Origin of the sequence: Campylobacter concisus (genome assembly GCF_002092855.1) — a bacterium.
Classification (GTDB): Bacteria; Campylobacterota; Campylobacteria; order Campylobacterales; family Campylobacteraceae; genus Campylobacter_A; species Campylobacter_A concisus_AI.
In genome coordinates this window covers 1-57671 of sequence record NZ_LVLC01000031.1, presented here as the reverse complement: position 1 = coordinate 57671, position 57671 = coordinate 1, and the positions used below count along the sequence as shown (strand labels likewise).

Here is a 57671-nt window from a genome sequence, read left to right as displayed (position 1 = left end):
TAGAGATTAAATGTGTTTGAGATGAGCGTCGATACGTAGTCGCCGCTGTTTTGCACAAACGACTTTAAAAGCTGCGTCGTATCGCCTAAAAATAGTATCAAAAACATAAAACATATGGCTAGCGCGATGTTTGAGTTTGATAAAATTTTAATCCCTTTATCTACGCCGCTAGCCGCTGATATGGTCGCTGCAAAACAAAGCACTATTAGAAGCGTAATATGCATGGTCGGCAGGCCAAAAACGTGCGTAAGGCCGGCATTTACCTGAAGTACGCCGTATCCTAGCGATGTCGCCACGCCAAATAGCGTCGCCACGACGGCAAATGTGTCGATGGCGCTACCTATCTTGCCGTAAATTTTATCGCCGATTATCGGATAAAACGCCGATCTAAGCGTGAGCGGCAAGCCGTGTCTATACGAGAAAAAGGCAAGAATTAACGCCACGATAGCATAGACCGACCATGCGCCCATACCCCAGTGAAAGAAGGTGATATTCATCGCAAGCTTTTGCGCTGCGATAGTTTGCGCGTCGCCGACCGGCGGGTTTAGATAGTGCATGAGTGGCTCGGCCACGCCAAAAAACACAAGCCCGATGCCCATGCCGGCGGCAAAAAGCATAGAAAACCACGAGATATTTTTGTGCTCCGGCTTTACGTGATCGGCTCCTAGCTTGATCTCACCAAGCTTGCTAAAGCCAAGGATGATGATGCTTAGAAGTATGACGGCGACGGCCAGGATGTAAAACCAGCCAAATTTGGCCGCGATGTAGTTTTGCATGCCTTTAAAAAACTCATTTGAGAATTTTGGAAATATCGCTGCAAATGCCGTTATTAAAAATATGACAACAAGCGATGGGATAAATACCGAATTGTTAAATTTTGACCTTTGAAATTTAAACATTTTTCTCCTTTTTGTAAATTTCAGCTTCCTTCCAAACTAACAAAAAAGAGTAAATAGGTCAAATTTTCTCTTTAAAGTTTTTATGAAATTTTAAGCTTTAGCCACCAAAAATAGCCACTTTGAAATTTATCTCAAGTCGCTTTTATCTCTCTTTGGTTTTGCAAGAGTTGTTAGCACTATGACGACAAAAGCGATGCAAAATGTGATATACAAAATGATCTTTGGCGAGTCATACTCTATCCTAGATCTTGCGACCTCTTCGCCGCTTGCCTCCACTAGCTCGCCACGCTTTATCATATCGCTGATATCTTTTGCGCTAAGCTCTTTAGACGGCCTTGTTAAAATTTCTATGGCGCTAGGACCCGCCACCTCATAAACGCTATGTTTTATACCATAAAATGGCTTTATCTTACTAAAAAAATAAAGCTTATCGCCGTTTGCATATACTGCGCCATACTCGCCATCTTTTACCAGCCCTATCTCACGCCAAGAGCTACTTGGGGCAAATTTATATAAAGAGACTGTTTGCGCCACTAAGTGTCTGCCGTGCTTTGAGCGCTGCCACTCTTCACCTTGCTGCAAGAAATATGCTGAATTTTCATCTACAAAAACGTCAGCATAGAGCCTTTTTAGCTCTCCTTTTAGCTGGTAGTCTGAAATTTTAGTTTGTTCGTTTTTACTACCATCCCAAAAGTAAATTCCATCTTTGCTGGCAAAAAGTGGCCAAAAAGAGTGCACGTTATCCACGCTATAAATGGCGCTATAAGGCATATTTTGAGCGCTAAATTTGAGCTCATTTGCAAACACCGCCCCACTTTTTGGCTCAAAAAGATATTCTATATCGTGCTTAGCATCGTAGCATATCCGGCGCGTCTCATCTGAGTAGCTTGCATCAAGCCTATAAAAGCCCATAAACAAGCTTTTGCCATCTGTGTAATATCCGCTAGCAGCGCCATTTTCTGTCGTGATGTATCTTAGCTCGCTAGGATCTGCGTCAAGCTTTTCGCCCTTATAGTAAAGCGTAGCTCCGTCTCTTGCAAAGCCAGTGTCAAAGATAGGCTCTAAATTTGTGCTTTCAACCCTTTTTGTCCTGTAAAAATAAGGGCTATCATCGTAGCTTTTTATAAAGGCGTGAGCGACACTTTTCATAATGGCACTAAATTCGCTAAATCCTGGCTCTTTCTCGCTTCTAGTAGCGCAATAATAGCTTATCTTGCCATCACTTATGTAGCCATTGCCAAGCACTTTGGCACTTTTTGGATCAAGTCCTGGCAAAATTTCTCTAGCGCAATATACACTATTTTTATCAGCCGCTACGTTTGAGTAGTCGTATGCGTGTTTTAGCTTTAAGACCATAAAACTAGCCTCATCGACGCCTTTTAGCTCATACTTGCCACTACCTGAAATTTGAACGTAAATTTTACCCTCAGGCGAGCGGTAAAACTCGCTATTATCAATGTTTGCAAAGCCTCTTTGATACTCGCCCTCATGCCATAGATAAAGCATCGCCAAAACATAAAATAGCGTCAAGATAACTAAAAAATAAACAAATCTAATAGTAATTTTTCTCATTATCTATAGTCATCCACCCTTTTTTTAAGCCCACTTTTTTGCTTTTTGTTTTTAAAAATAGCGCCAACCACCGAGACTATAAATGCAATGGCTAAAAATATCCAGTAGGCATATTTTTGCGAGTAATCATCAAAGTCGCTTATCGCATCGATCACCACCTCGCCTTCAGTCGGCGTCATAGCGCCTTGATCTACCATTTTTACTATCTCATCTAGTTTTAAATTCTTAACATTTGGACCATAAGGACGAGTGAGGATTTCAACCACACCAAGGTCGTTTATATCATAAACGCTGCTGTTAAAATGCCAGCCGTAGCCGACGTTATCAAAATAATATGTCTTATCGCCGTTTGCATAGACCGCTCCGTAGCCATCGTTTCTTACAAAGCCGATCTTTCGCCATTGCTCTTTTGTATCAAGCCTTACGATACACGTGTGGCGTGAGCTTAGGCTGTGGTCATTTTTCGTGTTGTGCCAAATTTCATAGGTTTTTAGAAAATATGTCTTGCCATCACTTATCACCACGTCGCCATATAGCGGCGTTATTTCGCCTTTAAAAGGATCGTCGCCATCTCTTACAAACTCGCCCTCATCTATGCTGTTATACCACTGCCACTTTCGCTCCCAGTGATAGATCCCACCTTTGCCACGAAAGAGCGCATGATAGGAGTGCTCATCTTTTAGGTTAAAAAGTGGCTCGTATGGGGCAAATTGTGGGTCAAATTCGTGATCGTTTGCATAAACCATGCCAGAATTTGGCTCATAAAGATAGTGAATGCGCCATATCTCACCGATATCACGCATTTGCGGGCTAAATTTGATCCCTAGTTTTGTGCTGTCATAATAGACATTTTCTCCGTCAGTCGTAAAATGCACGCTCTTTCTGCCAGATACCTGCTCGATATATCGCATTTTGCTGGCATTTGCGCCATCTAGCTCTTTACCCTCATGATAGACCTTTACTCCGTCACTCGCGTAGCCAAAGCCCAAGATCGCTGCTAAATTTGCGTTATCAACCTGCCTAAATTTATAGATATGAGTTTGCGCTTTTGGGGTGTTAAACATTTTGTGCGAGAAGATGTCCCAAAACTCTTTAAGTGCGGAAATTTCGAGGTTCGTCTCGCTTACGCTATCGCAAAAATATGTTATCTTGCCATCACCAAAATAGCCATTGCCAAGCGCTCTAACGCCATTTGGATCAAGCCCGCTCATCACGAGGTTGCCGCAATATACCGCCTCATCGCTAGCGCCAACGTTTCTATTGTCGTATTTGCCAGTATCAATGTATCTAAATTTGCTGGCCCTCACGCCTATTAGCTCAAATTTACCCCCACTTGGCACCATGGCATAGACCTTGTCATCTTTGACGTAAAAAAAGCTATTATTTAACTCTTTACTATCGCCAATGTCGTCATCTAAAATAGAAACTAACCCAAAGATAAAAAAATAGACAGCAAAAAATATCACAACAATGGCGATCACTACAGAGATTAGCGGATGTTTTTTTAGCATTTTAGCCTCGTTTCAAACAAATTTAGCGACCTCATCAAGCCGCAAACCTTTCATACATTTAAATTTCAAAGTTCTATCCAAATATAAAATATCTAAAAATCAAAAACTGATAATATACTACTCTGACTACTGTATTTAATAGCCAAACAGTATATAACGCTAAAATAGCTCCAATAATACTAAAATTCTTTAAAACCCCATAATAAATCACCATCAACAAAAAAAGAGAAAAGCAAAAAAACATAATCATAAAAAATAAATTTTTAATCCTTGCAAAAAGCCCTGACTCTTCGCTGTTTTTTGCGATGAGCCAAATGGTTTCCATTTTATTTAAAAATCCAACCTTTTTATATTTTATCCGGACTAGGTCGCCCACTTCATATTTATATATTTTAGGCGAAAATGTCTCACTAAACCTCATCTTATCAACGATAATGCTAAGGCTTACAACAGAATTTTGCCTAACAACTCTCGTATTTAGCGCGCTTATCCTACCGATCTTTTTCAAGCTACTCTAGCTCCTCAGCGATCTCTAAAACTTCAAAATACTCATTTTCTAGGCATTCAAGCTGGGCTTTTGCACTTTCTAGCTCTTCATAAAGCTTAGTTAGCCCCACTTCTTGATAAATTTTTGGATCACTAAGCCCCTCATTTAGATCGGCCACTCTTGCTTCAAGGGCTGAAATTTTATCTGGATATGTGTTTAAAATTTGCGTTTGTTTGTAGCTTAGTTTTGCGCCGGTTTTGCTCTTTTGCTTGGCTTCGTTTTGGCTATTTGCTAGCTCTTTTTCAAATTTATCAAGCTCTTTCATCTCATCTTCAAGCTCCAAATAGACGCTATACTCCTCATGCAAGACATTTATCTTTGTGCCCTCAAACGCCCAAAGCTTATTTGCCATCTTATCGACAAAATATCTATCGTGGCTAACTAGCAAGATAGCCCCCTCAAAGCTTTGCAAGTAGTCTTCTAAAATGTTGATAGTTGCGATGTCAAGGTCGTTTGTCGGCTCGTCAAGCACCAGCACATCGTAAGTTTTAGTAAAAAGCATCGCAAGCGCGACGCGGTTTTTCTCGCCGCCACTTAAAACGCCTATCTTTTTATCTAGAAATTCCTTTGGAAAGAGGAAATTTTTAAGATAGCCATAGACGTGCATATTTCGCCCACGCACCAGCACGTGATCGCCGCCGTTTGGGCAAAATGTCTCTATAAGGCTCTTGTCATCATCAAGAACATTTCTAGCTTGATCAAAGTAGCCAATACTTACCTCGCCTCTTTTTATCTCGCCGCTACTTGGCTTTTCAAGCCCTAGCAAAATTTTAAGCAGCGTGCTTTTGCCACTGCCGTTACGCCCCACAATGGCGATCCTCTCGCCCTGCAAGACCCTTGCGTCAAATTTTTCAAAAAGCACCTTGCCGTCTATACTTTTGCTTAAATTTTTAAACTCAAAGAGCATTTTTTTGCGGTTTTGGCTCTGCACTTGGTTGAAATTTTTACTCGCACGCTCTAGCTCAAGCCTCACGCGCCTTATCACGCCTGGGTTTTTCTTAGCCTCCTCGCGCATAGCAAGCACCCGCTCTTTTCTGCCCTCATTTCGCTTTAGCCTAGCTTTTACGCCACGCCTTAGCCACTCCTCTTCAGCCTTTAGCTGTTTTAGCAGCGTCTCATGCGACTTTGCAAGGCTTGCCAAAATCTCCTCTTTTTTGGTTAGATAGTTTGCATATCCGCCCTCAAAATTTTTTAAGCTTGCATCCTCGACCTCAACGCACCTAGTAGCGAGCGCATCGATAAAATACCTATCGTGGCTTATAAAAACTATGCTTTGATTTGAGCTCTTTAGCATATCTTCAAGAAATTTGACCATGTAAACATCAAGGTGGTTTGTCGGCTCATCAAGTAGCAGCACATCAGGCTTTTTAAGGATGAGCGCACCCAGTGCCACGCGTCTGATCTCGCCGCCACTTAGCGAGCAAATGGGTCTATTTTCATACTCTTTTAGCTTAAATTCTTGCAAAATTCGCTCGATCTTGTGCTCGATATTCCAGCCGTCCTTTGCCTCTATAAACTTTAAAAGCCTCTCTTGCTCTTTTAAAATTTCTTTGTTTTCTGGGTCGTTTGCTAGCAGGACGCCACTCTTTTCATATTCGCTTATCGCGTCAAATATCTCTTTTAGCTCGTTATTTAGCGCCTGCCTTACGGTAAAAGTTGCGTTAAAATTTGGAGTTTGTGCTAGCATCTCGACGCTTATTAAGCTCTGCACTATGCGCCTACCACTATCTACTGCCACCTCACCAGAGATGATCTTCATAAGCGTGCTTTTACCGCTGCCATTTTTACCGATGATCGCTATTTTTTCATTTTCATTTACACTAAAATTTACAGCGTTTAAAATTTCATTTGCGCCAAATTTTTTACTTACGTCTATCAGGTCGATTAATGCCATTTTTCTCTCATTTTTTAAATTTCTCGCGATTATATCAAAAGGGAGCTAAAACCTAATTTTGGCTATAATCGCCAAAATTTTAAAATAATTAAGGAAAATTTAATGAACTTATCTATGAGAAAACTCGTAGTTCCGATATTTTTGGATATGTTTTTACACTTCATTACGCTTATTATCAACACCTACATGGTGACAAAAGTGAGTGTGCATTTAGTTGGTGCAATGGGTGCTGGCAATCAAGTGATGGATCTTTTTATGACTATTTTTAACTTCCTAAGCATTGGCTGTTCAGTCGTCGTCGCCCAAGCGCTGGGAGCTAAAAAGAACGATCTTGCTTCAAACGTCATACACGCAAGTATCACGTCAAATACGCTCTTTGGTATCTTCTCAGCTATCGTTATCTATGTCTTTGGCTACAACATCTTAAATTTACTAAACGTGCCAAAAGAGCTTATAAATGATAGCTTCTTATATCTTCATATCCTTGGCTTTGCCCTACTTTTTGACGGCATCGGTATGGTACTAGCTGCAGTACTTCGTGTTTATAACCTAGCAACTGCTGTTATGCTAACTTCGGTTTTAATGAACATAATTACGATTTTAGGCAACGCTATCTCCCTTTTTGGCTGGTTTGATCTGCCAAATTTAGGCTTACAAGGAGTCGCTCTCTCGACACTTGTTGGCAGACTGGTAGGCATTTTTGTGCTAGCTTATATGCTAAGTCAAAAGGCAAAAGTTAAAATTTACTTTAAAAAGCTACTTGTCGTACCATTTGAAATTTTAAAGAAAATTCTCTCAATTGGCCTTCCAAGCGCAGGCGAAAATTTACTCTGGATGGCGCAATACATGGTCGCTTTTGGCTTTGTGGCAAGCATGGGCGAGGCTAGCCTTAGCGTGCAGACTATTTACTTTCAGATCACGCTTCTTATCTTGCTTTGTGGAGCGAGCATTAGCGTGGCAAACGAGGTCATAGTTGGGCATTTAGTTGGAGCAAGCGAGTTTAACGAGGCCTATACAAGGACATTTAGGGCGCTAAGACTTGGAGTTTTTATCACACTCGTAGTCGTGCTTATAGCTTATGCACTAAAGCATCAAATCATGGACGCACTAAATTTAAACGAAAATTTACGTGCGATTATGTTGCCACTTTTTACACTTTCGATATTTCTTGAAGCTGGCAGAACCTTTAACATCGTCATCGTAAATGCCCTTCGTGCAAGTGGTGATGCAAAATTTCCTCTTGCGACTGGCCTTATCTTTATGTGGGGGCTTTCGCTGCCACTTGGATATTTTTTAGGTATCTATCTTGGCTGGGGAATTATCGGCGTTTGGATAGGGTTTTGTGCTGATGAATGGCTAAGGGGCCTTGCAAATACGTGGCGTTGGAGAAGCAAAAAATGGCAAGAAAAACGCCTAGTTTAAAGCAAAAGAGCATAAATTTAGACTTTTATGGGCTAAGCGTTTTAATAAATTTTAAAACAAATGTAAAATCCATGCGTCTAAGAGTTGGCAAGGACGCTAAGATCACGCTATCTGTGCCATTTTACAGCACGCAAAAGATGGCTCTTAGCTTTCTTGAGATGCATAAAATTTGGCTTGAAAATACTTACAAAAAAGCTCTTGCAAATTTACCAAAAGATGATGAGATAAAATTTCTTGGGCAAATTTATAAGATAAAATTTGATGAAAATTTTAAAGAGCCATTTTTTGATGGCGAGTTTGTCTTTACTCCAAATTTAAAAAGCCTTGAGCGTTTTAAAAAAACAAGAGCAAAAGAGCTATTTTTAGAGCTTGTAAGCCATTTTCAGCCTTTTATAAATAAGCCAATCAAGCGCATCGTCATACGAAATAGCAAAACTCGCTGGGGCAGTTGCAACCACAAAAAAGGCTATATAAATCTAAGCCTAAGACTCATAGAAAAACCACTCTCAGCCGTGCACTACGTCGTTCTTCACGAACTAACACACCTACTCTATCCACATCATCAAAAAAGTTTTTACGATTTTATAGAAAAAATCATGCCTGATTATAAAAAACAAGAGCAAATTTTAAAAGCGTAATTATTTTTCATCAAGTAAGTGTAAATTTAATATGATAAAATTGCGAGAAATTTTACAAAAGGAAATTTAAATGAAAAAAATGATTCTTGTTTCGCTTTTAGCTGCTTGTGCTTTCGCAGGCGATTTTGAAGATGGCTTAAAAGCGTATGCTGGTTCAAATTTTAAAGAAGCTTTGGCTAAATTTGAAGCAGGATGTTTGGCAAATGACGTAAAATCTTGCGTAAAAGTTGGAGCGATTTACCAACTAGGAAAAACAGCTCTGCCTAATCCAAGCAAGGCCTTGGAGTACTATAATAAAGCTTGCGAAGCTAGCGAGGTTGAAGGTTGCTCGGCAGCTGGTGGATTTTATCTAAATACTGAGCCACAAAAAGCAAGAGAACTTTTTAACAAAGCTTGTGATAAGAATGATGGATATTCTTGTGAGATGGTAGGTTCTATCTTGATAGAAGCTAAAGAATTTAAAAAAGCTTATGAATTTTTAGTAAAAGGCTGCGAATTAGGCGATAAGATGTCTTGCGAATTTGCAGGCGATCTAAGACGCTCAAAACAACTATAATTTTTAGGCTTACGAGCCTAAAAATTTCTTATTTAATTTATTACACCAATATCCTTAAACAAAAAATCCAAAAAAACACTCATTTTAAATAGAAATTACTCAAAGTATAAAGGTGGCTCTAAAAATTTATATTAGAAATTTAGGCAAGAGTGCTCTTGCCTAAGATTAGATTATTTTTATTTGATCAAGTGGTTTGTCTTTAATGCCCCATTGAGTCATAAAAACAAATCCATAAAGTACAGCAGCTACGATATAAGCAGTGTATTCGTTTGGTATAAGATTAAATTTCGCACATATATTTGGTACAAGAGCTAGTGGCACAACAGGGATCAAAAGAATACGCTCCCAAATTCTAAGTTTTGTGACATAGTAGCCTTGAAGTAAGCTTGAAAATGCAAACATTCCTACGATCGCCATACCAAAGACAAGTAAAATTTCAAGCGGATTACTCATCCAGACTATTCCTTTTGAATCAAGCGGATCGCCCTCGTTTACGCTTTCTATTAGCATAAGTTTATTGTTAAAGAAAAAAGCAAATGGCAAGATTGCCGTTCTTAGATCGTAAAAGAATCCTTGAACGCCAACGGTTATAGGATTTGCTTTGGCGATACCAGCTGCTGCATAAGCTGCGATACCAACTGGTGGCGTATCATCAGCTAAAATTCCAAAGTAAAAGACAAAAAGATGCACAGCGATAGCAGGGATTAAAAAGCCATTTTTATGCGCTAAAAATAAAATAACAGGTGCCACAAGACTTGAAACTACGATGTAGTTTGCCGTCGTTGGAAGACCCATTCCTAGTATAAGTGACATCATCGCAGTAAGAAGCAATATCATAACTATATTATCACCAGCAAGTAGCTCGACTAGATCTGAAAGTACTTGGCCAAGGCCAGTTAGAGAGATAGAGCCCACGATGATACCTGCAAGCGCGGTTGCAATGGCGATCGTTGTCATACTTTTTGCAGCTGCAACCATCGCCCAAAATATATCTTCAAAGCCTATTAACACATCATTTATTCCAACTTTTTCGCCACTTGCTAGTTTTTTAACTGGCTCTTGAAAGATCATTATTAAAAATAAAAATCCAATCGCATTAAACGCTGCGGCGATGGCTGACTCTTTTGCGATTAATAGTGTATAAAGTAAAATCAAAATCGGAGTTATATAGTGAAGTCCGCTTACAAAAATTTTAAACCTTGAGTGAAACTCGCTTTGATTTATACCTTTTAAGCCAAGCTTCACACTCTCTAAATGAACGATAAAAAATAGTGACAAATAACAAGCAAACGCTGGGATAACCGCTGCCATCATGACATTTGTATATGTCATGCCCAAAAACTCAGCGATGATAAAAGCAGCCGCACCCATGATCGGAGGCATGAGCTGACCATTTACACCAGCTGCAACCTCGATGGCTCCAGCTTTTGTGCGTGAAAGACCGGCTTTTTTCATAAGTGGTATGGTAAATGTACCAACTGTTACAACATTTGCTGTGGAGCTGCCTGAAACCATGCCAGTTAGACCACTTGCGATGACCGAGGCCTTAGCTGGACCGCCTCTATATTTGCCAAGAAGAGAAAAAGCTAAATTTATGAAATATTGCCCAGCACCTGCCCTCTCAAGCAATGAGCCAAAAAGAACAAAAAGATAGATAAAACTAACGCTAACTCCGATAGGCACACCAAAGACACCCTCAGTTGTCAAAAACATATGACCTGCTATCTTTTCAAAGCTGGCACCTTGATGAGCGATGATATCTGGCATATAAGGGCCAAAGTGATCATATATCAAAAATAATATACAAATAATTGGAAGTGCTGGCCCCATTACGCGCCTGCCAGCCTCAAGCAAGACAATGATCGCTAAAAACGATATGACGATATCTTGCGTGATGTAGTCCCCTGTCCTATCAGCTAGTTCATAAAAATAAACCGCCGGATAAAGCACAGCAACAACGCCTACCACACAAAAGACCAGATCGTAAAATGGCAAACTAGAATGTGCTTTTTTATGAAAAGTGACTGGATAAAGCAAAAATACAAGACCAACCGCAAAGGCTAAGTGTATCGAGCGCGAAATGTTTGTATTTAGCGGAAAATAAGCTATATAAAGCTGAAAAACTGACCAAGAAAAGCATACGATCGCAATGAAATAGTTGTAAAAATTGCTATTTATCTCCCTTGTTTTTACTTCGACAAATTGTTCTTCGTTGTCTTTGACTTCGTTCATCTCTCTCCTTTAAAATTTAAATATATAAATTCAAAAGAATTTGTATATTTAAATTTTATCCAGAGGCAAAAGCCTCTGGAAATGGATTATTTTAAAATACCAGCCTCTTTAAATGCAGCCTCTGCAGCTGGGTGAAGCGGAGCTGAAAGACCTTGAACAAGATCTTCTTTGTTTACTGATTTTAGCGCTGGGTGAAGAGTTTTGTACTCATCAAAATTATCTAAAATAGCTTTTATCACAGCTTTTACAGCCTCATCTTTTGTGTCTTTATTGGTTACTAAAACAGCTTTTACACCGATAGTATTTACATCATGATCAACGCCATCATATGAGCCTTTCGGGATCACGCCTTTTGCAAAGTATGGCTTCTCTTTAAGAAGATTATCGATCTCGCTACCTTCGATATTTAGGATATCGATCGGCAAAGATGTCGCAGCATCAGTGATGTTTGCAGTTGGGTGGCCGACGACAAAACTGTATCCGTCTATCTTTTTATCTTTTAGTGCGTGTGGGCATTCACCAACTGTTAAAACGCCGCGGTATCCTAGTTTTGAAACGTCAAAGCCTTTTGCTTTAAAGACTTCAAGCGTACTTACTTCATTGCCGCTGCCTGGGTTTCCGACATTGTATTTTTTGCCTGCAAATGAAGCAAGATCGCTTGTTAGACCACTATCTTTTGCTACAACAAATGCAAGAAGTTCTGGATAGATAGCAACTACTGAGCGTAAATTTTCATCTTTTGCTCCGTCAAATTTGCCAGTGCCGTTATATTTATCATAGACAACGTCACTTTGAACAAAGCCAAATGTAAGCTCTTTTTTCAAAACGTTATTTACGTTATAGACTGAGCCGCCAGTTGATTGGACTGAGCATTTTACATTAATATTTTTGTTTGCTAAACGGCAAATCGCTCCACCTATCGGATAATAAGTGCCTGTCATACCGCCAGTACCGATACTGATAAATTCTTTTGCTGAAAGAGTTGTTGCTAAAAGCAAGCCAGCAAGTGCCAAAGAAGTAGTTTTCATCTAAGATCCTTTCAAGAAATTTAAGGCTATTTTATTCTATAAATTTAGCTTTTTACCTTATTTAATATGATATTTTCATGCCGTTTTAGTAAAGTTGCAACCATTCTACACAATCAAGACTTAAAAAAATATTTTCTTAAGATTAAATTTATATTTCTTTATCAGCCAAAATAAATTTGATAAACCGGCTATTTAAATATCATTTTTTATTGTATAATCCACCGCAGTTCTAAGTTTTAGAAAAACTGTTGCAAATTTACAACTAATCAATAGCTTTTATAAATGTTAATAACAATCAAATTTTGGAGGTTTTTATGAAAAAATCACTTATGTTGGCTGCTTCTATGCTGCTTTTATCTTTAAATTTCGCTTCTGGTGCAGACGAGAAAACGCAAGTTAGCTTTAGTGGCTCATCTACTCTAGCTCCAGTCATCGCTAAAATTTCAACCGACTTTATCGAAAAGTACGAGACTTGGGACAAGGTTGATAACTCTTTACCAAACAAAAACATCACCATCTTTGTCTCAGCTGGTGGCTCTGGTGCTGGCGTAAAAGCCGTGCTTGATCATGTCGCTGACTTTGGTATGCTAGCTCGCGATATAAAAGATAGCGAAAAAGCAAAGATCAAAGATATGAAAGCCTATACACTTGGTATAGACGCACTTTGTGTGGCTGTAAACCCAGAAAATGAGGTGATAAAGCTAAAGGGCGGAAATTTAAGCAAAGACGAGATCGTCAAAATTTTCTCAGGCGAGTACAAAAAGTGGAGTGACCTTGACAAATCCCTACCAAATGACGAAATAGTCGTAGTTACAAGAGATCTTGGTGGCGGTGCTCACGAGGTATTTCAAAAAAAGATCATGAAAGATATCAAAGTTAGCAAAAACGTCATCCAATCACCTTCCATGGGCGCGCTTGTATCAAAGATCATCGAAAATAAAAACGCTATTGGCTACGCTTCTTTTGGTATCACAAACCAAAACAAAGGCAAGCTAATACCGCTAAACGTTGATGGCGTCGAACCAACTGTTAAAAATATAGTTGATGGCAAATACTACATCTCTCGTCCGCTCATCATCGTAAAAAGTGGCGATCTAAGCAAGAGTGAGCAAATTTTTGTTGATGTGTTAAATTCAGCCGAAGGTCAAAAGACTATCGAAAAAATGGGATTTATACCAGTAAAATAGCCAATGACAGGGCAAATTTTTAAAGGCGGGGTATATGCTTTCACACTTTTATCCGCCATGCTTTTGCTTTTACTCGTGGGGTTTTTACTGATAAATTCCACGAGTTTTTTTGCAGAAGTAAGCCTTTTTGACTTCTTACTAAATGGCGACTGGGACGTTAGTACAGAGCCTTTTAGCTTTGGGCTGTTTAATATCCTAATCGCAAATTTCGCAGTTGCGTTTTTAGCTTGCATATTTTCATTTTTTATCTCGCTTGGCGTTACTATCTTTATCTGCTTTTTTGCGAGCGCCTGGCTTAGGCACGTGCTAGACTGGATGATACGAATACTAGCTGGCATACCCTCTATCATATATGGATTTTTCGCGCTTTACACGGTTGTAAAAATTTTAGAGTCAGGGCTAAAAATGTCCGCTGGCGAGTCAGTCTTGGCAGCTAGCCTCATCCTTGGCGTCATGATACTGCCCTTTTTTACCTCGCACTTGCTCCAAAGTGTTGATCTGCTAAAGCAAAATTTCAAAACAAACTCAGACGCGCTTGGCGTAAGCACGGGATATTTTATAAGAAAAGTCATTTTTAGAAAATCCATAAAAGCTAGCATTTCAGGCTTTATACTCGCATTCTCAAGGGCAGCTGGCGAGACGATGGCTGTGATGATGGTCATAGGCAACACCCCACTTTTTCCGCACCTACTCTCAAAAGCTCAGACCATACCATCTCTAATAGCCCTTGAAATGGGCATGAGCGAGGCTGGTAGCTTGCACTATCACGCCCTAATAGCAAGCGGATTTGTCCTGCTTGTTTTTATATTTTTGCTAAATATTTTTATCTTTAAATTTGAGAAAAACAATGAACGCTTTTAAAGATCATCTAGTCAAATTTTACGCCTATCTTTGCGTATTTATAGTCGTTGCGGTGATATTTTGGATATTTTATTTCATCTTTGCAAATGGTATCTCTCAGATAAATTTAGACTTTCTAACCAAAAATCCGCAAGGTTTAAATTTAGGTGAGAGTGGTGGCATAAGAGACGCTATCATAGGCTCATTTTTGCTGATGATATTATCTATGATATTTTCAGCACTTCTTGGCGTTAGCTGCGCCATTTATAGGCAAATTTACTGCACTTCTAGCACGATAAAGCTTGGGCTTAAATTTATCATCCAAACGATGGCTTCGATACCTTCTATCTTGCTTGGAATGTTTGTTTATGGACTTTTTATCGTTAGCCTTGATATCCCAAAAAGCCTGCTAACAGCTAGCATTACGCTTGCTTTGATGGTCTTTCCATTTGTTGAAGTAAGCGTTGAAAAGGTGATCTCGCAGATCGATGAAAAGATGTTAAGAGATAGCTTCGCACTTGGCGTTGATAAAAATTTTATGGCTAGAAAACTGGTTTTGCCAACTATTAGAAAAAATATCATATCGATCTTGATACTAGCTGGCAGCTATGCCATAGGAGCTACCGCACCGCTACTTTTAACAGGGGTTGTCTTCATGGCAAAGGCAGAAGGCCTGCTCTCGCCAGTCATGGCACTACCATTTCACCTGCACATGCTCCTAAGCCAGTCAGTCGCAACGCAAAATGCCTACGCCACGGCGCTTGTGCTCATCTTTATACTTATCATTTTGCACCTGCTTTCAGCCGTAGTTTTATTTGATATAGGAGAGAAAATTGCCAGATATTTTAAACATAAAAGATCTTAGTATCTTTTACCAAGATAATGAAATTTTAAAATATCTAAATTTAAACGTCGCCAAAAACGAGATCATCTGCCTAATGGGTAGCTCAGGATGTGGCAAATCAACATTTCTTTCGACGCTAAATGGCTTTTTGGAGCAAAAGGGCGGCCGATATAGCGGAGAGATCCTATTTAAAGGCCAAAATATCAAAGGTAAGGGCGAAATTTGGCTAAGACGAAAGCTAGCCATACTCTTTCAAGACTCCACGCTATTTCCTTTTAGCGTCGAGAGAAATTTGACCTATGCGATGGAATTTTATGAGGGCAACATAAAAGATAAGCAAAAAAGAGTAGAAGAGCTGCTTAAAAGCGTAAATTTACTAGATGAAATAAGTGACTTAAATATGCCAGCTAGCAAACTTTCCGGCGGTCAAAAGCAAAGACTTTGCATTGCAAGGATGCTAACTACAAAACCTGAAGTGCTCATGCTTGATGAGCCTTGCTCATCGCTTGATATGAAAAATGTCTTGATTATAGAGGAGCTCTTAAAAAGCTTGTCGCAAAGATACACCATCATCATAACCACGCACAATGAAGAGCAGGCAAAAAGGCTTGGCGGCAAGATAGTTCGAATTGTAGATAAGAAATTTACATTTTAAAAGAGCTAGAAATTCTAGCTCTAAATTTAGTCGATAAATCTTTTTGTGATATTTGCGTAGGCATCGATCCTGCGATCTCTTAAAAATGGCCAAATTCTGCGCACTTCTTCGCTTCTTTTCATGTCTATCTCAACGATCTTGCAAAGCTCATCTGTGCTATTTGCACGGAAAAGCTGCTCGCCTTGTGGCCCAAAAACAAAGCTATTTCCCCAAAATTTTATCCCATCCATCACGCCGCTACCATCTTTTTCAAAGCCCACGCGATTTACTGCAACAACTGGCAGACCATTTGCCACGCTGTGACCTCTTTGCACTGCCACCCACGCTTCAAGCTGTCTTGACTTTTCATCATCACTATCGCCCTCAAACCAGCCAATAGCCGTTGGATATATGAGAATTTTCGCCCCTTTTAGCGCCATTAGCCTTGCTGCTTCTGGATACCACTGATCCCAACACACCAAAACGCCAAGCTTGCCAAGGCTAGTTTTAACTGGCTCAAAGCCAATGTCGCCAGGCGTGAAGTAAAATTTCTCGTAAAATCCAGGGTCATCAGGGATGTGCATTTTTCGGTATTTGCCAGCCACGCTGCCGTCGCGCTCAAAGACAAAGGCGGTGTTGTGATAAAGTCCGTCAGCCCTCTTTTCAAAGAGCGAAGTGACTAAAACCACACCATTTTCTTTTGCTACCCTGCCCCAAAAAGCGACGTCCTCTTGCCAGTCGTTTGCGTGATCAAAGAAATTTGTATCCTCGCTTTGGCAAAAGTACTGCGTCTGATGCAGCTCTTGGCAGACGACTAGATCGGCACCGCCTTTTTTTGCCTCGGCGATTAGTTCAAGCGTCTTTGCGATGGTCGTCTCTTTTGTCCCTTTAAATTCTTGTTGAAGTAGTGCTACTTTCATCTCATCTCCCTTCTTTGTCGTTATATGGGTCTAAATGCGTGGTTATCTGCCACGAAAATTCCTTAAATTTATCTCTTATCTCAGCTTCAAGCGAGTCGGCCACCTCGTGCGCATCGTAAAGCGAAATATCTTTGTCAAAAACTAAATGCAGCGTTAAAAATATGGTATTTGCGCTCCGTCTTGTGTTTAGGTAGTGAAAGTCTGAAATTCTCTGCTTTGCCTTTATCATCTTAATGATCTCGTCTGTGACCTCATGGTTTGCTGCGTGATCTAGCAAGATACCAAAGGCGTCTTTGCCAAGGCTTATCGCGCTTTGAGCGATGTAGCCACTTATTACAATGCCAAAGATCGCATCTATCATCACAAATCCGCTAAATTTAATGATAAGTAGCGAGATGATGACTGCTAGGTTGCTAAAAAGGTCGATCTTATAGTGCAGCGCGTCTGCTTTGATGATAAGGTTTCCGCTTTTTTTAGAAATTTGGTTTAAAAATAGCACCAAACATAGCGTCACAACTACCGAAAAAACCATCACACCAAGGCTTAAGCCAAGGTCTATCTCTAAATTTGGCTCGCTAAATTTTTTAATACTCTCATAAAATATATATCCAGCAGCCACAACGATAATGACGCACTCAAATAGCGCTGCTAACGCCTCTAGCTTTGTGTAGCCAAAGTTAAATCTCTCATCAGCTTGCTTTCTTGACTTTCTAAGTGCAAATAAATTTAAAAGCGAGACGATAAAATCAAGCATCGAGTCAATCGCCGAGCCAAGCACAGCGACCGAGCCGCTAAAAAGCCCAGCTGTAAATTTCACAAGTGCGAGCAAAAAGGCACAAGCTCCAGCTGCGATAACAGCCTTATTTTCGCCCTGCGTGCACTCCTGCTTATTTATGCGGTTAAACTCATAATCAAACGGACTTGACAAGACTAAGACCTTTTATATCTATTTTGGCTTGAGCAGTGAAGCGAGCCATTTTGACGGACAAAAACTAGCGAATTTACACCGATGATCTTTCTATCTGGCAGTGCCTCGGCTAGTAAATTTAGTACCTTTTCATCGTTTTCGTCGTTATATGTTGGCACGATTAGCGCACCATTTATAAAGATAAAGTTTGCATAGGTGCAGCCAAGCCTTTTGCTATCATAAAATTTAGGTTTTGGTAGTGGCAGAGCAAGCAGTTTAAAGCCAGTTTTTTTAAGCTCATCCTCCATCCTTTTAAGCTCATCAAAGTGCTCATCACTCTTGTCATCACAAGCTGCGTAAGCTATCGTATCAGGCGTGATAAAGCGCGCTAAAGTGTCAATGTGACTATCTGTATCATCGCCTCTTATAAAGCCATTTTCAAGCCAGATAATACGCTTTAGGCCAAATAAATTTTTAAGCTTCTCCTCGATCTGCTCTTTACTAAGCGCTTTGTTTCTATTTTCATTTAGCAGACATTTTGAAGTGGTTAAAAGTATGCCATCTCCGTTAAACTCGATACTTCCGCCCTCTAATATCATATCAACTGGCTCAAGCTTGGTTTTATAAATTTTAGCTAGCTCCAAATTTATCGCATCATCTTTTGAGCTCTTAAATTTACCACCCCAAGCGTTAAATTTAAAGTCGTAGCTCTTGACGCCGTCCTTGGTGCAAACGTCGATCATACCGTAGTCTCTGATCCAAGTATCATCAGTATCAAGCTTAACAAACTCTACATTTTTAAATTTCTTAAATCTATCAAAATTTGCCTCATCAGGGCAGATGAGCACCACCTTTTCATAGGGCGTAACAGCAGCCACAAGCTCCTCATAGCTCGCCAAAATCTCCTCTAAATAGGGCTCCCAGTCACTCTTACTGTGTGGCAGTGATAAAAACAAAAGCTCCTGCTCTTCCCACTCTGCGTAAGCTCTCACGCTCTCTCCTTATAAATTTTATAAATTCCATAAATCGTAATGAATATCCAAAAGACCTCTATCAAAAATGAACCGAGGTTAAAGTGCACAAAAAGTGAGATGATAAGTAGCACCGCACCTGCTAAATTTATTATCTGATAGGCTAGATCGCGGCTATTTAGGCGGCCGATTTGAAGTAAAAAGTAGCCCATCACGATGCAAATCATCCCTAAAAAGCCAATGATCTGAAAAAGATCGATCAAATTTTATCCTTTTTACAAGCTTAAATTTAAAGCAAGATCATATCTAATTAGTTTTAAATTTATGATTATAAGATAAAATAACTCCATTTTTCAGATTGGATTAAAGTTTTATGGATTTTGAGTTTATTGAGAAATTTTATCCGCTTTATGTTAAGGCCGGACTGCTTACCTGTGAGATTGCCTTTTTAGGGATCATTTTTTCTATTTTGATCGGTATTTTTTGTATGGCCGTGAAATTTTACAAGCTAAAATTTCTATCAAAAGTGATTGACTGCTATGTCGAGCTCTCAAGAAATACGCCGCTTCTTATCCAGCTCTTCTTTTTATACTACGGCTTGCCAAAGCTTGGAGTGTCGATGAGCGGCTTTGCCTGTGCGGTCGCTGGTCTTAGCTTTCTTGGTGGTAGCTATATGAGTGAGAGCTTTAGGCTTGGCTTTGAGGCGGTTAGAAAGTCGCAGATCGAAGCGGGACTAAGTATCGCACTTAGCAAAAATCAGCTCTTAAGATATGTTATCTTGCCTCAAGCATTTAGCGTAGCTGTACCAAGCATTAGTGCAAATATTATCTTTTTACTAAAAGAGACAAGCATCGTTAGTATCGTAGCCCTTGCCGATCTAGTTTACGTCGCAAAGGATCTCATTGGGCTTTATTACAAAACAGACGAAGCGCTTTTTATGCTGGTTATTAGCTATCTCATCATCATCTTGCCAGTCTCGCTGGTGCTTAGCTATGTCGAAAGAAGGGTGAGAAATGCAAGGAGTTAGTATTTTATTTGACACGCAAAATTTACTAAGGCTCTTTGAAGGTCTAGTCGTTAGCACAGAAATTTCATTTATCTCTATCTTTATCTCTATAATCGGTGGCTTAGTGTTTGGCGTGCTTATGAGCATGAAAAACAAATTTATCTATTTTATTTTAAAAATTTGCCTAGAAATCGTTCGTATAATGCCTCAGATCGTTTGGCTATTTTTATTTTATTTTGGTGTCAGTAAGGCGTTTGATATTCATATTTCAGCATTTACAGCCTCACTCATCGTCTTTAGCTTGTGGGGAATTTTTGAAATGATGGACATCGTGCGTGGTGCAATAACATCAATACCAAAACATCAATTTGAATCAGCCGCCTCACTTGGGCTTAGTAAATTTCAAATTTACTCTCACGTCATCATCCCACTTGCCACAAGAAGGCTAGTGCCTGGAGCTGTAAATTTACTAAGCCGTATGATAAAAACGACCTCTATCGTCGTACTAATCGGCGTTGTGGAGGTAGTCAAGGTCGGCCAGCAGATCATTGAGCGAAATGTATTTACAAATCCTATGGCGCCATTTTGGATATACACGCTCATATTCTTTTTATATTTTGCGATCTGCTATCCAGTCTCAAAATTATCAAAAAAACTAGAAGAAAAATGGAGCTAAAATGAGCGAAAACATATTAGAGCTTAAAAAAATAAATAAATTTTATGGAGAGCTTCACGCCTTAAAGGATATAAATTTAGAGGTAAAAAGCGGTGAAGTGGTCGTACTTCTTGGCCCATCAGGCTGTGGCAAAAGCACAACTCTTAGGTGCATAAACGGCCTTGAGAGTATCGCAAGCGGCGAGATCATTATAGACGGTGAAGTGATAGACGCTAAATTTAATGATTGGCAAAGGATCCGCCAAAAGGTCGGCATGGTCTTTCAAAGCTACGAGCTCTTTGATCATATGAACGTCATAGACAACGTCCTTCTTGGGCCTTTAAAGGTGCAAAAAAGAGATAGAGCCGAGGCTGAAAAAACCGCTGATATGTGGCTAAGCAAGGTTGGACTGCTTGATAAGAAATTTGCCTATCCAAAGGAGCTAAGTGGCGGCCAAAAGCAGCGCATAGCAATAGTAAGAAGCCTTTGTTTAAACCCTGAAATTATGCTATTTGACGAGGTTACGGCTGCGCTTGATCCAGAGATCGTTAGAGAAGTGCTTGATGTTATACTAAATTTAGCCAAAGATGGCATGACGATGCTAATAGTCACACACGAGATGAGCTTTGCAAGAGCAGTTGCAAACAAGATCGTATTTATGGACGCTGGAGCGATCGTGGAGATCAGCGAGCCAGAAGAATTTTTTACCAGCCCAAAGAGTGATCGCGCGAAGAAATTTCTAAATTTATTCTCGTTTTAGAAAAAATAAGAGATAATTTGCCGTTTTTTCAAAATGCGTTTAGAGCGAAATTTTAACGCTCTTATTTATTTAACTTTTTTACAAGGAGAAAGAGTGAGAAAATTTAAATTTTTCTTATTAGCATTAATCGCTACCGTCTTTCTAACGGGTTGTGGTAATGACAAAGGTGCTGACACGGCAAAAGCTGCTTCAAACGAAGCTGATGCGATCGCAAAGATCAAAGAGCGCGGATATGTAAGAATTGGCGTTTTCAGCGACAAACCACCATTTGGCTATGTCGATAAAGACGGCAAAAACCAAGGCTATGATATTTACTTTGCAAAACGTATCGCAAAAGACCTACTAGGCGATGAGAGCAAGGTAAAATTTGAGCTAGTCGAGGCTGCTGGTAGAGTTGAAGTTTTAGTAGCTGATAAAGTAGATATCACGCTTGCAAATTTTACAAAAACACCTGAGCGCGCACAAGTTGTTGATTTTGCGCTTCCATACATGAAGGTTTCACTTGGTATCGTAAGCCCTGAAGGTGCGGTGATAAAGAGCATCGATGAGCTAAAAGACAAAACCCTAATCGTAAATAAGGGCACAACCGCAGACGCGTTTTTTACAAAAAATTATCCTGACATTAAGCTTGCAAAATATGACCAAAATACTGAAACATTTGCAGCTTTGGTTGATAAAAGAGGTGCTGCACTAGCGCATGATAACGCCCTACTTTTTGCCTGGGCGAAAGAGACTCCAGGTTTTGTTGTAGGCGTTGAAGCACTTGGTGATGTGGATGTGATAGCACCAGCTGTTAAAAAAGGCAACAAAGTTTTACTTGACTGGCTAAATAATGAGATCATTGAGCTTGGAAAAGAAAATTTCTTCCACAAAGACTATGATGCTACACTAAAACCGATCTACGGCGACAGCGTCAATCCAGAATCACTTGTCGTTGAAGGCGGCAAACTATAAAAATTTAAATGGCGTAAATCTTTACGCCATCTCTCTTTTTTTAAATTTAACAAATAAGTTTGTAAAAATTTTTGCCGGTAGGTTACACTGCATAAAATCCATAAAGGCTGATATTTTGCATACCTGAACAGCAAGCTAGTAGATGAACCCTTGCAACAATAAACTGAACGCCGATATTAGATAGACTACTTTTGGATTTAAATTGCATTATCCACATGAAGGTTCAAAAAAGCTAAGATGCATGTTTTTGATAAATTTAAATTACAGATAGTATGTATGCAGAGAAAAATCCGCGAAAGCTAGGCAAGAAAGATAAATCTTAGTTTTTTGAATGTTTAAATAAAATTTTAAAAAGCATTTTGGGGTAAATTTAGCCCAAAATGCTTATTGTAAGCTACATTAAGCTCTTTAACAAATTTGTCACCTTTTGCTCGATCTCTTCTAAAAATTCCTTGCTCTTTGCCTCAAATCTAGTAACAATAACTGGCGTTGTATTTGACGCGCGTACTAGCGCCCAGCCATTTTCAAACTGAATCCTTATACCATCAATATCAATGATATTTTTTATCTTTGGCAGGTCGCAACTCTCATTTTTCACACAATCTTTTAGCTTGGCAACTATCTTAAATTTAGCCTCATCAGTCGTCTTTACCTTGATCTCATCGGTGCTAAAGACAAGTGGCATCTTATCAAGCTCGCCATCAAGGTCAAACCCTTTATGAACTAGCTCAAGCACCCTCATCATCGCATAAAGCGCATCATCAAAGCCAAAATAGCGCTCTTTAAAGAAGATATGACCACTGACTTCAGCTGCAAGATCGACATTTAGCTCTTTCATCATCTTTTTTATATTGCTATGCCCGGTTTTTCCCATGAAAACTTCGCCGATTTTTGCGATCTCATCATACATATTTTGCGAGCATTTAACCTCACCAAGCACCTTTGGATGTTTCATATTTAGCGCATAAAGATAGGCTAGCTCATCGCCTTTTATATCTCTTTTTGGCGTTATAACCGCGATCCTATCGCCATCTCCGTCAAAGCCAAATCCAAGGTCAAATTCTTTCTTTTCGATAAGAGAAAATAGCTCTTTTAAATTCTCTTTTTCACTTGGATCTGGGTGGTGATTTGGGAAATTTCCGTCTGGATCTTCATATAAAATTTTAGCATTTAGCCCAAGAGCTTTGACGATCGGCACCAAACTCACGCCAACAGCGCCATTTGCACAGTCTATAACAAAAGGCTTTTTGAAATTTTTAAGCTCGCTAAATTCTTTTACAAAAAACTCGACATATTTTTCTAAGATGTTAAATTTCTCGCAGCTCTCATCGTCTACGATCTGCTCACCAGAGGCGATTATCTCGTTCACCTTGTCTTTTAAAATTTGCAGATCTTTTCCAAAAAAACTATCTTTTTTGATAGTAATCTTAAAGCCGTTGTACTCTTTTGGGTTGTGAGAGCCCGTGATCATGATGTTTGCGTCGAAATAATCAGCATAAACGCTAAAGTAGCCAACAGGAGTTGGAAGTAAGCCGATGTTGTAAATTTTAAAGCCACCGGCCTTGTTTAGACCGCTTAGTAGATACCTAAAAAGCGTGCTAGCGCTTAGTCTTGCGTCAAAGCCAACGCTTAAAGTTTTTACGCCAAATTCATTAAATTTCTTACCCAAAGCAAGCCCTATAGCCTTGACGCTGTCCTCCGTCAAGTCTTTCTCAAAAATGCCGCGGATGTCGTATTCTCTAAAAATTTCATCATATTTCATTGTAAATTCTCCCTAAAAGAAAGCAAAATGATACAAGAATAAATTTAAAAAGGAGTAAATAATTTTATAAATTTAGTGAGGTTAAAGTTTAAGTATAAATTCGAGCTAGAAAAGGCTCTAGCTCGAAAAGGGCTGCTACATGATGCCGCCCATACCACCCATTCCGCCCATGTCAGGCATTGCAGGCATTGCTTTTTCTTCTTTTATCTCGCTGATAGTTGCCTCAGTTGTTAGTAGCAAGCTAGCCACGCTAACAGCGTTTTGAAGCGCAACTCTCTCAACTTTTACTGGATCGATGATGCCAGCTTCAAACATATTTACATATTCGCCAGTTGCAGCATTAAAGCCAAAATTTGCATCTTTGCTTGTCTCGACTGCATTTGCTACTACGCCTGCGTCAAAGCCAGCGTTCTCAGCAATTTGGCGAAGTGGAGCACGAAGCGCTCTTCTAACGATCTCAGCGCCGATTGCCTCATCACCTTGTAAATTTAAATTTACACTCTTTGAAGCAAGGATAAGAGCTGAACCACCACCTACTACGATGCCCTCTTCAACAGCTGCACGAGTAGCGCTTAGAGCATCATCAACGCGGTCTTTTTTCTCTTTCATCTCAGTTTCAGTCGCAGCACCTACTTTGATAACTGCCACGCCGCCGCTTAGTTTTGCAAGGCGCTCTTGAAGTTTTTCTTTGTCGTAGTCGCTTGTTGTTTCTGCGATTTGAGCTTTGATCTGAGTTATTCTAGCGTCTATTGCTGACTTCTCGCCTGCACCATTTACGATAGTTGTGTTATCTTTGTCGATAACTACGCTTGAAGCTTGTCCAAGGTCGTTTATGGTGGCGCTTTCAAGTGTTCTGCCTAGCTCTTCGCTGATAACTTCGCCACCTGTTAAAATAGCGATATCTTCAAGCATTGCTTTTCTTCTATCGCCAAAGCCAGGAGCTTTAACAGCCGAGATATTTAGCACACCGCGAAGTTTGTTTACAACAAGCGTTGCAAGTGCCTCGCCCTCGATATCTTCAGCGATTATTAAAAGTGGTTTGCCACTTTTTTGTACTTGCTCAAGTACTGGAAGCAAGTCTTTTAAATTTGTGATCTTCTTGTCAAATAGCAATATGAATGGATTGCTTAGCTCAACTTGCATCTTTTCAGGGTTTGTGATGAAGTATGGGCTTAGGTATCCGCGGTCAAACTGCATACCCTCAACAACGCTTAGCTCGTCTTGGATAGACTTTGCCTCTTCTACTGTTATGACGCCATCTTTGCCGACTTTTTCCATCGCATCAGCGATAAGTTTGCCAATACTCTCATCTGAGTTAGCAGAGATAGTAGCGATCTGAGCGATCTCTTTTGAACCTGATACTTTTTTAGAGATATTTTTTAGTGCATCTATAAGAGCTGCTACTTCTTTATCCATACCGCGTTTTACTTCGATAGGATTTGCGCCAGCAGTTACGTTTCTAAGACCCTCTTTAAATATCGCGTGAGCTAGTACAGTAGCTGTTGTCGTGCCGTCACCTGCTTGGTCGTTTGTCTTACTTGCTACTTCTCTAACTAAACTTGCACCCATGTTTTCGATAGTATCTTTTAGCTCAACCTCTTTAGCCACACTAACGCCGTCTTTTGTGATGTTTGGAGCGCCAAAGCTCTTTTGGATAAGGACGTTTCTACCTCTTGGTCCCATTGTTACTTTTACAGCGTCATTTAGTTTTTTTACGCCCTCGTATAGGCGGTTTCTTGCATCATCAGAGTAAAAAATTTCTTTTGCCATTGTTTTTCCTTTCGGTTTTAATTTATTTTAAAAAATCAGCCTTATTTATCATTGACAAAGGCATATTAATATCAAAAATTTTGCCGCGAATATTTGAATAGCCGTTTTTAGCTAGTCTTTCGCTATGCATTTTCAGATATTTTTCCGCATTCTCCTTATTGTCAAAAAGATAAACTCCGCCGGCTTCTTTTGTTTGTTTGTTCTCGGTCCAAATTTTCCATATCATACCGGGTTCTTGGTTGATGCTTTTAGCCAAATCCTCAAAAGCTTTTGACATCTCGTCTCCAAAAAGACCTTCTTGCGGAAAATCAACATACATAATCGCAGCCATCTGCAGCCTTATTTTAAAACGCCTAAAACATCGTCGATGTTTAAAACAAGATATGTTTTATCATCTAAATTTATCTCAGTGCCACCGTATTTTGCAAATACAACTTTATCACCAACTTTTACACCCTCTACTTCAGCACCAACTGCTTTTACCTCACCGCTTAAAGGTTTTTCTTTTGCGTTATCAGGTATAATGATGCCCGAAGCCGTGGTCTTTGTCTCCTCTACGCGTTCGACTAGAACACGCTTGCCTAATGGTTGAAAGTTCATTGTTCATCCTTTTGGTTTAATTGTCTTTTTTAGCACTCTTTATTTTTGAGTGATGAGATCCTAGCACTTTTTTCTAAAAAAGTCAATAATTTATAGTTAAATTTTATTAAAACTTTAGTCACTTACACTAAAGTTTTATGATATGTAAAACTAATATAAAGGAAATTTATGAAAAAAATAGCCTATTTAGTAGCGGCTTTGGTGCTGATAATCCTTTGCATTTTTGGCTTTATATTTAGCTCTTTTGGTAATAAATTTATAGCTAGCAAGATAGAAAAAGAAGCACTCGCTCGTGGTATTGATGTCAAATTTAAAGACTTTAGCCTAGGGCTTAGCACCTTAAATTTAGAAGCGACCGTGATGAATGCCATAAATTTAAAAGCAAATGGCGACCTCTCCTTGCTTGCTCAAAGCATGAATTTAAACATAGATATAAATGCCGACAAGGCAAAGGCTAGCGAGCTTGGGTTAAAAAAAGATGTCGCGCTTAAAACAAACGCGGCTGGTAAATTTAGCGACTTTAAGCTAGTGGCAACTGGCATGGCGCTTGGCTCAAATATAAATTTAAACGCAAATTTAAAAGACTACCTGCCAAAAGCTCTAAATCTTGACGCTAAAAATATTGAGCTTTCTGAGATCTCGGCCCTTGCTAAAAAGCCAAATTTAGCTAGTGGCAAGCTTGATCTAACGAGCAATATGCAAGGCTTTGATGAGAAAAATGAGCCCATCATTAACGCTCAAATTTTAGCAAGCGATGCAGCGATAAACAAAGAAATTCTTAAAAACGAATTTGGGCTAAATTTAGCAAAAGATATAAGCTTTAAAGGCGGCGTAAATGCTAAATTTAAAAATGAAAAAGTAAGTGCAAAAACCCTTATCATTGCGCCTGAAGCCACTTTAAAAGCAAATGAGACGACTTATGATCTAGCTAGCAAAAATTTAAAGAGTGACTTTTTGCTAAACGTGCCTGATCTTGCCCTTTTTGGTAAGCTCTTAAATCAACAACTAAGCGGCGCAGTGGATGCAAACGGCGAAATCACAATGCAAGAAAATGCCCTTAAAAACCTAAAGGCTGAGATAAACGGCCTTGGCGGCAAGATAAATGCAAATTTTGATAGCAAAAACTTAGCCCTAAATGCGGCTAATATCAAGCTAAAAGAGCTTCTAGCGCTTGCCTTGCAGCCTAGCTACGCAGACGGAGAGATAAATTTAAACGCAAACTTTAGCGCCTTTGACGAGCTAAAAAAGCTTGCAGGCGAGGCTAAATTTGAGATAAAAAACGGCCTTATAAATAATAGTCTTGCAAAGCTTAAAAATGCGGCGAAATTTGAGCTTAAAGGTGGCGTCATAGCAAAAGGCGAGCTTGTAAATTTTGACGCAAACGTGCTTAGCGATCTTGGAGAGCTAAAGGATATAAAGGGTGTTTATGACCTAAAAAACAGCCAAATTTTTAGCAAATTTGCCCTGCTCATTAGCGACCCTGAGAAATTTAAAGCGGTTAGCGGCTTTGAGGTTGGCTCAAAGATGGTGCTTGTGGGCGATGTGATGGTCAAAGAGAGCAAGATAGATGAGCTAAATTTAGGCGGTGATGCCTTTGCTGGCAAGCTAAACGTCACCATAAAAAATGAAAGTCTTGATCTTAGCCTAAAAGAGGCGCAGCTAGGAGAGATCTTGGCACTTAGCGGCAACGATAGGCTAGCAAATGCTAAGGCAAATGTCCAAGCAAAGGGGCAAAATATCTTTAGCAAAAACCCAAGCGTCACCGCAACGATCGCTTTAAATGATGGCAAATTTAACGCCGCAGTGCTTAGCAAAATGCTTGATAAAAAATTCCCTGAAAACGAGAAATTTAGCTCAAATTTGAGCCTAGACTATAAAGGCGACATAGTAAAATTTAGTGGCGACTTTCTTAGCTCGCTAGCTGATATAAAGGGCGTAGATGGCAGTTTTGACGTGGGTAAAAGTACGCTAAGCTTAAAGCTTCAAGCGGTAGTTTCAGAACTAAACAAGCTTGCATTTTTAGCTGGTCGCGAGCTTCACGGTAAATTTGCAACCCTAGTAACAGCAGAGGGCAAAGTGGATGATCTAAGCGTAAAAGCCATTTCAGATGATCTATTTAAGGGCAAGTTAGAGGCAAACTACAAAGGTGGCGCGCTTGATGCAGTGCTAAAAAACTTTGAGGTCAAAGGGCTAACGCAGACTTTGGGGCTGGATCATCTCTATGACGGCAACGGCGATGCTAAATTTGACTACGAAACAAAGCAAAAGCTCGGTAAATTTGACATCTTACTAAAAGAGGGGCACCTAGCCAGCACAAATCTCACAAACAACATCAAAATATTTACTGGCAAGGACATCACAAAAGAAATTTACAAAGACGGTAAAATTTACGGCGATATAAAGGGCGATAACGTCATCTTTAACGTAAATTTAAGCTCACCAAAGAGCGATATAAAGGTTGCAAACGGCACTTACAATACTGCGACAAAAATGCTTAACGCGCCACTTGTTTGCAGGCTCGAAAAGACCGATCTAAACGTGCAAATTTCAGGCACGACAGACAAGCTAAAATACGACGTCAGATCGCAATATTTAGAAAATAAGGTCAAAAAAGAGATAGGTAGATTTTTAGATAAAAAGCTTGGAAAAGATGATGAGGGCGCAAACGGCGAAAAGCAAAATTTAAAGGGGCTTTTAAAAGGGCTATTTTAGATGAAAAAGGCGGAAAATTTAAAGTATCTAATGGGGCTTGGGCACTTTTGTAGCGACATAAACCAAAGTGCGCTTGGTGCGATGCTGCCCTTTTTCATCGCGAGCTACCACTACGACTACGCCACGGCTGCCTCGCTCGTGACAGCCACAAATTTAGCAAGCTCTCTCATCCAACCGCTGATCGGCCGCTTAAGCGATAAAAAAGAGCTACCATACGTCATCCCGCTTGGGCTACTACTTGCGGGCGGAGGCATGAGTCTAACTGGCTTTGTCACAAACTACTACCTCATCTTGGTTTGCGTGATGATAAGCGGTATCGGCGCCGCGCTCTTTCACCCAAGTGCCGCAAGGATCGTAAACTACGCCTCAAACGCCAAAAATAGAGCCAAAAGCATAAGCATATTTTCATTTGGCGGAAACGCAGGCTTTGCCGTTGGACCTATTTTGGTCGCTGTTTTTGTGGGAAATTTTGGCCTAAAAGGGACGCTGGTCTTTATAATTCCTCAAATTTTTCTGACACTTTTATACCTCAAAAAGGGCAAATTTATAAAAGCGCTCGAAGGCAATCATAAAAGGCAAATTTCACAAAAAAATAGCGCTTTGAAAGACGATTTAGGCGCCTTTTTAAGGCTTTGCGTCTGTATATTTTCACGCTCGATCGTCGCTTTTGGCTTTTCAGCATTTTTTAGCATCTACCTCATCAAAATTTTTGGCCTTAGCAAAGAGGCTGCAAATATAAATTTAAGCCTCTTTTTTGCTGCAGGTGCGATCTCTACGCTATTTGGTGGAGCGCTAGCCGATAGATATGGCCTAGTTAAGCTCATCAAAATAAGCCTAAGCATCGCCGCACCGCTAGTCGTGCTAATGCTCTTTATCGACAGCTACGCGCTATTTCTCGCGGCCTCCATGTGCGTGAGTGCCTGCATCAGCCTATCTTTTAGCCCCTCTATCGCCCTTGCACAGCTTTATCTGCCAAATCAAATCGGCCTAGCCTCAGGCGTAACGCTTGGCCTTAGTATAACAATCGGCGGCATATTCGCAACGGTCATTGGCAAGATCGCTGATATCTTTAGCCTAACGCACTCATTTTACTTTATCGCCGCAATCTCAATTATTTGTGCAACATCAAGCTACTTTTTAAAGCCAATTAGTAGAACTTAAATTTATATATCTTGCTTCATTTTTATATAAAAATTACGTAAGGAAATTTACGAGTAAATTTTAATTTCTATTTGTTTTGCCCTGCTCGCAACGAGACTTTGCTACGGGGAAACAAGCGAAATTTTACGATGTAAAAGAGCCGAGCCATAGCTTTTGGCGGCAGTATTTTGTGATAGATTTATTTGTGATAGATTTAAATGTTATGCAGTTAAAAATTGCGCAGACTAGACATATAGTCTGTCGAGCAAAATTTTAGCAAGCTCATTTAAAGATACACAAAAGACAACGCTTATATTTTTCTCATCTTTGCTATCTCATCACGTAGCGCCGCCGCCTTCTCAAACTCCAGCTGCTCAGCCGCTTCAAGCATCTGCTTTCTTAGCTCTTTAACTATCGCAGCTCGCTCACTTGCTGGCATCTTCTCTAAATTTTTACCACGCTTGTAAATTTCACCATCGTCTTCGACGTGCAAGCTCTCTTCGATATTTCTACTTGCAGAGTGCGGCGTTATGCCGTGAGCTTTGTTGTACTCATCTTGAAATTTACGCCTAGCTGTCGTCGTATCGATCGCCTCTTTCATCGAGTGCGTGATCTTTTTGGCAAACATTAGCACCTTGCCATTTACATTTCTAGCCGCACGCCCCATCGTCTGTATAAGGCTCGTTGTCGAGCGCAAAAAGCCCTCTTTATCGGCGTCCATTATCGCTATCAAGCTCACTTCAGGTAGGTCAAGCCCCTCACGGAGTAAATTTATGCCTATTAGCATGTCAAATTCGCCGCTTCTAAGCCCTCTAATGATCTCATTTCGCTCGATCGCATCGATGTCTGAGTGCATATACTTAACTTTTACACCAAGCTCGATGTAGTAGCGACTTAGCTCCTCGGCCATCTTTTTAGTTAGCACCGTAACTAGCACGCGCTCACCTCTAGCGATGACCGCCTTTGCCTCGTCAAATAGCACCTCAACTTGGTTGTCACTATCTTTTATCTCGATGATCGGGTCAAGCAGCCCGGTAGGACGCAAAATTTGCTCATAGACGTGCCCCTGGCTGATACCAAGCTCGTACTCGTTTGGCGTAGCTGAGACAAAAAGAAATTTCGCCTTTTTACTTATAAATTCATCAAATTTAAGTGGCCTGTTATCAAGCGCTGATGGCAAACGAAATCCATACTCCACAAGCACCTCTTTGCGGCTCCTATCGCCCGCATACATGCCCCTAAACTGTGGCAAACTCACATGACTCTCATCGACGATAACCAGATAGTCTTTGCCACTTATCTCAAAGTAGTCAAACATCGAGTACGGTGTCTCTCCGGGCTTTTGTCCGGTTAGGTGGCGTGCGTAGTTTTCGATACCTTTACACATGCCCGTACTTGCCATCATCTCAAGGTCAAACTCCACCCTTTGCTTTAGCCTCTGCGCCTCGACTAGCTTGCCCTGCTCATTAAACTCTTTTAAACGCGCATCAAGCTCTTCTTCGATCTCTTTCATCGCGATCTTTAGCCTATCAGCGCCCACGATGAACTGACTGGTCGCATAAAGCGTAAATTTAGAGATGTCCTTTAGCCTCTTGTTATCAAGCACGTCAAAATGATACATCGCATCGATCTCATCGCCAAAAAACTCGATTCTTAGGGCTTCGTCGTTGTAGTAAGCTGGGTAAATATCCACCACATCGCCATTTACGCGAAAGTCGCCTCTGTCAAAGTAGTTGTCATTGCGCTTGTAGCCCATATCTACAAGCTGCTCTAAAAGCTTTCTTTGGCTTATTTTCTCGCCCACGCTAAGATATGCCACCATTCCCTTATACTCGCTTGGATTACCAAGTCCGTAGTTTGCAGAGACTGATGCCACGCAGATCACATCATCAAAGCTTAGCAAGCTAGCCGTTGCAGAGAGACGCAAGCGCTCAAGCTCCTCATTTACCGAGCTATCCTTTTCTATATATAGGTCGCTTCTTGGGATGTAGGCCTCTGGCTGGTAGTAGTCGTAGTAGCTTATGAAGTACTCGACATGATTTTTTGGGAAAAAGCCCTTAAATTCGCTATAAAGCTGCGCAGCTAAGGATTTATTATGCGTCATTATCAGAGTTGGCATATTTAGCTCACGTATGACGTTTGCCATGGTAAAGGTCTTGCCAGATCCTGTGACACCTAAAAGTGTTTGATATTTGTTACCTGATTTTACACTTTTTACTATCTCTTTTATCGCTCTTGCTTGGTCACTGCTTGGGCTAAATTTAGATGAAATTTCAAATTTACTCATTGATCGCCTTTAAATTTGGGAGAATTTTATAGCAAAGATAGTACTTTGTCAAATGAGAATTTTAATAAGAATTTAGCCTCTGCGTGTTAGAATACGAGCCTAATTATTATTTTAAAGGAACTTTTATGTTTGAAGATAATGCGATCTTAACCACACTAAGCGATAAAGTAAATGACCTGATCACAAAATATGACGAACTTTGCAAAACGAACGAAGAGTTGCGTAATGAGATCGTAACTTTAAAAGCACAAAATGAGGCAAAAAGCAATCAAATCATGCGTTTAGAAGAGGATCTTGACAAGAAAAATACCGAAGCTGACGATGTAATGAGAAAAATCGAAGCTGTCCTTGGCAGATAAGCTTGGCTAAAATATGAAAAAAATCACGCTCACGATATCATCTCGCGACTACACGATCACGCTTGATGATGATTTTGCTAAATTCTTTGAAGATGACTGGCAAAATTTAATGGGCGGGCGCCAATTTATTGAGCCAAAAGAGCTTTTAAATGCCTTTATAGAAAAATGTTATGAAAATTATGCTGTGATAAAGGCAGTAAAAAATTTAACTGGCAATGTTGATGAGATATTAAAGCGAGAAGAGAGATGAAAAGACGAGCTTACACCTTGCTTGAGCTAATATTTATAGTAGTTATACTAGGTATTTTAAGCACAGTCGCTATACCTAGGCTATTTTTTTCTAGAAGCGATGCTACTATCTCAAATGCCAAAACTCAACTTGCCGCTATAAGAAGCGGAATTTCACTAAAATACAATGACAATATCTTGCAAGCAAAGCCAGAATTTCCACAAAAGCTAGACGATGGCGATCCAAGCAAACTCTTTAAAAATGTTATAAATATACCGATAAAAGATAGCGGTAGCAAAAATGGCTGGCACAGAATAAGCGATGACAAATACACATTTAGGCTAGATGGCAAAGTAGCAAATTTCAAATACGACAAAAATACTGGCGATTTTGGTTGCAGTGATGAAAATGAAATTTGCAAATCACTTCAGTAATGCATTATTACATACTCGCATTTTATGGGCTAAATTTAGCCCCGCTCACTTATGAAAGCGATCAAAAACTAGAAAAATTTCAAGGCGTAAAAGCTTCTTTAAGAGGCAAAATTCTTACTGCCTTTATCGTAAAAGAAACTGGCAAACCAGAGTTTAAAACAAGTAAAATTTTAGAAATTCTACCGATTAATCTAACTTCAATGCAAAGCGAATTGGCAATATTTATCTCAAAATATTACACATGCGAGCTTGGCGTCAGTCTAAATTTATTTGAACCAAATGACACTATTGCAGTAGATCAAATTTATGAAAATCAAAATTTTAATGTAGCACCCAAACTAAGCGAAAAACAGCAAGAGGCTTTGGATTTTATAAACAAACGTAAAATTTCACTCATCTTTGGCGACACTGGAAGCGGAAAAAGCGAAATTTACATAGCAAAGATCAGAGAAATTTTAAACGCAGGCAGCCAAGCGCTATTTTTAATGCCTGAAATTTCACTCACGCCACAAATGCAAAAACGCCTTGAGGGCTTCTTTGGAGAGGCAGTGGCTGTTTGGCACTCAAAGATCACATCAAAGAAAAAAGAGCAAATTTTAAAAGATATAAAAAGTGGCAAAGTTAGGCTCGTTGCAGGTGCGAGATCGGCTTTATTTTTACCACTTGAGAAGCTAAAACTTATCATCATCGATGAAGAACACGACGATAGCTATAAAAATACAGGCTCAAAGCCCCACTACAACGCAAGAGATCTTGCCCTTTTTCTAACTGGTAAATTTGACCTGCAAGTAGTACTTGGAAGCGCCACACCAAGCCTCACTAGCTTTTACAAGCAGGAGCATTTTCGCTTACAAGGGACATATTTTGATTCGCAAAAAAATTACATTTTTGACGAGAGCGAGACTGGAATTAGTGAAATTTTAAAAGATGAAATTTCAAAAACACTCGCGAATAAAAGGCAAGCTGTCATCTGTCTGCCAACAAGGGCAAATTTTAAATATCTAGTCTGCAAAAACTGCGGTGAAACGCTAAAGTGTCCATTTTGTAGCATCGGTATGAGCTACTACAAAAAACAAAATGTGCTAAAGTGTCAATACTGCGAGCATAAAATGGCTGTGCCAAAGACCTGCTATAAGTGCGGTAGCGAAATGATAGAGGCCAAAAAGATCGGTACTAGCGAGCTACTTGAAAGGCTGCAAGCTGAGTTTGCAAACGCCAGAATCGCTAAATTTGACAGGGATGAAATAACGACTCAAAACAAGCTCGTAAAGGCTTTGAAGGAATTTAACGACGGCAAGATAGACATCCTGCTAGGCACGCAGATGCTAAGCAAAGGGCATGATTATCACAACGTAGAGCTTGCTGTCATCATGGGATTTGACGAGCTTTTAAATTTTCCTGATTATAAAGCCAGAGAGCGAACGCTCGCTCTTGCCATGCAAGTAGCCGGAAGAGCTGGTAGAAACGGGGTTGGCAGAGTTATCATTCAAAGCAAACAAAGAGATTTTTTTGAGAGCTACATCGGTGACTACGACGCATTTTTAAAAGATGAGATTGGCTACCGCGAGGGGCTATATCCGCCTTTTACTAGGCTCCTTCGCATTATCATCTCACATAAAGATGAAAAAATAGTAAAAAATACAATGAATGAATTTGTACAAAGAATAGAACCTTTAAGAAGCGATGAACTTGAGATCATAGGATACGGAAAGTGCCAAATAGAGTATATTGGAAGCAAATTTAGATATGAAATTTTACTTCGCTCAAACTCTTATATACCTCTTTTAAAAGCTGCAAACCTCTGCAAAAGCGAGCTTAGCGATATTGATATAGACCCGGTAAATTTTAGCTAATGATTAGCCAATGTTAACTATAATCTCACCAAAAATTTAACGGATGCGTCAATGCTTTTTAACTCTTACGAATTTATATTTTTATTCTTGCCATTTACATTTTTTATATACTTTTATCTAAATAAAAAGCGCCTTACAGAATTGGCAAAAGGCTTTTTGGTTCTGTCATCTCTCTTTTTTTACAGCTGGTGGAACGTCATTTATCTACCGCTAATCTTAGGCTCCATGTTGTTTAACTACTGCTTTGGAGTGAAGCTAAACAAAGAAGATAGTAAAATTTCTAAAAAATTTATTCTTATACTAGGGATTGCGGCAAATTTAATACTCCTTGGATATTTTAAATATTCAGACTTCTTTATAAGCAATGTAAATTTTATCTTTAATGCTCATATACCTCATTTAAATTTACTTTTGCCTCTTGCGATATCATTTTTTACTTTTCAGCAAATAGCCTATTTGGTCGATAGTGCTACGGGGGGGGGTACGAAGCAGTATGACTTTTTAAACTACTGCTTATTTGTTACATTTTTTCCGCAGCTAATCGCTGGTCCGATCGTGCACCATAAAGAGATGATGCCGCAGTTTGCAAATGCTAGAAATAAAATAGTCAACTACAAAAATATAGCACTTGGTTTATTTATCTTTTCGATAGGTCTTTTTAAAAAGGTAGTTATCGCTGATAATTTTGCTGTTTGGGCAACAAACGGATTTGACAACGCTATCGTTTTAAATTTTTTTGAAGCTTGGGCGACTAGCCTAAGCTATACATTTCAGCTCTACTTTGACTTTAGTGGATATTGCGATATGGCTATAGGCGCAGCGCTTCTTTTTAATATCAAGCTTCCAATAAACTTTAACTCACCTTATAAAGCCTTAAATATTCAAGACTTTTGGCGTAGATGGCACATAACACTAAGCAGGTTTTTAAGAGACTATATCTATATCCCGCTAGGTGGTAACCGCAAAGGCAGGCTTCGAACATACGTAAATTTAATGGCGACCTTTATAATAGGTGGTATATGGCATGGGGCCGGCTGGACATTTGTCTTTTGGGGATTTTTGCATGGCGTTGCCTTGGTTACTCACAGAATTTGGAGCGAACTTGGCTTTAAGATGAATAAAATTTTGGCTTGGTTTATAACATTTAACTTCATAAATATTACTTGGGTATTTTTTAGAGCAAAAGATTGGGACAATGCTTTAAAAGTTTTAAAAGGAATGTTTGGGCTTAGTGGTATTGTTTTGCCAAATTTTTTATTAGCAAAGCTTGGGTTTTTAACTAAATATGGAGTTGGATTTGATGGTTTTATTGCAAGAATTGGAGATAAGAGTACTATTTTATTTTTATTACTTGGTTTTATTTTAGTCTTAGCTTTTAAAAACTCTATAGAAAAGATGATTGGTTTTCAGCCAAGCTATCAAAAAATAATTAAACTTATATTCATATTATTGCTATCTTTTTACTCAATGATAGCTGTAAAAACAGAATTTTTATATTTTAATTTTTAGGATTTTAAATGCTAACAAATAAAAAATTTTCAATAATTATGTTTTTTATATTCCTTTTTACATTTTTTGTTGTGTCAATACCTTCTCTTTTTATCTACGATCTCTTGCATAAAGCCAAGGAAGATACCACAATAGGAAAAATTGTAAAATTTCAACTAGAAAAAGATGCTATTTATAATCCTTTAGATTTCAATACGCTTCAGTATAAATTAGAATTAATAAAAAACAAAAAACCAGAGATTATAGCCTTAGGTTCATCAAGGGTTATGCAGTTCAGAGAAGAAAGCTTTAACACAAAATTTATAACAGCTGGTGGTGCGATGAATTTTTTAAATGAAGGATATTTATTCTTAAAAGAAATGACAAAATATCATAAACCTAAAATAATCATTTTAGGTCTAGATTTTTGGTGGTTTAATGAAAATTATTATCAGCCTAGTCTAGTCAATGATTTAGAAGAAAAGAACTCTAATATAAAAGATAAAATAAATAAAATTTTATCTGATATCATTAAAAAAGAAATAGACTTCAAGATTTTCAAATATATTTCAAGAGACAAGAATGATATAACAAATTATCAAAATATAGGAATAAGATCATTAGAATACTCAAATGGCTTCAGAAAAGATGGCTCATATCAATACTTACAATTTATTTTAGGGGAAAAAGAAAATAGCGATATAGGCTTTTCAAATACTTTTAATAGAATATACAATGGAAACAATAGATTTGAATATGCCAACCACATCTCTAAAGAAAGAGTTGAAATTTTCAATGAGATTATAAAATTTGCAAAAGACAATAATATAAAATTAATACTCTTTATACCGCCTTTGGCAAACGAAGTTGTTGAAAAGATGAATAGTCTTGGCGATAAATACAACTATGTTTCTGAATTTAGAAAACTCGTAAAAGAGACGGATATAGAAAATTATGATTTTCACGATATGAGAGGTTATTATAAGGATAGTTGCGAATTTGTTGATGGCTTTCATGGTGGTGATGTGGCTTATCAAAGGATACTAAAAAAGATGTATAATCAAAACTCAAGCCTATCAAAATACTTAAACATAGAATTAATCAAAAAATCAATTAGTGAAAATGCAGGAAAAACTCTAACTATTTTTGACAAGACAAAATACAAAATATATAAAGAAAGAGATTTTTTGGAGCTGGGATGTGTAAAATAAATTTTACACACCAGATAAATTGCTTACAAACACTATGAATTAAAAATACTTACAACTATTTTTAACAAATTTATTTAAAAGCCAAGATTTTATATAATCCCCAATAAAAATTTAAAGGTAAAATTTTGCAACGATACCCAACAAAACAGATAAAAATTCGCGATGTTTTAATAGGCGGTGACGCACCAATATCCGTGCAATCAATGACATTTTCAAAGACAAAAGACGTAAAAGGCACGCTTGAGCAGATACAAAGGCTATATTTTGCAGGCTGTGACATCGTGCGCTGCGCAGTTTTTGACAAAGAAGACGCCAGCGCGCTAAAACAGATAGTTGCAAGCTCACCTATTCCAGTCGTTGCTGACATACATTTTAACCACACTTATGCCTTAATCGTTAGCGAATTTGTCGATGCTATCCGCATAAATCCGGGCAACATCGGCTCCGCTAAAAACATAAAAGCAGTCGTTGATGCCTGCAAACAGCGAAATTTACCTATTCGCATAGGTGTAAATTCTGGCTCGCTTGAAAAGCAATTTGAGGACCGCTACGGTCGCACAGTTGAGGCGATGGTGGAGAGTGCGATGTATAACATCAAGCTTCTTGAGGATTTTGACTTTACAGATATCAAAATTTCACTTAAATCAAGCGATGTCGAGCGTACAATGCAAGCTTATAGAGCGCTTCGACCAAAGACAAACTATCCATTTCACCTTGGCGTTACTGAGGCAGGTACCACTTTTCACGCGACTATCAAGTCCGCGATCGCTCTTGGTGGGCTTTTGCTTGAAGGCATCGGCGACACGATGAGAGTTAGCATCACAGGCGAGCTAGAAGAAGAGATCAAAGTCGCAAAAGCAATCTTAAAAGATAGTGACCGCCAAAAAGAGGGTCTAAATATCATCTCATGCCCAACTTGCGGGCGTTTGCAAGCTGATCTCATGGCGGCAGTAAAGCTCGTAGAAGAAAAAACAAAAGGGATAAAAGAGCCGTTAAACGTCTCGGTCATGGGCTGCGTGGTAAATGCTATCGGCGAGGCAAAAGGTGCGGACGTCGCCATAGCATTTGGCAAAGGCAATGGCATGATAATGCGTCACGGCGAAGTGGTCGCAAGACTGCCTGAGAGCGAGCTTGTAGATAGATTTTTACAAGAGATCGACGATGAGATAAAAAGTAGAGACTAAAGGAAAATTTGTGGCAAAGCAAAGAGTTAACGAGATAGAATTTACCAACCTTTACGACATTGATATGGAGCGAGCTATACTAAGCTCCATTTTGCAAAACAACGATATTTTAGGTGAAATTTTTGATATTGTTAAGGCAAAGGATTTTTATCTAAAAGGGCATTCGCAAATATATGATGCAATGGTAGCATGCCTAAATAGCGATGATCCCATAACTATGCCATTTTTAAAAAATAGACTTGGCGAAAAATACGACGAAGAGCTAATACTAGATATTTTGGGCACAAATTCCCTAATAGACATTCAAAAATACGCAAACGAACTAAGAGAAAAATCTATAAAACGAAGTCTTGTAAAGATCGCTCACAATATACCAAGCAAAGTAAATGAAGATAAGCCAAGCCGCGATATGGTCGATGATCTTAGTCAGGAATTTTACTCTTTGATAGAAGGTGGAAGCACTGGAGTTATAAAAGAAGGCAAAGAGATCATCATGAAAATGATGGATCATATTAATGCTCAGGCCTTGCTTGGCGAAAAAGATATAGTTGGACTTGATACTGGATTTAAAAAGCTAAATGAGATGATAAAGGGCTTTAAAAATGGTGACCTCATCATCGTCGCAGCTCGTCCAGGCATGGGAAAAACGACACTTTGTTTAAATTTTATGAGTCAGGTTCTAAAAAATAATGCTGGAGTTGTTTTTTTCTCGCTTGAGATGCCAGCTGAGCAGATAATGATGAGAATGCTAGCAAGCAAGACCTCTATTCCGCTTCAAGACATAATGACCGCAAAGATGGATGATGAAGCGTTGGCTAGATTTAGCGATGCTTGTGAAGGGTTTGCTGCTAGCAAGCTTTTTGTGCATGATAGTGGCTATGTAAATATCCATCAAGTAAGAACACAAATGCGAAAACTAAAGGCTATGCATCCTGAAATTTCACTTTGCGTGATCGACTACATCGGTCTTATGATGAGTACAAATAACTACGCTGATCGTCACGTCCAAATAGCTGAAATTTCTCGTGGATTAAAGCTTTTAGCACGTGAGCTAGATATGCCAATCATCGCTCTTTCTCAGCTAAACAGAAGCCTAGAATCTCGCGCAAATAAACGCCCTATGCTAAGCGATCTAAGAGAGTCAGGCGCGATCGAGCAAGATGCTGACATCATTCTTTTTGTCTATAGAGATGAGTTTTATCTAGAACAAGAAGAAAAAGAGAAAGAAAAACGCGCAAGTGCCGAGGGCAAAGAGTACAAGAGCAATCACGTCTTTAATAAGCTTCAAGAAAAGGCCGAGATCATCGTTGGCAAAAACAGAAATGGTGAAACTGGCTCAGTTGATGTACTCTTTCAAAAGCAACACTCAAGGTTTGAAGATATGTCTGCAATGCCAGTATCTGATGTTTCATTTGAAGGCTGATGCGTTTTAAAGCTTTAAAAAATAGAGAAATTTTTACTATATTTTGCCTGTTTTGCCTTTGTATTTTTTCTATAAATTTGGCTATTAGCTACCATAAATATCAAATTTTTATGGACAAAGGCGAACAAGAGCTAACAGCAACCGTGATTTCTAGCTACGAAAAGCTTGGAGATGACGGCAAGAAAAGGCAAATTTTAAAGCTTAAAACTGATGAGTTTTCATTTTATACGCTTGGAGCTAAAACAGATGACTTTAAAGCTGGAGATAATATATTTCTAAGCGTCATAAATTTAGACGTTAGTTTTAAAGACTATCTTGCTTCCTCCTTTTACATGCCTAGCTTTTCACGCGAAAAACTGCCACAAAAAGCCACGCAAAATATCAACCAAAAATTACAATCACTAATCTACGCCCAGCATGAAAATAGTAAAATTTCACAGCTCTACTCGGCTCTATTTTTAGGCACAAGTATTGACGGCAAGCTAAGAGATGACGTCTCGCACCTTGGTATAGCGCATCTTATAGCCATAAGTGGCTATCATTTAGGTTTTATAAGCGCAGTTATATTTTTTGTATTTAGGCCGCTTTTAAAATTTTTATATGCGAGGTTTTTACCTTTTAGAAACTACAACTTTGATCTAGCTATTATCGTTTTTATAGTCTTGTCATTTTACTTTTTTATAATAGGCTTTATACCAAGCTTTTTGCGAGCGTTCTTAATGAGCATTTTAGGATTTTATTGCACGTTAAAAGGCGTCAAAATTTTAAACTTCAAAACACTTTTTATAGTGGCACTTGTTAGCATATCGCTCTTTCCGCAGCTACTTTTTAGTGTAGGTTTTTACTTTTCACTTATGGGCGTTTTTTACATATTTTTATATTTTAAACACCTAAAAGATAAATTTTCACCTTTCGTTCATCTTATACTTTTAAATTTATATGTTTGCTTTGCAATGGAAATTTGCGTGCTTTATTTCTTTCCGCTCATTAGCTTACAGCAGCTTAGCGTCCTTGCTATCAACTACATCTTTAGCATTTTTTATCCATTAAGTGCCGCACTTCATATCGCTTCGTATGGCGACATCTTTGATGGATTGCTAAATAATGTTTTAAATTTTAGGCTAAGCTCGACTAAAATTTTTGTGCCAGCCATTATTTTTATCATTTATAATATCGCTTCACTTCTAGCTATAAAATTTAGATCCATATTCTACATTTTACCGTTGCTTGGGCTTTTATGCTTTTTCGTTGCTAGCTATAAAATTTACGCCTAAGCGATTTTCATACCATAAAATTTCATTATCTTGTTGTGAACTATCAAAGATATATACATTATAACAGCGCCTAAAATTAGCCTAGTTAGGTCTGTGTCCTTTTGCCAAAAGACCAAATTTACAATGATAGCAGCTGGAATGAGAGCGTTATTCATGATAGCAAGCACGCCGCTATCAACTTCGCAAGCACCTTTGTTCCACATAAAATATCCAACTCCACTAGCGACTATGCCAAGCCAGAGAAGCACTAAAATTTGTGTTGAAGTAAGTGAAAATTTGGCTGGATTGCCAAGGGTAAGAAGCGCAACGACAGCTACAAAAAATGCCCCAAAGTGAAAGTAGCCAAAGACATTTTTTTGATCCACGTTAAATTTTTCTAAAAGTGCCTTATATGCACTCTGCCCTGATCCAAAGCAGATATTTGCCGCTTGCACTAGTAAAAAGCCCTTTAATACACCATCGTTTATAGCGCCGTATTTTATAACCAAAGCTCCAAAAACCGCAACGCCAACGCTAAATAGATAAAGTGGTCTAAATTTAAAGCTAAATGCGTCGTAGATGAGCGTCACATAAAACGGCGTAAAAATGGTAAAAAGTGCTACTTCTGGCACACTTAGATACAAAAATGAATTGTAATAAAATAGATACATAAGCCCTATTTGCACCGCTCCAATCGCCATGATGCCAAATGCTAGCTTTGGATTAATGCCACGAAATTTTGTAAATGGTAAAAAGACTAAGCTCGCAAGCGCAACCCGAATAAAAACAGCTAAATAGCTATCAACCTTGCCAGCTAAAAACTCACCTATCAAACTAAAGCTAAACGCCCACAAAATGGTTACAAAGATCAGTTTATTCAATTATCACCTCATTTATTTTTCTTGCACATTCGAAAAAATACTCAAGTTTATTTAGCTCAAGTAAATCGCCATCAAGTATGAAATTTGCCCTATCGCTAAAATTTTTCTCACTCACAAACAAAAATTCTTCATATTTTATCTCGCCATTAAGATAGCCATTTAGCAGATCAATAAAATCACTATCAAGCTTATCTTGCTTCAAATCTTGCAAATTTAACTTTGCATTTAAGCCTTTGATTGTGCTTTCTAGCTCTTTTAGGCGAGTGATTATCCTATTTTCTTCATCGCTTAGATTAAGTGCTGCCTTTTGCTCTTCAATGCGCTTAACTTGACTTTGTTTGCTAAGACTTAAGCTATCAGGCAGCTTCCACTCAAATTCCACTCTAGGCTTGTTCGCATCAGCGTAAGCGCCTATCATCTGCGAAGTCGTCCTCTCACCTTTTTTAAAGCTGTTATTATTCACACTTTGCGTATCTTTTAAGTAAATTTTTGGAGCAAATTTGCTCTTTTGCTTCTCATTTTCTTGCTCTTTTATAAATTTTTCTTGCTCCATTGCCCCAAGTTTTGCGCTTATATCATCTTTGCTAAAATCTGGCATCATTATCTTTGAGCCAGCGTTAAAGCCGATCTCGCCGTTTGAGAGCAAATTTATCCTTGAGTTTAGCTCGGCTAGCTTAAGCCCAAGCTCGTCAAGCTCAGCTCTTTTTTTATTTAACATGAAATTTATCGCATCAAATTCACTCTTGTCGATCTCGCCATACTCAAACCAAAACTCATTTTCAGCCGCAGCCTTAGCAAAGCTATCTACAAATTTTGTCTCTAAATTTATAAGAGAATTTAGTGCAACAGCATTGAAATAGACCTTTGCGACCTGAAAAGCAGTGAGATTCATCAGCTCTTCATCTTTGTAAATTTTCTCCACGCCCTTGTGGTCTAAAATTTTATCAGCAGCCTCGCTCGCTCCGCCATCAAAGATAAGATACTCAACCTTTGCCGTGATCGAGCCTGCCTTTGTCATATATCCGCCCTTTATCTCATCAGGCACAAAGGTATATCTGCCATCAAGGGATAAATTTAGCTTTTTACTTTTGTTTTTATTTATATATTCATTTTTATTAAATTCTTTCAAACTCTCAAGCCTTGCACTTTGCGCTAGAGCGATGATCTCTAGTAAATTTCCAGCCCAAAGAGGCAAAGCAAAGAGCAAAACAGCTAAAATTTTCTTCAAATTCTCTCCCTTTCATAAAATTTTCTTATAAATTTATCAAGATTATAGACCCACGCAAAAAGCACTGGCACGACAAGCAAACTTAGCAAGGTCGAGCTAATGAGCCCAAAGATGATACTTATAGCCATAGGTGAGTTTGCCTCAAAGCCAGCACCCCTGCTAAGTGCCAGCGGAAGCATAGCAAATATCATCGCAAAAGTGGTCATTAAAACAGCCCTTAAGCGCTTCTTAGCAGCCATTTTTACAGCTTCGTTTGCCTCTATGCCACTATTTGCAAAGTGGTTTGCAAAATCAACCACCAAAATGGCGTTTTTACCGACCATGCCAAAGAGCAAGATGACGCCAACCATGACAAATAGGCTAAAAGGATTGCCACTTATAAACAGCCCTATCACGACGCCACAAAAGGCAAGCGGCATGGCAAGCATGATGAGAAATGGCAGCAAAAAGCTCTCATAAAGTGCAGCTAGCACCATGTAAATAAGCACCGCACTCGCACTCACCGTAAAGATAAACGAAGCATTTGTATCGTCCATGAGCTCCACAAATCCAAGAAATTTATACTTGAAATTTGCAGGCAAAATTTCATCAAGCTTCTTTGAAATTTCATTTGCCACGCTATTTAGCGGAGCGTTGTTTTTGGTATTTGCTAAAAATTTTATCTCATCAGCTCTATTAAATCTCGAAATACTAGCTGGCTTTTGCTCAAAACTAATCGTCGCCACATCGCCAAGTGTGACAAAAAAGCCCTCTTTGCTTCTTATCTTGGTCTTTAAGATATCATTTGTATCGCCTCTAAATTTATCATCAAGACGCATATAAAGCTCATACTCTTTGCCATTTTCGTTTTCAAAAACAGAGACCTCATTCTCGCTAAATGCGCTATAAACGGCACTTGCAACGCTGGCTTTGTCTAAATTTAGCCTCTTAGCCTTATCTTCATCTATAGAGATTTGCACGCGTTTTAGCAGATCTTCTTCGGGCGAATTTACGTCCGTTGTGTCATTTATCTCTTTTAGCATCTTGCTGATCTTTGGCACAAATTTCTCTAGATCTTTGCCATTTTCAGAGGTGATAGTAAGCTTAACTGGCTGCACATCGCCACCTTCAACCACTGGCAAATCAGCTACGATTACGCTCATATCATCGCTCTTTAGTCTGTCACGAAAACTTTGCATGATAGCGTTTTGCCGCTCGTGATTAGCTCTATCTTTTAGCTCCTTTAGTCTAACGTAAGCCTTTACAAGATAAGGCTGCTTGGCATCTGTGTAGCCAAGGATGAAGTAGGCGTAAGCTACCTGAGGATCGGCATTTATGAGTGAAATTTTATCTTTTAGCTTCTCTTTGCTAGCTTGCAGGCTAAGTGAGGGATCGAGCTTAAAGTAGATGTTAAACTCCGAGTTATCCTCGCTTGGCATGAAGTCGCCTCCTACAAATTTAGCCAGAGCAAATGAGCAAACAACGACCGCAAGCGTTATAGCTAAAAATATGAGCTTAAATTTAAGAGCTAAAGCTAAAATTTTCTCATAGCCATTTTCAAGCGCTTCAAAAAATGGCTCACTTTTTAGAAAAAAGCTGCTTTGTTTGGCATTTACAAACCTAGCACTTAGCGTTGGCACAAGAAAGATGCTCACAAAAAACGAGATGACGATGCCAGCTGCCACGCTCATCGCAAATGAGTTAAAGTATTTGCCAACGATACCACTCATAAAGGCTATTGGCACAAAGACGCAAAGCAGCACGAGCGAGATCGCAAAGACACTAAATGCTATCTCTTTTATGCCTGCAAAGCTTGCTTTTAGGGCATTTGGCTCATCTTTTAGCTTGCTTGCGATATTTTCAGTGACAACTATCGCATCGTCGATGAAAATTCCGATGCCAAGGGTCAGCGCTATGAGGCTTAGGCGGTTTATATCGTAGCCTAGGGCATTTATGATGAAAAATGTCGCTACGATGCTAGTTGGTATCGCTACGACTGAGATGATGGTGATCGAGAAATTTCTTAAAAATAGATATACGATCACGATGGTTAGCAAGACACCAAGGATCATATCAAAGGCGGTTTGATCGATGTGCTTTTGTATCACTTCGCTCTTATCGTAGGCTATTTTTACGTCGTATTCATTGCCAAGCAGGCTTTTAAACTGATCTAGCTTTGCTTTAGCTAGAGCGATCACGGTTAGAGCGTTTGCGTCTGGAGCTAGCTCAAGGCCCAGCAAGACGCCACTTTTTTTATCCATTATCGCTGCTTCGTTTGCATCTTTGTAAGCAAGATCAACGCTTGCGATATCTTTTAAAAAGACCCCTTGCTTGATCGTTAAATTTCTTATCTCATCTATGCTTTTGGCGCTGAAATTTGACTTGATCGCCATTTGGATTTGCTCATTTTCTATCTTGCCAAGTGGTGCTTTTAAATTTTCAACCTTTATCAAATTTGCCACTTCGTTTGCACTAAGGGTGTTTTTATCAAGTTTAAATCTATCTAGCAAAATTTTCACCGCTGGCTCTAAAAAGCCATTTGTCTTAACCTTTGAGACGCCGCTAATGCGCTCTAAAAATGGCTTTGCCACATCATCTATCTCTTGCATAAGCTTAGTTTCGTTGCCATCAAGCCTCGTGATAAAGAGGCTAAAGACGGCTGAAGAGAGGCCGTTTAGCTTTTCTATCTCGTAGTTTGCGTTTAACCTTGCTTTTTGCATCTTGTCGCGGACGTCGTTTGTAGCGCTCTCTAGGTCTTTGTTTAGCTCAAATTCGATGCTTACCACGCTTAGGTTGTCAAAGCTGGTTGAGTAAAGCTTTTTTATCCCCTCGATGCTTGAGACCTCGTCCTCGATCTTTTGCGTGATCTTTGTCTTAATGTAGTTCATATCGCCGTTTGCGTAGGTCGTGATCTTAACGATTGGGATATTTACTTGCGGGTACAAATTTACATTCATCGTCTTTAGCGAGTAGATGCCAAAGACAACGAGGCTTAAAAATATCATAAGCGTAGTTATGGGGCGGTTGATGGCTGTTTTTATCATTTTCTTTTACTAACTAGCACTCTGCCTTGACCAAACATGCCAGGTTTTAGCCCGCTGTCATAAGCCTGGGCGTAAAATTTTCTAGTCTCTCGTTTGATCTCTGGATAGATGAGAGCGATTTTTACCTCTTTTTCATTGCTTGTTGCGTCAAGTTTAAATTTAAATGTATCGCCAATCTTTACCAAATCTACATATTTTTCATCGATCGCTATTAAAATTTTTGCCTCGTTTGAGTTTAAAATAAAAGCTGGACTAAGCGGCGAAGCACTCTCGCCAAGCTCGACATTTTTACTAGCTATGACGCCATCAAAAGGAGCTTTTAAAAGAGCCTTTTTAAGATGATCATCTGCGTTTAAAATGGCGATCTGGGCACTCTCTACTCTAAGAGCCGCCTCGTCAAATTTATACTTTACCTCATCAAATTCTTGCTTTGAAGTGACGTCCTTTACTTGAGTAAATTTGCTTAAAGTATTTTTTGCAAATTCACTAGCATTTTTTGCCAGCTCAAGATCATTTTTTGCCTTTTTAAGAGCGATTTCTAAGCTGCTTTGATCAAGAATAGCTAAAGCGTCGCCCTTTTTAACATGGCTTGATACATCTACAAAAATTTTATCCACCTTGCCACTACCCTCAAATGCAAGCTTTGAGCTTTGCTTAGCATAGACTTCAAAATCAGCAAAAATTTCTTCACTAGCAAATGAAAAAATGCCAAATATCATCAAAATTATCAGCTTTTTCAATCTCTAATCCTCTCTAAAATCAGCTCACCATTTTCAAAAAAGAACTCCGCTTTTTTGATCTCAAGCTCATCTTTTGCACTCTCAAAAAGGCTAATGGCATCAAATTTTTGAGAAAGTGCTTCAAGCAAATCGCTATATCCCAAAAGCCCAGAGTTATACTTCTCATAGCTAGCTTTTAATGCCAAATCACTTGCTCTTACATATTCGTTTAGTGAAGCGATTTTTGAAGTAAGTACCACGATTTCACTTTGCAAATTTTTAAGCTTTGTCTCGTTTTCACGCCTTTTATACTCTAAATTTAGCCTTGCCTCATCAAGCGCGATCTTTTGTGCCTGACTCATCTTGCTAGTGGCGAAAAAATCAAAAATTTTCCATTTAAAAGCGATACCAAATTTATTGCCGTGTGTATCTTCTTTTAGATATTTATCCACGTATGAGCGGTAAGAACTAAATCTGCCTAGATCGATATCGTAATTATTTTTATAAAATCCATATGTGTCATAGAGCATTATTTGAGGCAAAAAACCAGCTCTTGTCTCGCTAAGCTTGGCCTCGCCTAAAAATATATCTTGGCTTAGTCTATCAAGCTCAGCATTCTTTGAAGCTAAATTTGAGCTAATATCAGCCATCTTTGCTCCAGCTACTGGCAAAATTTTCTCACCAGTTAGCAAATTTATCTCATTTAAGATTTGCTCCATTTTGTTTTTGTACTCAAGCTGTATGCTATTTGCTAGGTGATATTTTGCCCGCACATTCTCAAGCTCATCTTTCGCGGCAAGGCCTGCAATGTTTGCCTTTTCAAGCTTGTCTAAAACGCCTTTTAAGAAATTTGCCTGAGCCTGTTTGGCCGTGATTATATTTTCAAGTGCAGCTGCGTTAAAGTATAAATTTACGGCCTTAAGTGCAAGGTAGTTTTTAGCTTCATCACTTGCTATGGCGGCTTTGTTTTTTAAAAGCTGGCTCATCTTTAGCCTAGCCTCTCTAGCTCCGCCATCATATAGTAAAAAATCAATTCTAGCGAGCACGCCGGCTGACTCTTTGGCAACTATGCTTGGAAAAGTGCTTGCATTTTTGCCATATGAGCCCTCTAAGCTAAGGCTTGGCAAGTAGGCGCTTGATGTCGCTTCGTCATTTAAATTTGCTCTTTTTAGCTCAAGCTCTTTGATCTTTGAAATTTCGTTTTGAGTGGCCTTGTTTGCTATCTCGCTTAAATTTGATCCAAATAGCGCCAAAGGCAAAAGTGCTAATAAAATTTTTTTCATCAGTGAAAGCTCTTTACGAGGTTTCCTATTAGTAAATTCCAGCCATCAACTAGCACGAAGATGAGTAGCTTAAATGGCAGTGAGATCATGACAGGAGGTAGCATCATCATACCCATGGCCATCAGTACTGAGCTTACGACCATGTCAATGACAAGAAATGGCAAATAGAGCAAAAACGCTATTTCAAAAGATGTCTTTAGCTCACTTATCATAAAAGCTGACATTGCGATACTTAGCGGTATCTCTTCAATATTTGCTGGATTTTGTAAATTTCTAATCCTAAAGAAAAGTGCAAGGTCTTTTTCTCTTGTGTTTTTTACCATAAATTCTTTAAATGGCTTTAAGCTCTTATCAAGCATCTCTTCATAGCCTATCTGCTCAGCTATATAAGGCTTTATGCCATCGTTATAGCTCTTTTGCCCAACTGGCTCCATAATAAAAAATGTAAGAACCATCGCAAGCGAGATGAGCACCGTTGAAGGAGGCACTTGTTGCGTACCCATCGCTTGGCGTAAAAATGAAAATACGATAACAAGCCTTAAAAAACTTGTCATCATAAAAATGAGCGAAGGAGCAAGTGCAAGTGCAGTGAGAATTAGTAAAACGTTTAGAGAATTTACAAGTTGCTCGGCATTTGTTGGAGAATTTAGACTTAAATTTATAGTTGGTAACGCAGGATCAGCCCCAAAAACCGTGCAAAGTAAAACCGCTAAAGCAAGCAGTGCTTTCACGACTAATTCCTCATATCAAGGATACTTTTCTTAGTAGCCTCTTTATTTTTTGGCTCAAGCGATATGAAGTGAATTTCTACTCTATTATTCTTAGCTCTGCCATCTTCTGTGCTGTTACTAGCGATCGGATCAAACGAAGCTTTGCCAGAAGCTATTATTCTATTTTGTGGTACGCCATCGTTAATTAGCTCTTCAACCACGCTTAAAGCCCTTGCAGTTGAGAGCTGCCAGTTATTTTTATAAGCTGAGTCTTTGCTTGGTTCTATATTATCTGTATGGCCGATGATATCGGCTTTTACATCATTAGGCATTTTCGCCACAATCATGCCTATTCGTTTTAAAAATAGCTTCGCATCTTCGCCAGAAATTTCAGCACTATCTTTATCAAAAAGCATAGCCGCTGGAAGCCTTACGATAAAGCCATCTTCGCTCTCTTCCATAGTGATCTCAGGTGCCCCGCTAGCAGCTAGCAGCTCATTTATCTTTTTAACGTTCATATTTAGCTCACTTTGTGAGCCCTTTTGCTTGCTTATCTTTTTTGCACGAGTATTTTCTGGATCTGTCTCTTTTTCTATTTGATTTTCAGGTCTAGCACCACCTTCAAGCACACTCAAAGCACCAGCTAGTGAGCCAACAGCGGCCTCCATCTTTTTAGCATCCATTGTCGCCATAGAAAGCAATAAAACGAAAAAACAAAGCAAAAGTGACATAAGGTCACCAAAAGCAGCTAGCCACTCAGGCATACATTTTGGACACTCTTCTGGTTTTATTAACTTACCCATTATTCAAACTGACTTTTTCTATCTTTTGGTGGTAAAAATGCTAAGAGTTTAGCTTCAAGCGTTCTTGGATTATCACCTGCTTGTATCGACATGATTCCCTCAAGTACGACTTGTTTTTCAAGTGCTTCATCGGCATCGCGAATAGAGAGGATGTTTGCCACAGGCGCACCTATGATGTTACCTATCATCGCACCATAAAGTGTCGTAAGCAAGGCAACCGCCATTGATGGGCCGATCGCACTAGGATCTGACATGTTAAGAAGCATCGCAACAAGACCGATTAGCGTTCCGATCATACCCATCGCACCAGCAAAACCGCCGACTTGCTCAAAAATTTTAATATTATTTGAATGTCTTGTGCTAGTTTGATCGATATCGATCTCCAAAAGTGCTCTGATCGCATCTGGCTCATTGCCATCGACCGCCATTGACAGGCCTCTTTTTAAAAACTGATTTGTCTCATTATTTACTTCACTTTCGAGCGATAAGATACCATCACGTCTAGCTTTGGTTGAATAATCAACTATTTTTTTTATAGTCTCAGGCAAATTTACTACGACTGATGGCTTAACAGCAATGCCATAAAATTTACCAATTCCTTTAAGCGTCTCCATCTTGAAGCCAACCATCATAACGCCGATAGTACCACCAAAAACGATCATCACAGAAGGAATATCGATGTATGGTCCTATACCAACGCCTATCGCCATTGATCCAAACAAAAGCACTAGGGTCAAAACCCAGCCGACGACGGTTCCTAAATCCATTTAAGCTCACTTTATTTATAAATTCTTAAGAATTGCTATTTTATTAGCTTTTTGTTGAAACAATCGTTAAATTAAAAAAAATGTTTGGCATTTTTTGCTACAATCTGCGAAATTTTTAACGTTAAAAGGCTTAAAAATGAACAATACTTCAATCATAATTTTAGCGGCTGGTCTTGGCACCAGAATGAAATCAAAACGTCCAAAAGTCCTATTTGAACTTTGCGGTGAGCCAATGATCATTCACATCTTAAAGCAAGCTTATGCGATCACAAATGACGTTAGCGTCGTGCTTCACTACGAAAAAGAGTTAATTAGCAAAAAGATAAAAGAAATTTTCCCTCAAACTAAAATTTTTGAGCAAGATCATACAAATTTCCCAGGCACTGCTGGAGCGATAAAAAGCGTAAATTTAAGCGGCGAAAAGGTGCTTGTAACTTGTGGCGATATGCCTCTTGTAAAATCAACAGATCTAATGCGTCTAGCAAATGCCGAAGCTGACGTGGTTATGAGCTCTTTTGAAGCAGCAAATCCTTTTGGCTACGGCAGAGTCATCATAAAAAACGGCAAAGTTGAAGGCATCGTCGAGCAAAAAGATGCTAGTGAAGCGCAACTTGCGATAAAAAGCGTAAATGCTGGCTGCTACTGCTTTAAACGCGAGGCTTTAGAGCAAATTTTACCACTCATAAGCAACCAAAACGCGCAAAAAGAGTACTACCTAACGGACGCCATAAAAATAGCAAATGAAAAGAGCTTAAAGTGCGTTGCAGTAAATGTTAATGAGCAAAATTTCATGGGCATAAATGATAAATTTCAGCTTAGCATCGCTGAAAAGATCATGCAAGATGAGATCAAGCAAAATTTGATGAAAGCTGGCGTCTTGATGCGCATGCCTGAGAGCATTTTCATAGACAGCAGAGCTAAATTTGAAGGCGAGTGCGTGCTAGAAGAAAACGTAAGTATCCTTGGCGAGTGCGTCATTTCTGAGAGCATCATCAAAAGCTCATCAGTGATCGAAAGTAGCGTCATCAAAAACTCAGACATCGGTCCACTAGCTCACATCAGGCCAAATTCTGAAATTTCTGACACACACATAGGAAATTTCGTCGAAGTTAAAAAAGGCGTTCTTAACGGCATAAAAGCTGGACATTTGAGCTATCTTGGCGACTGCGAGATAGAAAGTGGCACAAATATCGGATGTGGCACGATCACATGCAACTACGATGGCAAAGCAAAATACAAAACAAAGATCGGTAAAAACGTCTTTGTTGGCTCAGATACGCAGCTAGTTGCCCCTGTAAATATCGCTGATAATGTCATCATCGCAGCAGGAAGCACCATCACAAAAGACGTTGAGAGTGGCGCTCTAGCTATCAGCAGAGGTCGTCAAGAAAATAAAATCGGCTTTTTTGAGAAATTCTTTGGCAAAGACGATGTTAAAAAATAAGAAGATTTTACTAGCCGTTTGCGGTAGTATCGCCTTTTATAAGGCATTTGAAATTTTATCGCTGCTTAAAAAGCAAGGCGCTGATGTTTATGTGGCTTTAAGCGACGGAGCGCTTGAATTTTGCAGTGTAAGCGGCTTTGAAGCGCTAAGCGAGCATAAAATTTTAAGCTCACAAACGCAAAACTGGCAAGATGGCGTAAATCACATAGCCTACTCTAAAATGGATCTAGTTCTAATCGCTCCAGCCTCTGTAAATACGATAAATAAGCTAATAGCTGGCATCTGTGACAATGTCTTTATGCAAACGCTAATCGCCGCCTCGCACGTACCTTTGGTTGTCGCACTAGCTGCAAATAACAATATGATCGAGCACTTCGCGACGCAAAACTCACTTAAAATTTTAAAGAAAAACGGCGCTTTAGTGGTTGAGCCAGTTCTTAAAACTCTAGCTTGCGGTGACGTTGGCAAGGGCGGTCTTGCAAGCCCTGAAGTGATAGTAGAAGCTGCCATTAAAAGGCTTAGTAAGCCACTTTTTGCAGGTAAAAAAGTAGTGATCACTGGTGGCGCAACGACTGAAAAGATAGATGATGTTAGAGCCATTACAAATTTCTCAAGTGGCAAGATGGCAAGAGCCTTGGCTAGAGCCTTTTTCTACGCAGGTGCGGAGGTAAAACTGCTTGCTAGCTTTGAAACTAGTAACGAGCCGTTTGAGTGCCTTAAATTTAGCTCAAGCAGTGAGCTTTTAGAGCTTTGCAAGAGCGAGTGTGAGAGTGCAAATTTGCTTGTAATGTGTGCTGCGGTGAGTGATTTTGTACCGACAAAAATTGATGGCAAGATAAAAAAAGAGGACGTTGGCGAAAATTTAAGCTTAAGTCTAAAGAGAAATGTCGATATTTTGCAAAGCCTAAAAGAGCTTAAATGTAAAAAGATCGGCTTTAAGCTTGAAATCTCAAGTGAGAGCGCACACAAAAATGCTAGAGCAATGCTAGAGCGAAAAGAACTTGACGCAGTTTGCCTAAATATCTTGGGTGAGAAAAATGGCTTTGCAAGCGAGCAAAATGAGGTAAATTTCATCACGAAAAATAATGAAACTTTGCTACCGCTTGCCGCAAAAGACGAGATCGCAAGACATATCGTGGAGCTAGCGGCAAATTTATGATAGAGAAAATTTCTCGCATTCAAAAAATAGCAAAAAATGCAAATTCACCGTTAGTAGCTATAAATTCGTCACTCCCACTTAGTATCTTGGTGAGCCAAAAGATAGGCTTTAACAGATATATCTTAAATTTCGCAAATAGAAATTTAAACACAAAAAGCGTAAAAGAGCTAAATGTAGGCTCTAGATACTGGGGCGAGGTGCAAAGCCAGGGCGAAAATATCGTCATAAAAAATTTATACGAAAAGCCAAGAATTTTAGACGAAGATATCTTGGCTGATGGGCTAAATCTTATCGAAAATTTGATAGAAAATGAAAATTTATCGTGGTTTTATGAATATTTATTTAAAAGTTTAAGTGAAGCTAAGACAAAAGACGAGATGAAAGTGCTAGCGAAAATGCTCTTTGCTCTGCAAGAAAATGTCGTGCATATACCATTTATTTATAATGGCATAAACGGCGTTTTTCAGCTAAAAAAAGAGGGGAATGATATGAAAATTTTTTTAATATTTTCAAATTTTGCTCCACTTGTTTTTAAATTTAAAGATGAAGTTTTATACGAGATCGCGACCCCATTTAATAATGTAGCTAGCTTGTTAAAAGGTGAATTTAACGCCAACATAACAGTGCAAAATGTGAGTGCTCTTTGGAGCAAAAAAGAACAAATTATTGATATAAAAGGTTAAAGATTGAATGAATTAAACCACCTTGCTATTATCATGGATGGAAATGGACGCTGGGCTAAAAAACGTGGATTTTTGCGGACAAATGGGCACGAAGCTGGAGCAAATGTAGTAAGCGATATGTGCGAATTTTGTATCGATAATGGAGTGAAAATTTTAAGTCTTTACGCATTTAGTACTGAAAACTGGAAAAGACCGCAAAAAGAGGTCGAGTTTTTGATGAATTTGCTTAAGAAATTTCTCATTTTAAAGCGTGATGATTTTATAAAAAATGGGATCAAATTTAACACAATCGGCGATATTTCGCCATTTAGCGATGAGCTAAAAAACGAGATAGAGATCACCAAAAACGCTACAAGAGAGAATAAAAATTTATTATTAAATTTAGCGATAAACTACGGCTCAAAAGACGAGATCATCAGAGCTGCAAGAAAGCTAACTTTAGAAGGCTGCGAGATAAACGAAGCAAGCCTAAATGCAACACTTGATGAGAGTGAGCCAGTGGATCTTCTCATTAGAACTGGTGGCGAGAGCAGGCTCTCAAATTTTATGCTTTGGCAAGCAAGCTACGCAGAGCTATTTTTTACGTCCACACTTTGGCCTGACTTTAGCAAGGATGAGCTTGCAAATATCGTTAGTAAATTTAAAAACATAGAGCGAAGATTTGGCGGAGTTTAGTGAGATAATGGATAATTTAGTCATCTTTTTTGCCGCTTTTGCTTTTGTTTTGGGTATTTGCGTGGGCTCATTTTCAAATGTGCTGATATATCGCTTGCCACGAAATGAGAGCATAAATTTTCCAGCTTCTCATTGCCCAAACTGCGACCATAAGCTAAATTTTTATCACAATGTTCCAATTTTTTCGTGGATATTTTTAGGCGGCAAATGCGCCTTTTGTAAGCAAAAAATAAGCCTCATCTATCCAGCAATCGAGCTAGTTTCTGGGATACTTTTTCTGATCTGCTTTTTTAAAGAGTGCGGCGAAATTTTAAGCGTAGAAACCTTGCTTTATGCGCTATTTTTAGGGCTTTGCTTTATTATGCTGCTAGCTCTTAGCGTCATAGACATAAGATATAAAGCTGTGCCAGATCCTCTTCTTTTTGCAGCGCTATTTTTCGCATTTATCTACGCTTTGATGCTTTTTATATTTAAAGGAAATTTTGCCCAGATTTTAAATTTATTCCTTTTTGCATTTATCTTTTGGGCGCTTAGATTTGTCGTAAGCTTTGTTATAAAAAGAGAAGCGATGGGTAGTGCAGATATCTTTATAGCGGCAATCATCGGAGCTATCTTGCCAGTCAAGCTGGCTCTAGTGGCGATCTATCTTGCAGCACTTTTTACGCTTCCAGTCTATGCGGTCGTTCAAAAAAGGGGCTACGAGCTGGCTTTTGTGCCATTTTTAAGTCTTGGCTTACTTATTACATACGCTTTTAAAGAGCAAATTTTAGAAATTTTAAGGTTTATTTATGAGTAGAGTGAATAGATATCTTTTGTTTAACTTCCTAGGGACTTTTGCGTCGCTATTTAGTACGCTTTTTTTGATCATGTCGATCGTATTTTTCATCCAGATCGCGCGCATCACTTCTTACATTGAGATCAGCTTTGGTGAGCTTTTTAAACTCTACTCATTTATGCTTCCACGTGTACTACTTTTTGTCGTGCCTATAGCATTTTTTGTATCACTTGCGATGACTCTTTTTAGATTATCAAAAGAGAATGAAAGTATCGTTATTTTTACGCTTGGTGGCTCACCAAATAAGATTGCTAAATTTTTCTTAATATTTTCAGCATTTTTAAGCACTGCTCTACTTATAATCGCTACCATAATGATACCAATAGCCGCACAGCTAAATGCAAATTTTATTGATTATAAAAAGACTGTCGCAAAGCTAAATTTAAAGCCAACTCAGTTTGGACAAAAATTCTCTGACTGGATGGTCTATGTGGGCAGTGAAATGCAAGATAACAACGGTACTACCTATAAAGATATCGTAATGTTTAATCCTTACATTAAAGACTCCCAACGCTTAATCACTGCAAAAAATGCAAAGATCACTAATACAAATCAAAGCATCGAACTCTCTTTATTAGATGGAAAAATGTATGACATAAAAGATGAAATTTATCATCAAAGCAACTTCAAATCCATGAAAATAAGGACTGCACAAAGTGAAGAGATAAGCAATATAGGCAGTATAAAAGAGTACTGGACAGAGGCAAATAGTAGTGAAAAAAGAAGAAAAGACCTTAGTACATATGTGCTTGTTGCACTATTTCCACTTGCCAGTACACTTTTTGCCATAAGCTTTGGCATCGTTACTTATAGATATGAAAAGGGCATGGTTTATGTTGGTACGTTTGGCGTTTTATTTGGGTATTTTACGCTCATAATGCTCTTTTCGTCAAAGCCAGCTTTTGCGATTCCACTCATATTTCTTGTCTTTTTGTTGGCAGGAATTTTGCTTTTTAAAGCCAAGATCATGCGAAGATACTAATGAAAATCCAACTAATTTATAGCTACGATGGCTCCAAATTTCAAGGCTCGCAAACTCAACCGCATGAAAATGGCGTAGAAGATGAGCTCTCACGTGCTCTGGCTCACGTTGGAATATTTGAAAAAATAGTCTCTAGCTCACGTACAGATAAAAATGTTCATGCGATCAATCAAAGCTCAAGCGTAATTTGTGGCGATCATTTTAAAAATTTAGAGCATCTAAAAGAGCTAATCAACCGCCATGCTCATCCAAATATTCATATAAAACGTATAAATTTAGTTGATGAAAATTTTCAAGCAAGATTTGACGCAGTAGCAAGGTCTTATAGATACATTATAGATCATGGAGAATTTGACGTTTTTAGCTCAAAATATAAAGTCTTTTTGCCAAAATTTGATATCAAAAAAGCAAATGAAATTTTATCTAATTTTGTTGGTGAGCATGATTTTAGCTCCTATATGAAAACAGGAAGTGATACAAAAAGTCCAGTGCGAGAAATTTTTAAGGCATTTTGCTATGAATACAAGAACCAAACTATCATCGTTTTTAAAGCGAACGGTTTTTTGCGCGCACAAGTACGGCTTATGGTTGCAAATCTACTTAAAGCCTTGAGTATAAAAAATGGTGGTGAGCTCATCAATGCTTCACTTAACGGATGCTCTGTCCTAACTCGTATCCCGGCTCCAGCTGAAGGACTTTATCTAAATAGAGTTTTCTATAAATTTAACTAGGTATTTAAAATATTCAATAGTAAGCTTATTTAAAATATTAAATAAAGAATCCTAACCCTCCTTCAA

General features: G+C 38.9%; 54 protein-coding genes (1 of these 54 running past the window's edge). 29 read left to right on the top strand and 25 right to left on the bottom strand.

What is annotated here, in order from left to right; genetic code table 11:
* The 5 genes from A3223_RS09340 to abc-f all read right to left on the bottom strand — a co-directional run.
* A protein-coding gene (locus tag A3223_RS09340; protein WP_084110076.1) for a BCCT family transporter crosses the window boundary here: on the bottom strand, positions 1-899 show its beginning. Its footprint begins 1042 nt before the window's first position; 899 of the gene's 1941 nt are visible here — the first part of the coding sequence; the start codon lies at positions 897-899; its stop codon lies off the left edge, out of view.
* Positions 900-1025: 126 nt separating this feature from the next.
* Positions 1026-2471 carry a DKNYY domain-containing protein gene (locus A3223_RS09335; protein ID WP_084110075.1) on the bottom strand — a complete coding sequence of 482 codons (1446 nt, stop codon included), beginning with the start codon at positions 2469-2471 and terminating at the stop codon, positions 1026-1028.
* A complete protein-coding gene (locus tag A3223_RS09330) occupies positions 2471-3982 on the bottom strand; it encodes a DKNYY domain-containing protein (RefSeq protein ID WP_084110074.1) in 1512 nt (503 codons plus the stop codon). The genes A3223_RS09335 and A3223_RS09330 overlap by 1 nt, the downstream gene beginning before the upstream one ends.
* A gap of 73 nt (positions 3983-4055) precedes the next feature.
* Positions 4056-4490, bottom strand: a complete 435-nt coding sequence (locus A3223_RS09325) for a hypothetical protein (protein WP_084110073.1) — start codon at positions 4488-4490, stop codon at positions 4056-4058.
* A 1-nt stretch (position 4491) separates the two neighbouring features.
* Positions 4492-6423: a ribosomal protection-like ABC-F family protein gene (gene abc-f, locus A3223_RS09320; protein ID WP_084110072.1), complete on the bottom strand. Its 1932-nt coding sequence runs from the start codon at positions 6421-6423 to the stop codon at positions 4492-4494.
* Positions 6424-6525: 102 nt separating this feature from the next.
* On the opposite strand from abc-f, the gene A3223_RS09315 reads away from it, so the two are divergent.
* From A3223_RS09315 to A3223_RS09305, 3 genes are all read left to right on the top strand, one after another.
* Positions 6526-7845 carry an MATE family efflux transporter gene (locus A3223_RS09315; protein WP_084110071.1) on the top strand — a complete coding sequence of 440 codons (1320 nt, stop codon included), beginning with the start codon at positions 6526-6528 and terminating at the stop codon, positions 7843-7845.
* Entirely contained in the window at positions 7821-8483 is a 663-nt protein-coding gene (locus A3223_RS09310) for a M48 family metallopeptidase (RefSeq protein WP_180378728.1), read from the top strand. Before A3223_RS09315 ends, A3223_RS09310 begins: the two co-directional genes overlap by 25 nt.
* 70 nt (positions 8484-8553) lie before the next feature.
* Positions 8554-9039 carry a tetratricopeptide repeat protein gene (locus tag A3223_RS09305; protein WP_084110069.1) on the top strand — a complete coding sequence of 162 codons (486 nt, stop codon included), beginning with the start codon at positions 8554-8556 and terminating at the stop codon, positions 9037-9039.
* A 165-nt stretch (positions 9040-9204) separates the two neighbouring features.
* On the opposite strand, the gene A3223_RS09300 is transcribed toward A3223_RS09305, so the two are convergent.
* The gene (locus A3223_RS09300) at positions 9205-11271 is read right to left on the bottom strand and encodes a TRAP transporter permease (protein WP_084110068.1); all 2067 of its coding nucleotides are present in this window, start codon (positions 11269-11271) and stop codon (positions 9205-9207) included.
* A gap of 86 nt (positions 11272-11357) precedes the next feature.
* Positions 11358-12299 (bottom strand): TAXI family TRAP transporter solute-binding subunit, encoded by a 942-nt coding sequence (locus tag A3223_RS09295; RefSeq protein ID WP_084110067.1) that lies wholly within the window; start codon positions 12297-12299, stop codon positions 11358-11360.
* A gap of 314 nt (positions 12300-12613) precedes the next feature.
* On the opposite strand from A3223_RS09295, the gene A3223_RS09290 reads away from it, so the two are divergent.
* The 4 genes from A3223_RS09290 to A3223_RS09275 are packed head-to-tail and all read left to right on the top strand — an operon-like array spanning position 12614 to position 15825.
* Positions 12614-13486: a phosphate ABC transporter substrate-binding protein gene (locus A3223_RS09290; RefSeq protein WP_084110066.1), complete on the top strand. Its 873-nt coding sequence runs from the start codon at positions 12614-12616 to the stop codon at positions 13484-13486.
* Positions 13487-13489: 3 nt separating this feature from the next.
* Complete coding sequence (gene pstC / locus A3223_RS09285) at positions 13490-14347, top strand: phosphate ABC transporter permease subunit PstC (RefSeq protein WP_084110065.1); 858 nt, start codon at positions 13490-13492, stop codon at positions 14345-14347.
* A complete protein-coding gene (locus A3223_RS09280) occupies positions 14334-15191 on the top strand; it encodes a PstA family ABC transporter permease (protein WP_021091214.1) in 858 nt (285 codons plus the stop codon). Before pstC ends, A3223_RS09280 begins: the two co-directional genes overlap by 14 nt.
* Positions 15160-15825, top strand: coding sequence for a phosphate ABC transporter ATP-binding protein (locus A3223_RS09275; RefSeq protein ID WP_084110064.1), 666 nt, complete (start codon positions 15160-15162; stop codon positions 15823-15825). The genes A3223_RS09280 and A3223_RS09275 overlap by 32 nt, the downstream gene beginning before the upstream one ends.
* 26 nt (positions 15826-15851) lie before the next feature.
* Here the strand turns inward: A3223_RS09275 and A3223_RS09270 are convergent, their stop codons facing one another.
* From A3223_RS09270 to A3223_RS09255, 4 genes are read right to left on the bottom strand one after another with little or no spacing between them, the layout of a single operon-like run.
* On the bottom strand, positions 15852-16724 hold the full coding sequence (locus tag A3223_RS09270; protein WP_084110063.1) for a carbon-nitrogen hydrolase: 873 nt from the start codon (positions 16722-16724) through the stop codon (positions 15852-15854).
* Position 16725: 1 nt separating this feature from the next.
* Positions 16726-17652: a cation diffusion facilitator family transporter gene (locus A3223_RS09265; RefSeq protein ID WP_084110062.1), complete on the bottom strand. Its 927-nt coding sequence runs from the start codon at positions 17650-17652 to the stop codon at positions 16726-16728.
* Positions 17653-17654: 2 nt separating this feature from the next.
* Positions 17655-18623 carry an agmatine deiminase family protein gene (locus tag A3223_RS09260; RefSeq protein WP_084110061.1) on the bottom strand — a complete coding sequence of 323 codons (969 nt, stop codon included), beginning with the start codon at positions 18621-18623 and terminating at the stop codon, positions 17655-17657.
* The gene (locus A3223_RS09255; RefSeq protein WP_084110060.1) at positions 18620-18865 is read right to left on the bottom strand and encodes a CBU_0592 family membrane protein; all 246 of its coding nucleotides are present in this window, start codon (positions 18863-18865) and stop codon (positions 18620-18622) included. Before A3223_RS09255 ends, A3223_RS09260 begins: the two co-directional genes overlap by 4 nt.
* Before the next feature lie 110 nt (positions 18866-18975).
* On the opposite strand from A3223_RS09255, the gene A3223_RS09250 reads away from it, so the two are divergent.
* The 4 genes from A3223_RS09250 to A3223_RS09235 all read left to right on the top strand — a co-directional run bounded on the left by A3223_RS09250 (position 18976) and on the right by A3223_RS09235 (position 21977).
* Entirely contained in the window at positions 18976-19629 is a 654-nt protein-coding gene (locus tag A3223_RS09250; protein WP_084110059.1) for an amino acid ABC transporter permease, read from the top strand.
* Complete coding sequence (locus A3223_RS09245; RefSeq protein ID WP_084110058.1) at positions 19616-20284, top strand: amino acid ABC transporter permease; 669 nt, start codon at positions 19616-19618, stop codon at positions 20282-20284. Before A3223_RS09250 ends, A3223_RS09245 begins: the two co-directional genes overlap by 14 nt.
* 1 nt (position 20285) lies before the next feature.
* Positions 20286-21023 (top strand): amino acid ABC transporter ATP-binding protein, encoded by a 738-nt coding sequence (locus A3223_RS09240; RefSeq protein WP_084110057.1) that lies wholly within the window; start codon positions 20286-20288, stop codon positions 21021-21023.
* Positions 21024-21116: 93 nt separating this feature from the next.
* A complete protein-coding gene (locus A3223_RS09235; RefSeq protein ID WP_021091264.1) occupies positions 21117-21977 on the top strand; it encodes a cysteine ABC transporter substrate-binding protein in 861 nt (286 codons plus the stop codon).
* A gap of 82 nt (positions 21978-22059) precedes the next feature.
* Here the strand turns inward: A3223_RS09235 and A3223_RS09885 are convergent, their stop codons facing one another.
* The 5 genes from A3223_RS09885 to groES form a co-directional block, all read right to left on the bottom strand.
* A complete protein-coding gene (locus A3223_RS09885) occupies positions 22060-22185 on the bottom strand; it encodes a hypothetical protein (RefSeq protein ID WP_257639286.1) in 126 nt (41 codons plus the stop codon).
* A gap of 186 nt (positions 22186-22371) precedes the next feature.
* Positions 22372-23739 carry a phosphomannomutase/phosphoglucomutase gene (locus tag A3223_RS09230; protein ID WP_084110056.1) on the bottom strand — a complete coding sequence of 456 codons (1368 nt, stop codon included), beginning with the start codon at positions 23737-23739 and terminating at the stop codon, positions 22372-22374.
* A 135-nt stretch (positions 23740-23874) separates the two neighbouring features.
* Positions 23875-25509 carry a chaperonin GroEL gene (gene groL, locus A3223_RS09225; protein ID WP_084110055.1) on the bottom strand — a complete coding sequence of 545 codons (1635 nt, stop codon included), beginning with the start codon at positions 25507-25509 and terminating at the stop codon, positions 23875-23877.
* 22 nt (positions 25510-25531) lie between these two features.
* On the bottom strand, positions 25532-25840 hold the full coding sequence (locus A3223_RS09220) for a monooxygenase (RefSeq protein ID WP_084110054.1): 309 nt from the start codon (positions 25838-25840) through the stop codon (positions 25532-25534).
* Between the two features lie 8 nt (positions 25841-25848).
* Entirely contained in the window at positions 25849-26109 is a 261-nt protein-coding gene (groES, locus tag A3223_RS09215) for a co-chaperone GroES (protein ID WP_072594386.1), read from the bottom strand.
* A 168-nt stretch (positions 26110-26277) separates the two neighbouring features.
* Between groES and A3223_RS09210 the strand changes: the two genes are divergently transcribed.
* A complete protein-coding gene (locus tag A3223_RS09210) occupies positions 26278-28821 on the top strand; it encodes a tryptophanyl-tRNA synthetase (protein WP_084110053.1) in 2544 nt (847 codons plus the stop codon).
* A complete protein-coding gene (locus A3223_RS09205) occupies positions 28822-29982 on the top strand; it encodes an MFS transporter (RefSeq protein ID WP_084110052.1) in 1161 nt (386 codons plus the stop codon).
* Positions 29983-30271: 289 nt separating this feature from the next.
* Here A3223_RS09205 and uvrB read toward each other — a convergent pair whose 3' ends face one another.
* Entirely contained in the window at positions 30272-32248 is a 1977-nt protein-coding gene (uvrB, locus tag A3223_RS09200) for an excinuclease ABC subunit UvrB (RefSeq protein WP_084110051.1), read from the bottom strand.
* A 125-nt stretch (positions 32249-32373) separates the two neighbouring features.
* Here uvrB and A3223_RS09195 point away from each other — a divergent pair, with 125 nt between their 5' ends.
* The 9 genes from A3223_RS09195 to A3223_RS09155 all read left to right on the top strand — a co-directional run bounded on the left by A3223_RS09195 (position 32374) and on the right by A3223_RS09155 (position 41703).
* On the top strand, positions 32374-32607 hold the full coding sequence (locus A3223_RS09195) for a cell division protein ZapB (protein ID WP_021091279.1): 234 nt from the start codon (positions 32374-32376) through the stop codon (positions 32605-32607).
* Positions 32608-32620: 13 nt separating this feature from the next.
* The gene (locus tag A3223_RS09190; RefSeq protein WP_054196819.1) at positions 32621-32857 is read left to right on the top strand and encodes a hypothetical protein; all 237 of its coding nucleotides are present in this window, start codon (positions 32621-32623) and stop codon (positions 32855-32857) included.
* A complete protein-coding gene (locus A3223_RS09185) occupies positions 32854-33270 on the top strand; it encodes a type II secretion system protein (protein WP_084042158.1) in 417 nt (138 codons plus the stop codon). Before A3223_RS09190 ends, A3223_RS09185 begins: the two co-directional genes overlap by 4 nt.
* The gene (locus A3223_RS09180; RefSeq protein ID WP_084110050.1) at positions 33270-35123 is read left to right on the top strand and encodes a primosomal protein N'; all 1854 of its coding nucleotides are present in this window, start codon (positions 33270-33272) and stop codon (positions 35121-35123) included. The genes A3223_RS09185 and A3223_RS09180 overlap by 1 nt, the downstream gene beginning before the upstream one ends.
* A gap of 51 nt (positions 35124-35174) precedes the next feature.
* On the top strand, positions 35175-36632 hold the full coding sequence (locus tag A3223_RS09175; protein WP_084110049.1) for an MBOAT family O-acyltransferase: 1458 nt from the start codon (positions 35175-35177) through the stop codon (positions 36630-36632).
* Positions 36633-36640: 8 nt separating this feature from the next.
* The gene (locus A3223_RS09170; RefSeq protein ID WP_084110048.1) at positions 36641-37822 is read left to right on the top strand and encodes a hypothetical protein; all 1182 of its coding nucleotides are present in this window, start codon (positions 36641-36643) and stop codon (positions 37820-37822) included.
* Positions 37823-37947: 125 nt separating this feature from the next.
* Positions 37948-39006 carry a flavodoxin-dependent (E)-4-hydroxy-3-methylbut-2-enyl-diphosphate synthase gene (gene ispG, locus A3223_RS09165; protein ID WP_084110047.1) on the top strand — a complete coding sequence of 353 codons (1059 nt, stop codon included), beginning with the start codon at positions 37948-37950 and terminating at the stop codon, positions 39004-39006.
* 10 nt (positions 39007-39016) lie between these two features.
* Positions 39017-40429, top strand: a complete 1413-nt coding sequence (locus A3223_RS09160) for a replicative DNA helicase (protein WP_084042153.1) — start codon at positions 39017-39019, stop codon at positions 40427-40429.
* Positions 40429-41703, top strand: coding sequence for a ComEC/Rec2 family competence protein (locus A3223_RS09155; protein WP_084110046.1), 1275 nt, complete (start codon positions 40429-40431; stop codon positions 41701-41703). Before A3223_RS09160 ends, A3223_RS09155 begins: the two co-directional genes overlap by 1 nt.
* Here the strand turns inward: A3223_RS09155 and A3223_RS09150 are convergent.
* The 8 genes from A3223_RS09150 to A3223_RS09115 are packed head-to-tail and all read right to left on the bottom strand — an operon-like array spanning position 41700 to position 51096.
* Complete coding sequence (locus A3223_RS09150; RefSeq protein WP_084110045.1) at positions 41700-42563, bottom strand: EamA family transporter; 864 nt, start codon at positions 42561-42563, stop codon at positions 41700-41702. The genes A3223_RS09155 and A3223_RS09150 overlap by 4 nt on opposite strands.
* On the bottom strand, positions 42556-43791 hold the full coding sequence (locus tag A3223_RS09145) for a TolC family protein (protein WP_084110044.1): 1236 nt from the start codon (positions 43789-43791) through the stop codon (positions 42556-42558). Before A3223_RS09145 ends, A3223_RS09150 begins: the two co-directional genes overlap by 8 nt.
* The gene (locus A3223_RS09140; protein WP_084110043.1) at positions 43788-46814 is read right to left on the bottom strand and encodes an efflux RND transporter permease subunit; all 3027 of its coding nucleotides are present in this window, start codon (positions 46812-46814) and stop codon (positions 43788-43790) included. Before A3223_RS09140 ends, A3223_RS09145 begins: the two co-directional genes overlap by 4 nt.
* The gene (locus A3223_RS09135; RefSeq protein WP_084110042.1) at positions 46811-47554 is read right to left on the bottom strand and encodes an efflux RND transporter periplasmic adaptor subunit; all 744 of its coding nucleotides are present in this window, start codon (positions 47552-47554) and stop codon (positions 46811-46813) included. The genes A3223_RS09140 and A3223_RS09135 overlap by 4 nt, the downstream gene beginning before the upstream one ends.
* Positions 47551-48816, bottom strand: a complete 1266-nt coding sequence (locus A3223_RS09130) for a TolC family protein (protein ID WP_084110041.1) — start codon at positions 48814-48816, stop codon at positions 47551-47553. The genes A3223_RS09135 and A3223_RS09130 overlap by 4 nt, the downstream gene beginning before the upstream one ends.
* Positions 48816-49538 carry a flagellar type III secretion system pore protein FliP gene (gene fliP / locus A3223_RS09125; RefSeq protein WP_374048483.1) on the bottom strand — a complete coding sequence of 241 codons (723 nt, stop codon included), beginning with the start codon at positions 49536-49538 and terminating at the stop codon, positions 48816-48818. The genes A3223_RS09130 and fliP overlap by 1 nt, the downstream gene beginning before the upstream one ends.
* 11 nt (positions 49539-49549) lie before the next feature.
* Positions 49550-50329: an OmpA/MotB family protein gene (locus A3223_RS09120; RefSeq protein ID WP_035167452.1), complete on the bottom strand. Its 780-nt coding sequence runs from the start codon at positions 50327-50329 to the stop codon at positions 49550-49552.
* Positions 50329-51096, bottom strand: coding sequence for a motility protein A (locus A3223_RS09115; protein WP_021091276.1), 768 nt, complete (start codon positions 51094-51096; stop codon positions 50329-50331). The genes A3223_RS09120 and A3223_RS09115 overlap by 1 nt, the downstream gene beginning before the upstream one ends.
* 136 nt (positions 51097-51232) lie before the next feature.
* Between A3223_RS09115 and glmU the strand changes: the two genes are divergently transcribed.
* Genes glmU through truA form a run of 7 tightly spaced genes read left to right on the top strand, consistent with a single transcriptional unit; the run spans position 51233 to position 57605 of the window.
* Positions 51233-52540: a bifunctional UDP-N-acetylglucosamine diphosphorylase/glucosamine-1-phosphate N-acetyltransferase GlmU gene (glmU, locus tag A3223_RS09110; RefSeq protein WP_084110040.1), complete on the top strand. Its 1308-nt coding sequence runs from the start codon at positions 51233-51235 to the stop codon at positions 52538-52540.
* Entirely contained in the window at positions 52527-53699 is a 1173-nt protein-coding gene (coaBC, locus tag A3223_RS09105; RefSeq protein ID WP_084110039.1) for a bifunctional phosphopantothenoylcysteine decarboxylase/phosphopantothenate--cysteine ligase CoaBC, read from the top strand. The genes glmU and coaBC overlap by 14 nt, the downstream gene beginning before the upstream one ends.
* Positions 53696-54382, top strand: a complete 687-nt coding sequence (locus tag A3223_RS09100) for a hypothetical protein (RefSeq protein WP_084110038.1) — start codon at positions 53696-53698, stop codon at positions 54380-54382. The genes coaBC and A3223_RS09100 overlap by 4 nt, the downstream gene beginning before the upstream one ends.
* Before the next feature lie 3 nt (positions 54383-54385).
* A complete protein-coding gene (uppS, locus tag A3223_RS09095) occupies positions 54386-55057 on the top strand; it encodes a polyprenyl diphosphate synthase (RefSeq protein ID WP_084110037.1) in 672 nt (223 codons plus the stop codon).
* A gap of 7 nt (positions 55058-55064) precedes the next feature.
* Complete coding sequence (locus A3223_RS09090; protein WP_084110098.1) at positions 55065-55853, top strand: prepilin peptidase; 789 nt, start codon at positions 55065-55067, stop codon at positions 55851-55853.
* Positions 55846-56874 (top strand): LptF/LptG family permease, encoded by a 1029-nt coding sequence (locus A3223_RS09085; RefSeq protein ID WP_084110036.1) that lies wholly within the window; start codon positions 55846-55848, stop codon positions 56872-56874. Before A3223_RS09090 ends, A3223_RS09085 begins: the two co-directional genes overlap by 8 nt.
* Complete coding sequence (gene truA / locus A3223_RS09080; RefSeq protein ID WP_084110035.1) at positions 56874-57605, top strand: tRNA pseudouridine(38-40) synthase TruA; 732 nt, start codon at positions 56874-56876, stop codon at positions 57603-57605. The genes A3223_RS09085 and truA overlap by 1 nt, the downstream gene beginning before the upstream one ends.
* The last annotated feature ends 66 nt before the right edge of the window (positions 57606-57671 follow it).

Bases quoted from the DNA above. Each gene is read 5' to 3' on its own strand.
- A3223_RS09335 (WP_084110075.1), bottom strand. From the start codon at position 2,471: ATGAGAAAAATTACTATTAGATTTGTTTATTTTTTAGTTATCTTGACG.
- A3223_RS09330 (WP_084110074.1), bottom strand. From the start codon at position 3,982: ATGCTAAAAAAACATCCGCTAATCTCTGTAGTGATCGCCATTGTTGTG.
- abc-f (WP_084110072.1), bottom strand. From the start codon at position 6,423: ATGGCATTAATCGACCTGATAGACGTAAGTAAAAAATTTGGCGCAAAT.
- A3223_RS09315 (WP_084110071.1), top strand. From the start codon at position 6,526: ATGAACTTATCTATGAGAAAACTCGTAGTTCCGATATTTTTGGATATG.
- A3223_RS09310 (WP_180378728.1), top strand. From the start codon at position 7,821: ATGGCAAGAAAAACGCCTAGTTTAAAGCAAAAGAGCATAAATTTAGAC.
- A3223_RS09305 (WP_084110069.1), top strand. From the start codon at position 8,554: ATGAAAAAAATGATTCTTGTTTCGCTTTTAGCTGCTTGTGCTTTCGCA.
- A3223_RS09300 (WP_084110068.1), bottom strand. From the start codon at position 11,271: ATGAACGAAGTCAAAGACAACGAAGAACAATTTGTCGAAGTAAAAACA.
- A3223_RS09295 (WP_084110067.1), bottom strand. From the start codon at position 12,299: ATGAAAACTACTTCTTTGGCACTTGCTGGCTTGCTTTTAGCAACAACT.
- A3223_RS09290 (WP_084110066.1), top strand. From the start codon at position 12,614: ATGAAAAAATCACTTATGTTGGCTGCTTCTATGCTGCTTTTATCTTTA.
- pstC (WP_084110065.1), top strand. From the start codon at position 13,490: ATGACAGGGCAAATTTTTAAAGGCGGGGTATATGCTTTCACACTTTTA.
- A3223_RS09280 (WP_021091214.1), top strand. From the start codon at position 14,334: ATGAACGCTTTTAAAGATCATCTAGTCAAATTTTACGCCTATCTTTGC.
- A3223_RS09270 (WP_084110063.1), bottom strand. From the start codon at position 16,724: ATGAAAGTAGCACTACTTCAACAAGAATTTAAAGGGACAAAAGAGACG.
- A3223_RS09250 (WP_084110059.1), top strand. From the start codon at position 18,976: ATGGATTTTGAGTTTATTGAGAAATTTTATCCGCTTTATGTTAAGGCC.
- A3223_RS09245 (WP_084110058.1), top strand. From the start codon at position 19,616: ATGCAAGGAGTTAGTATTTTATTTGACACGCAAAATTTACTAAGGCTC.
- A3223_RS09240 (WP_084110057.1), top strand. From the start codon at position 20,286: ATGAGCGAAAACATATTAGAGCTTAAAAAAATAAATAAATTTTATGGA.
- A3223_RS09885 (WP_257639286.1), bottom strand. From the start codon at position 22,185: ATGCAATTTAAATCCAAAAGTAGTCTATCTAATATCGGCGTTCAGTTT.
- A3223_RS09230 (WP_084110056.1), bottom strand. From the start codon at position 23,739: ATGAAATATGATGAAATTTTTAGAGAATACGACATCCGCGGCATTTTT.
- groL (WP_084110055.1), bottom strand. From the start codon at position 25,509: ATGGCAAAAGAAATTTTTTACTCTGATGATGCAAGAAACCGCCTATAC.
- A3223_RS09220 (WP_084110054.1), bottom strand. From the start codon at position 25,840: ATGGCTGCGATTATGTATGTTGATTTTCCGCAAGAAGGTCTTTTTGGA.
- groES (WP_072594386.1), bottom strand. From the start codon at position 26,109: ATGAACTTTCAACCATTAGGCAAGCGTGTTCTAGTCGAACGCGTAGAG.
- A3223_RS09210 (WP_084110053.1), top strand. From the start codon at position 26,278: ATGAAAAAAATAGCCTATTTAGTAGCGGCTTTGGTGCTGATAATCCTT.
- A3223_RS09205 (WP_084110052.1), top strand. From the start codon at position 28,822: ATGAAAAAGGCGGAAAATTTAAAGTATCTAATGGGGCTTGGGCACTTT.
- uvrB (WP_084110051.1), bottom strand. From the start codon at position 32,248: ATGAGTAAATTTGAAATTTCATCTAAATTTAGCCCAAGCAGTGACCAA.
- A3223_RS09195 (WP_021091279.1), top strand. From the start codon at position 32,374: ATGTTTGAAGATAATGCGATCTTAACCACACTAAGCGATAAAGTAAAT.
- A3223_RS09190 (WP_054196819.1), top strand. From the start codon at position 32,621: ATGAAAAAAATCACGCTCACGATATCATCTCGCGACTACACGATCACG.
- A3223_RS09185 (WP_084042158.1), top strand. From the start codon at position 32,854: ATGAAAAGACGAGCTTACACCTTGCTTGAGCTAATATTTATAGTAGTT.
- A3223_RS09180 (WP_084110050.1), top strand. From the start codon at position 33,270: ATGCATTATTACATACTCGCATTTTATGGGCTAAATTTAGCCCCGCTC.
- A3223_RS09175 (WP_084110049.1), top strand. From the start codon at position 35,175: ATGCTTTTTAACTCTTACGAATTTATATTTTTATTCTTGCCATTTACA.
- A3223_RS09170 (WP_084110048.1), top strand. From the start codon at position 36,641: ATGCTAACAAATAAAAAATTTTCAATAATTATGTTTTTTATATTCCTT.
- A3223_RS09155 (WP_084110046.1), top strand. From the start codon at position 40,429: ATGCGTTTTAAAGCTTTAAAAAATAGAGAAATTTTTACTATATTTTGC.
- A3223_RS09140 (WP_084110043.1), bottom strand. From the start codon at position 46,814: ATGATAAAAACAGCCATCAACCGCCCCATAACTACGCTTATGATATTT.
- A3223_RS09130 (WP_084110041.1), bottom strand. From the start codon at position 48,816: ATGAAAAAAATTTTATTAGCACTTTTGCCTTTGGCGCTATTTGGATCA.
- A3223_RS09120 (WP_035167452.1), bottom strand. From the start codon at position 50,329: ATGGGTAAGTTAATAAAACCAGAAGAGTGTCCAAAATGTATGCCTGAG.
- A3223_RS09115 (WP_021091276.1), bottom strand. From the start codon at position 51,096: ATGGATTTAGGAACCGTCGTCGGCTGGGTTTTGACCCTAGTGCTTTTG.
- glmU (WP_084110040.1), top strand. From the start codon at position 51,233: ATGAACAATACTTCAATCATAATTTTAGCGGCTGGTCTTGGCACCAGA.
- coaBC (WP_084110039.1), top strand. From the start codon at position 52,527: ATGTTAAAAAATAAGAAGATTTTACTAGCCGTTTGCGGTAGTATCGCC.
- A3223_RS09100 (WP_084110038.1), top strand. From the start codon at position 53,696: ATGATAGAGAAAATTTCTCGCATTCAAAAAATAGCAAAAAATGCAAAT.
- A3223_RS09090 (WP_084110098.1), top strand. From the start codon at position 55,065: ATGGATAATTTAGTCATCTTTTTTGCCGCTTTTGCTTTTGTTTTGGGT.
- A3223_RS09085 (WP_084110036.1), top strand. From the start codon at position 55,846: ATGAGTAGAGTGAATAGATATCTTTTGTTTAACTTCCTAGGGACTTTT.
- truA (WP_084110035.1), top strand. From the start codon at position 56,874: ATGAAAATCCAACTAATTTATAGCTACGATGGCTCCAAATTTCAAGGC.